Here is a 57,671-nt window from a genome sequence, read left to right on the forward strand (position 1 = left end):
CCGGATCGCCACCGCACCCCCGGCACCGGCCCCTTCACCCGCCCGGATCGCCACCCCGCCCCCGCCCCGGCCCCTTCTCCCGGGTCGCCACCCCGCACCCGGGCGACGTGGAAGGCCCCAAACGGTTGCGCGCCCCGAAGCCGAGGAGTATGAATAAGTTTTGAGTAGGTTTTCTCGGCAAGGGGAGTCACCATGGCAGACAGCTTGAACACCCGGCTCGCCGAGGGCGACGACGCGGCCCTGGCCGAGTGCTTCCGCGTCCACGGATCCCTGATCCGCTCCTACCTGCGGCGGTTCATCCCGACGCAGGATGTCGAAGACCTGCAGCAGATCGTGTTCGCCGAGATCTGGCGGTCGCGCCACCGCTTCGACCCGGCCCGCAGCCTCCCCGCGTGGATGCTCGGCATCGCGCACAAGCGCGCGGTCGACCACCTGCGGGTGCGCACGCCCCAGACGGTCCCGCTGGACGCGGTGGCCGACCCCGCCGGCTCCGACGGCCGGGAGGTCGGCGACGGGATGGCCGAGCGCGACCAGGTGCGGCGGGCGCTCGCCGAACTGCCCGAGGCGCAGCGACAGGCGATCGAGCTGGCCTACTACGGCGAGCTGACCCAGCGGGAGATCGCCGAGAAGCTCAGCGTCCCGCTCGGCACCGTCAAGGCGCGCACGGCCCGCGGCCTGCGCCGCCTGTCGCGCCTCCTCACCCCGGCCGCGGCATGAACGCCCAGGCGGTCAGGCCGGACGCCGACGGCACCCGCGACGTCCGCGATCCCCGCGACACCGGCGGCCGCGGGGACGGCGCCGACCGGACCGCGCGCCCGAGGGTCGCGGTGTCCGGCTGCCTGGTGGGCGATCTCGTCCGGTTCAACGGGGGCCACAGCCGCGACCGGTTCCTCAGCGGGGAGCTGGACCCGCACGTCGACTGGGTGCGCGTCTGCCCCGAGATGGAGATCGGCCTCGGCACGCCGCGCGAGACCCTCCGCCTGGAGCGCTCGCCCGACGGACCGCGACTGGTCACCAGGAAGACCCGGGCCGACCTCACCGCGCGGATGACGGCCCTGGCCGCCGAGCGGGCGAGCGGCCTCGACGTGGACGGATACGTCTTCAAGTCCAGGAGCCCCAGCTGCGGGGTGCACGGCATCCCGATCTACCAGGGCGACACGGCCGTCGACCGCAGGGGCAGGGGGGTGTTCGCGGCCGTGATCCTCGACGCGCACCCGCTGCTGCCCGTGGAGGACGAAGGGCGGCTGAACGACGCCCTGCTCCGCGAGACCTTCGTGGAACGGATCTTCGCCCACGCCCGGCTGCGGGCGCTGCTGCGGAGCGACTGGCGGGCCCGCGACCTCGTCGCCTTCCACGCCCGGCACAAGATGCAGCTGCTGGCCCACGACCCCGTCGCCTACCGGGAGGCCGGGCGGGTGGTGGCCCGGGCGGGCCTGCTCCCCCGTGACGAGGTGGCCACCCGGTACGCCCACGTGTTCGCCACGGCGCTCGCGGGCAAGGCCACCATCGGCCGCAACGTCAACGTCCTGCAGCACTGCGCGGGCATGATGCGCGACGCGCTCGACCCGGCCCGGCGGGCCGACCTGGCGGAGGTCATCGCCTCCTACCGGGCGGGCCTGGTCCCGCTCAGCGTGCCGGTGACCCTGCTCCGCCACCACGCCCGGGGCGAGGCCGCGGAGTACGTACGGGACCAGACCTACTTCTCGCCGTACCCCGAGGAGCTCAGGCTGCGCAACCACGTCCCCCGCTGAATCGCCGGCCGCGTCTTGGTAGGGTGACTCACCGCACAGCGACCGCGTCGACGGCCACGGCGCCGCACGGCCGCAGAGCGAACCGCCGCGATCGACGCCGGGCGGGGCCATGAGCAGGCCGGGCAGGCCTGATCAGGCTCCGCCGGGCGTCACGCCCCGGGACGGTCGAGCCGCACGACGGCGAGGGAGCGCGGCGGCAGCGACAGCTCCGCCCCGTCCAGCGTCGTCGCCGGATCGGAGGCGAGCAGGACGTGGCCGGGCGCGAGCGTCACCCTGATCGGGATCGGGCCGAGGTTGGCCGCCACCCGGAGCCCTCCCCGGTGCACCACCAGCCAGGACTCGCCGTGGTCCACCCGGACCCGGTCGAGCCTCGGGTCGGTCAGCTCGGGGTGGGCGCGGCGCAGCGCGATCAGGGCCCGGTACCAGTCGAGGTGGGCCCGGTGGGCATCGTCGTCCAGCTCGCTCCAGTCGAGCTTCGAGCGCAGGAACGTCAGCTCGTCCCCCGGGTCGGGGGCCTTCTCCGCCCAGTCGTCGTAGCCGAAGCCGACGAACTCCCGCCGCCGCCGGTCGGCCTCGCCCTCGCGCAGCTGCGGCTCGACGTGGTCGGTGAAGAACAGGAACGGGCTGCGCGTCCCCCACTCCTCCCCCATGAACAGCATGGGCGTGAACGGCGAGGTCAGCAGGAGCCCCGCGGCCAGCCGCAGCGCCTCGGGCGCCAGCCGGTCGCCCTCGGCCCGGTTGCCGACCTGGTCGTGGTTCTGGACGCAGCACACGAACCGGTAGCCGGGAACGTGCGCCGCCGGGCGTCCGTGGGAGCGCCCGCGAAAGGACGAGTAGGTGCCGTCGTGGTAGTAGGCCCGGGTCAGCACCTTGGGCAGGGCCCCGTGGAAGTCGTCGTAGTAGCCGTGCCGCTCGCCGCTCACCGCCACGTGCAGGGCGTGGTGGACGTCGTCGTTCCAGGCCGCCGCCAGTCCGTACCCGCCGGCCTCGCGGGGGGCCATCAGCCGGGGGTCGTTGAGGTCCGACTCGGCGATGAGGGTCAGCGGCCGGCCCACCGCCGCCGAGAGCGCGTCCGTCTCGGCGGCCAGCTCCTCCAGGAAGTGGACGGCCCGGCTGTCGTGCAGGGCGTGCACGGCGTCGAGCCGCAGGCCGTCGATGTGGTAGTCGCGCAGCCACTGCAGCGCGTTCCCGATGAAGTAACGGCGTACCTCGTCGGAGCCGGGCCCGTCGAGGTTGACGGCCTGGCCCCAGAAGGAGGAGGCGGTGGAGTGGAAGTACGGGCCGAACGGCGCCAGGAAGTTGCCCGACGGGCCGAGGTGGTTGTAGACGACGTCGAGGATCACCCCGAGCCCGTGCCGGTGGCAGGCGTCCACGAAGCGCTTGAGCCCGTCGGGACCGCCGTAGTTGTCGGTGACGGCCCACAGGTCCACGCCGTCGTAGCCCCAGTTGCGCCCACCGGGCACCGGGGGGACGGGCATGATCTCGACGAAGTCGACGCCGAGGGCGTCCAGGTGCTCCAGTTTGCCGATGGCCGCCTCGAAGGTGCCCTCCGGGGTGAAGGTGCCGATGTGCAGCTCGTAGATGATCGAGCCCGGCAGGTCCCGTCCCCGCCACAGGTCGTCGGTCCACTCGAACCGGTCGTGGTCGTAGACCCGGCTCGGCCCGAAGATCCCCTCCGGCTGCCAGCGGGTCCGCGGGTCCGGCAGCGGCTCGCCGCCGTCCAGCCGGAAGCGGTAGTCGGTGCCGTGCCCGGCCCCGGGCACCTCGGCCGACCACCACCCGCCCGGCCGGGCCGACATCGGGTGGCGGACCCCGCCGATCTCCACGTCGACCGTCGTCGCCCCCGGCGCCCAGACCTCGAACATCGGCTAGTCCCTTTCCAGAAGTGCGACAGGGTGAACGGCCAGCAGGTGGGCCAGCGGGATCCGGCCGGTGTGCTCGGCGCCGGTCAGCAGATCCCGCCACCTGCCGTGCGGCAGCGTGAACGTCCTGTTCCCCCAGCCGCCACGCCGCTGGAGGCCGACCGGGAGCCGGGTGGCCACCGCCACCGCCCGGTCGCCGCGGGCGAAGGCGACCGCGTGCTCGTCGGCCTCCAGCGGGAGGTACGGCGCCGCCGGGTCGAGCCGCCGGCGCAGGTTCAGCGCCCGGGTGGTGACCAGCAGCTTGGCGGCGTCCCACGACAGGCCACCCCCGGCGGCCGGGGAGCCGGCCCCCGCGCCGGCCCGCGCCTCGGTCTCGGCGAGCAGCCGGCGGCGCCGCGGGAAGTCCACCGGGCGGCGGTTGTCCGGATCGACCAGGGAGAAGTCGGTGGTCTCGTTGCCCCAGTACACGTCGGGCACGCCCGGCATCATCAGCTGCAGGAGCTTCTGGCCCAGCGAGTTGGACCGGGCGTACGGCTCGATCCTGGCGGCGAACTCCGCGATCGAGGTCCCGCACTCGCCGATGGCCCGCTCGACGAAGTCACGCAGGCCACGCTCGTAGGCGGGGTCGGGGGTGACCCAGGAGATCGAGGTCTTGGCCTCGCGGGCCGCCTTGAACAGGTAGTCGAAGAACCTGTCCGGGTCGATCGGCCAGGCGGCCATGAGGTTCTGCCAGGCCAGGTAGTCGAGCGCCGGGTCGAAGGAGACCTTCGACGACCACTCGCCGACCGCCGCCGCCCACTCCCCGGGCAGCTCCGACAGCACGGCCAGCCGGGCCCGCACGTCCTCGGAGCGCTTGGTGTCGTGCGTGGACAGGGTCGTCATCGTGCTCGGCGACATCTCCCGGCAGGACGCGTGGAACTCCGCCACCGGCAGGCCGAACCGGTCCGGCTCGCCGCCCACCTCGTTCAGGCACGACAGCGGGTACCACCGGTACAGGGCGGTGTCCTCCACCCCCTTGGCCATCACCGGGCCGCAGGTCTGCTGGAAGCGGGTGACCGCGTCCGCGGGGCCGGTCAGCACCCGCTGGACGACCTCCCCGACCGGCGCCCCCTCGGGCAGCCGCTCCGCGGCGACCCGGCCCGCCTCCTCGACGATCCGGGCCGACTCCTCGGGCACCGGCTCCCCCGGTACCACGTAGGCCCGGTAGACCGGCATCGCGGCGAGCAGCTCCACCAGCGTCTGGCGGTCGGAGCCGACGGACGCGTGCAGCCGGTCGATCTCGGCGCCGAAGAACAGGGCGAGAACCTCCGCCTTGGACTCGCGGACCACGGTGGCGTAGTCGTGCGGCACGCCGGTGTGCGTGGCGAACAGCTCCAGCAGCGGCCGCTCGCCGGCCGGGTCGACGAACAGCCGGGTGATCCGGTTGAGCACCTCGTAGCCGGTGGTGCCGTCGCAGTCCCAGTCGGCGGGCAGCCGCTCGTCGCCGACGAGGATCTTCTCCGCCACGATCCACACGCCCGACGCCTCGCGGAGCCGGGCCAGGTAGCCGCGCGGCTCGGCGAGCCCGTCGGGGTGGTCCACCCGCAGGCCGTGGACGACCCCCTCCTCCACGAGGGAGAGGATGACGGCGTGGGTGGCGTCGAACACCTCCGGGTCCTCCACCCGGAGCCCGATCAGCGAGGACACGTCGAAGAACCGCCGGTAGCCGGGCCCCCGGCGCCAGTCGACCAGCCGGTAGTGGGTGTCGGGCAGCGGGAACTCGTGGTCGTAGTAGCGCAGCACGTCGCCGTCCGGCACCGGCTCGCCGCCGCCGAGCACCGGCATGTCCACCTTGCCGCCGCCGCCGGCCCAGTCGATGTCGAACCACCGCGCGTACGGCGACGCCGGGCCGTCCTTGAGCACCGACCAGAGCTGCGCGTTGCCCGACTCCGGAACCGGGATCGTCATGTGGTTGGGCACGATGTCGACGACGACGCCGATGCCGTGCTCGGCCAGCGTCGCCGAGAGCGCCCGCAGCCCCTCGATCCCGCCGAACTCCGCGCGGACCCGCGAGTGGTCGACCACGTCGTAGCCGTGCCGCGACTCCGGCACCGCCTGCAGGATCGGCGACAGGTAGACGTGGCTCACCCCCAGGTCCCGCAGGTACGGGGCGAGCTCGGCCACCCGGTCGAAGCCGAAGTCGGGGGTGAGCTGGAAGCGGTAGGTCGACAGCGGCGCCGGGTACCGCAGGGGCGAGGGGGAAGCGGACTCAGACACGGCGCAGCACCCTCACCGAACGGCCGACCACCGGCACGCTCTCCCCCGCCCGGCAGACCCGGCTCTCCACCGTGATCGGCATGGCGGTGTCGATCTCCGTCAGCCACATCTCGCCGTAGTCCTTCGGCAGCGTGAACTTGATGACGTCGTGGTGGGCGTTGAACAGCAGCAGGAACGAGTCATCGGTGATCTTCCGGCCACGGCGGTCGGGCTCGGTGATGGCCTCGCCGTTCAGGAAGACGGCCAGCGACTTGGCATACCCCACGTTCCAGTCCGCGTCGGTCATCTGCTCCCCCTTCGGCGTGAGCCAGGCGATGTCGCTGAGGTTGTCCCCCGAGCCGCGCACCGGCCGCCCGTAGAAGAAACGGCGCCGCCGGAAGACCGGGTGGTCGGCGCGGAGCTTGGCCAGGCGCCGGGTGAACTCCAGCAGCAGCCAGTTCTCCCGGACGTCGGACCAGTCCACCCAGCTCAGCTCGTTGTCCTGGCAGTACACGTTGTTGTTGCCCCGCTGGGTGCGGCCCAACTCGTCGCCGTGGGAGATCATCGGCACGCCCTGGGACAGGAACAACGTGGTCAGGAAGTTGCGCTTCTGCTGCTCGCGCAGCGACTCGACGGCCAGCGTGGCGGGCCCCTCCGCGCCGCAGTTCCAGGAGCGGTTGTCGTCGGTGCCGTCCCGGTTGTTCTCGCCGTTGGCCTCGTTGTGCTTGCTGTTGTAGGAGACGAGATCCTGGAGCGTGAACCCGTCGTGGCAGGTGACGAAGTTGATGGAGGCGGCCGGGCGGCGGCTGTCGTCCTGGTAGAGGTCGCTGGAGCCGGTGAGCCGGGAGGCGAACTCGGGCAGCGCGGCGGGCTCGCCCCGCCACAGGTCGCGGATCGTGTCGCGGTACCTGCCGTTCCACTCGGTCCACCGGGCCGGGAAGTTGCCGACCTGGTAGCCGCCGGGGCCGACGTCCCACGGCTCGGCGATCAGCTTGACCTGCGACAGCACCGGGTCCTGCTGGACCAGGTCGAAGAAGGCGCTCAGCCGGTCGACCTCGTGCAGCTCGCGCGCCAGCGTCGCGGCCAGGTCGAACCTGAACCCGTCGACGTGCATCTCCATGACCCAGTAGCGGAGCGAGTCCATGATCATCTGAAGCACGTGCGGGGAGCGCATGAACAGGCTGTTGCCGGTGCCCGTGGTGTCCATGTAGTAGCGCCGGTCGTTCTCGACCAGGCGGTAGTACGCCTGGTTGTCGATGCCGCGCATGCTCAGCGTCGGGCCCAGGTGGTTGCCCTCGGCGGTGTGGTTGTAGACCACGTCGAGGATGACCTCGATGTTCGCCTCGTGCAGCGCCTTGACCATGGCCTTGAACTCCAGCACCTGGCCGCCGCGCTGGCCGGTGCTCGAATAGGCGTTGTGCGGGGCGAAGAACCCGATGCTGTTGTATCCCCAGTAGTTCGTCAGTCCCCGCTCGGTGAGGACGTGGTCGGTGACGAACTGGTGCACCGGCATGAGCTCGATGGCCGTCACCCCGAGGGCCGTGAGGTGATCGATGATCTCCGGGTGCCCGATCGCCGCGTAGGTGCCGCGGATCCGCTCGGGAATCTTCGGATGGTTGACGGTCAGGCCCTTGACGTGCGCCTCGTAGATCACCGTGTTGTGGTACGGCGTGGCGGGCGGACGGTCGTGCCCCCAGCCGAAGAACGGGTTGGTCACGATGGAGCGGGGCACGAACGCGGCCGAGTCGGCGTCGTTGCGGCTGTCCGGCTGGCCGAAGCGGTAGCCGTACACCGCCTCGTCCCACTTCACGTCCCCCTCGATCGCCTTGGCGTAGGGGTCGAGCAGGAGCTTGGCGGGGTTGCACCGCAGCCCCCGCGGCGGGTCGTACGGGCCGTGCACGCGGTAGCCGTAGCGCTGCCCGGGACCGACCCCGGGCAGGTAGCCATGCCAGACGAACCCCTCGCACTCGGTGAGGGTGACCCTGGTCTCCTTGTCGTCCTCGTCGAACAGGCACAGCTCGACGCGTTCAGCGGCCTCGGTGTAGAGCGCGAAGTTGGTTCCCGCGCCGTCGTAGGTGGCCCCCAGCGGGTAGGGATCCCCCGGCCAGATCTCGATCATTGCACCGCCCTTCAGCGGTGGACAAATATGCCCGATGTTTTCCTGGTCATGCACACACTCCACGTGGCGCTTCGGTGAATTCGGACCAGGTGAATGCCGGGAGTTGACCGGGGCCCGCGGGTCAGCCCGCGCCGCCGTCCCGGCCCCCGGGCCCGCGGGTCAGCCCGCGCCGCCGTCCCGGAGCCGTTCCGCCAGCGCGCGGAGGGCCGGGTCGTACACGCGCGTCCCCGCCCGGCCGGCGAACTCCTCGGCCGCCCGCAGGTGGGCCGCCGCCCGGTCCCGGTCGCCGCCGAGCAGGGCCAGCCGCGCCAGGCACAGGTCCGTCAGCGACCAGCCCAGCAGCCGGCCCGCGTTCGGGGTGAGCCCGGCGTACAGGGTCTTCCCCGCGGCCTTGTCGCCGAGCGCGGCGCAGATCTCGCTGACGGCGTCCGGCATGAACCGGTACGCCAGGTCCGGGATGATCGGCGCGAAGTCGTCGCCGGCGAGCTCGGCGAAGACCGCCCGCACCTCGCCCGCCCTGCCCAGGTCGAGCAGGGCCAGGCAGCGCAGGATCCGCCAGGGCCGCTGGCCGGGGCGGTGGGCGAGCATCTCCTCGGCCAGCGTGAGCGCCTCGCCCGCCCTGCCGTCCGCCCGCAACCGCAGGAAGCGGAACGTCTCACGTCGCAACCGGGCGTCTCCCCGGCCCAGGACCCCCTCCGGGTAGGCCGCGGCGGACTCGTCGGCCGCGGTGAGCGCGTCGGCGAAACGCCCGGTCAGGTAGGCGTGGACCGCGGCCTGCCAGGCGGCCAGGCTGACCAGCGAGGGGAGCCGGAGCCGCTCGGCGGTCGCGCGAAGCCAGGCCAGCAGCTCCGCGGCGCGCCCGGCGGCGCCCTGGGCGCTCAGCTCGACGTACTCGTTCTCCCTGCCGATCCACTCGGTGGCCAGGTCGCCGGTGCGGCGGCCGATCTCCACGATCTCGTCGACCACCGCGCGCCTGCGGGCGTGGTCGTGGTCGGACCGCAGCAGGATCTCCTGGACGATGAGCGCCCTGGACAGGGTCCGGTCGTCGCCGGTCCGGCGGGCCAGCCGCACCGCCTCCGCCGCCATCTCCACGCTGCGCCCGACGGGCCGGCCGGTCGAGCCGGTCAGCGCGGCGGCGGCGAGCAACCGGGCCCGCCACGGCGAGTCCTCGGCCAGGTCCGAGGCGAGCACCCGGCCGATGCGCTCGGCCAGCCGGTCGATGCCGGTCATCTCCTCGTACATGGCCAGGTGGATCGGGTCGGAGAAGCCCAGCACCGCCCTCGCCAGCCGGCTGTCGTCGCCGAGTTCCTCGGCGATCCCCGCGGCGGCCTCCAAACAGGCGTGGGCCGCGAGGCTCATCCCCGCCGCCGCCTGCGCCTCGGCCAGGTCGAGAAGGAGATCGCAGCGGAGCGCGTCGTCCGACCGGGGCAGCCGGTCGAGCAGGGCGAGCGCCCTCTCCAGGTTCTCCACCGCGTCCTCGGGGGCGAACTGCGCCATCGCCTGGGCCGCCGCGCGCCGGGTGTAGCCGATGGCCTTGCCCGTCGTCCGGGGGTTCGGCAGGCCCTCGCGGTAGTGGTGAGCGATCTCGGTCAGGCGCGTCCCGGTCCGCTCCTCCAGCACCTCGGCGACCCGTACGTGCAGCCGTCTGCGCCGCAGCGGCGGCAGCGCCTCACGCAGCACGTCGCGGACGATGTCGTGGACGAAGCGGCAGGTCGATCCGGCGCCCTCGGCCAGCAGCCGCGCCCCCACCGCGGCGTCGAGGATGTCGAGCACCCGTTCCTCGGGCAGTCCCACCACGCGGAGGAGGATGCCGGTGTCGGCGTCGCGGCCCAGCAGCGCCGCGACGGTCAGCACCTCCTCGGTGTCCGGTGGCAGGCCCGCCATCCGGCCCCGCACGACGTCGGACAGCGCTTCGGGGGTCTCGCCGAGCTGCAGCACCTCACCCAGGAAGAACGGGTTGCCCGCGGTCAGCCTGCTCATCTCCGCGGCCCGGCCGGGGTCGGCGCCCGCCCGCCCCAGGTACTCGCGGATCTCCTCCTCGGCCAGCCCGCGCAGCGGGAGCCGCCGCACGTGCGGCAGCCGCACCAGCGCGCCGAGGGCGTGCTCCAGCGCCCCGCCCCGCCGCACGTCGGTGTCCCGGTACGTCGCGATCACCGTCAGCTCCGGGCAGAGCCGGGTGGCGGCCAGGAACTCCAGCAGCCGCAGCGAGGAGGTGTCCGCCCACTGCAGGTCGTCGAGCACGACCACGACCCGCCCGTGCTCGTTGAGCAGCCGGGCGAACGCCTCGTACAGCTCGAACTGCCCGGCTCCGGCCCCGGCCAGCTGGGCCAGCTCGCCGTCCCTGCCGACCAGGTCCTGCACGGCCTGCGTCCACGGCCAGAAGGGAGGCGCGCCGGCACCGTCCCAGCAGCGCCCCCACACCACCCGGTGGCCTCGCGACCGCGCGACCCGGGCCGCGTGCTCGGCCAGGCTCGTCTTGCCGATGCCGGGCTCACCGGCGAGCAGCACCACCCGGTGTCCGTCGCCGGCGACGGCCGTCTCCAGCGCCTCGGTCTCGGCCCGGCGGCCCACCAGCGGGGCGGCCTCCCGCGCCCCGGCCTCCGCCTGGAGCCTGGGCGTCAGCGCGGGATCCTGGGCGAGGATGCGCCGCTCCATCTCCCGGGACCGGGGGTCGGGGTCCAGCCCCAGCTCCTCCACCAGCCGCCTGCGCCCCTCGGCGAGCACGCCGAGCGCGTCGGCCTGCCGCCCGGCCTGGTAGAGCGCGTGGGCGGCGAGCACGCGCAACCGCTCCCGGAAGGGGTGCGCGCCGACGAGCCGGGTCAGCCCGCCCGTCAGCGCGGCGCCCCGGCCGAGCGCGAGGTCGGCCGCGGCCAGGTCCTCCTCCAGCGTCAGCCGGAACTCGGCCAGGTGCGCGGCCTCCTCCTCCGCCCAGGCGGTCTGCGCGAAGTCCGTCAGCGGCTCCCCGCGCCATTCCCGGAGTGCCAGCCGCAGCTCCCGGCCCGCTCCCCCGTGGTCGCCCGCCGCCGCCAGGCGCCTGCCCTCGGCCGCGTGCGCCCGCGCCCGGCCCAGGTCGACCGCGGTCTCCGCGACGTCCAGGGCGTAGCCGCCGGGCCCGCCGATCAGGATCGTCGGGGGCGCGCTCCGCCGCCTGCCGGGCTCGAAGACGCGGCGGAGCTTGGAAATGTACGCCTGGACGGTGTTCAGCGCCCCGGGAGGGGCCTCGTCCCCCCAGAGCGCGTCGATCATCCTGCTCGGGGCGACCGGCCGCGGGGCGGCGAGGATGCACAGGGACAGCACCACCCGCTGCTGGTAAGGGCCGACGTCCAGCACCGTCCCGTCCCCGGCGATGACTCCGACCGGCCCCAGCACACGAAAGTCCATCCGGCCACCTCGCTCGCGAATCTGGCCGATAGTAACCCCTCGCCCTCACCACCGCGGTCTTCGCGCCCGCAGCGCGGCCCCCGCGCCCCCGCCGCGGGTCTCCCCCGCCGCGGGCCCGAGCCCTCACCTCGGGGTTGAGAGGCCCCCGTCAGGGCACGACTTCCCTCCGCCCCGACGTGCGCCGATGACAACTGCCGCCTTCTTCGATCACCAAGCGATTCATCGCCGATTCGTATTAAATATAGAAAAATATGCCTTTTATAGGCATTTGAGTATTTTTTCGGCTTTCCAGGGGCGCGGGTGGTCACACGGCAGACGTTTGAGCCCGGACACCCGGGTAGTGCCAGCGTTCTCACGAGGGGAGAACGCATGCGATGAGTGGATTCAAGAAGTTCCTGCTGAGAGGAAACCTCGTCGAACTCGCCGTGGCGGTCGTCGTCGGGGCGACATTCAGCGGCCTCGTTCAGGCCCTGGTCAAAGACCTCATCACACCGCTGTTAGCGGCGGTCACCGGAGGTGGCGGGCCGGATTTCTCCCAGTACGCGTTCACCGTCAACGGCGCCGAATTCAAGTACGGCGACTTCGTCAACCACCTGATCAGCTTCGTGATCATCGCCTCCGTCGTCTACTGGCTGGTCGTGATGCCGATGACCCGCCTCATCGCCTTCTTCGACAGGGACAAGAAGGCCACCGAGAAGGAATGCCCGGAGTGCCTGAGCGACATCCCCGTCGACGCCCGGCGCTGCGCGTTCTGCACCGCGGAACTGTCCCGGGTCCCGGCCGGCGAGAAACCGCCCGCGTGACCGCCGGACGGAGACGGACAGAGAGACGGATGGCGCGGAACCCGTCGGCGCGCTCACCCGGCGGCCGTCACGACTCCGGAAGACGGACCCGCCTGCCCGCCGGGCGCCCCGGCGTGAACCACGCCCCCGCCGGCCGCTCGGGCGAAGGCCCGGCCCGGTCGGGCCGGGCCTTCTCGTGAGAGGTCAGCTCCGGGACTGCCAGGGGGGATTCGGGAAGTTGGACTGCCCGCCGGGCCGGGTCGGCGGCTGCGAGTTGTTCCAGGTGGGAAAGGACGGAGGGGCGGGGAAGGAACTCAGGGCCGCCTGGGTCCGGCGGAGCCTCCGGCGGCGGGCGGTGGAGACCCCGATGCTCAGGGCCACCATGGCGAACAGGAGCGATCCGCCGACGACGCCGAACATGAGGGGGCTCATCAGGGTCTCGCCGCTGGAGACCGGGACGGTGTTCGGGGAGACGGGGTCGTCGTCGGCGGCCGGGGTCCTCGCCGGGTCGTCCGCAGGGGCGGCGGAGGCCCCGGCGTCGGCCTGGGCCGTGTCACCCCCCGACGTCGTGTCACCCCCCGAACCGGCGGTGGGGTCAGCCGCGCCCGTGGGGGCGGCCGTCCCGGAGGGGGCCAGGGGGGCGCCGACTGCCGACAGGCCGGAGGCCGGGGCACTCGAGGGCAGGACCGTGGGCGAAGGCAGACCCGCGGCCGAGGGCGCCGCCGTCGCGGCGGTCCCGGGAGCGGGGGACTGGGTCCCGACGGCCCCCGGAACGGGGGCCTGGGAGGGCGGGGTGCGGTCGCGACCCGCGGCGATGGCCTCCTGGCTGTCGGCGATGTACTGGGCCACGTACGGGTGGGCCGGGTAGAGCGTGGCGACCTGCCGGAAACCCGCGAGCGCCGCGGTGTGGCGGTCGGCGAAGAAGTCGTCCAGGGCGCGGTCGTAGATGACGGTCGTCGGGGACGGAGCCGCGACGACCTGCTGGGCGGCGAGGAACTCGCGCAGCACGCCGACCGGCAGGATCCAGCTCTGGTTCTCCTGGGACTCGCCGAGGTCGCTGAGGAGCCCGCCGACGAGGATGCCGATCGCCTTCCCGTCGGCGTTGAAGACCGGCCCGCCGGAGTTGCCGCCATACGAGGGGGCCTGGGCCTGGATGTATGGCACGCCCTGGTCGGTCTCCCGGCGGGCGTTGAACGCGCCCTCGGTCAGCGCCGGGTACAGCTTCGTCTCCAGGCTGACGAACGTGGCGTTCGTCACCAGCCCGGGGAAGCCGTTGACATACAGCACGTCCCCGACCTGCGCGTCCCCGTCGGTGCCGAGGGTGATGACGGGCAGGTTGCGCGCGCCGTCGAGCTTGAGCAGCGCGTGGTCCTTGCCGGGGTAGACCGTCCCCTTGGCGACGAGCCTGATGGGCAGGCGCTTGGCGGTCCGATCCATCCCGCCGCCGGGCAGCGCGAAGATCACGTCAAGCGACTGCTTCAGGTTCTTGACCTCCATGTGCTTGGTGTTGAAGGTCGTGTAGACCTTCTGGACGAGCTCGGTGAGCTCCTTGTCGGGCTCGACCGAGCCCATGAGCTGCTTGAGCAGGGCCTTGACGTCTCTGGCGTTGACGTCGGTGAGCGACTGGGCGGCGAAGTACGCGCGCAGCTCGGCGTCGGTCGTGTCGACGCAGTGCGCCGCGGTGACCATGTAACCGTCGGGGGTGATCCACCAGCCGGTGCACCAGCTGCCGGCCGTGGCCTCGACCGAGCGGACCGGCTTGGCGACGCTCAGGTAGCGGTCGACGTCCGCGGCGACCTGCTGGAACACCCACTTGACCATGCTCCGCCGGTCGCTGGGGATGCGGCCCTTCCGGGCGTGCTTGGCCGCCTTGTCGTACAGGGCGGTGAATGCCTTGCGGGTGCCGGCGGTCGGCACCGTCACCGTGGCCGTGTAGTCGAGGCTGAGCAGGTGCACCGCCGGGTGCGTCCTGGCCGCGAGCTTGGTGCCCACCGCGATGTCGCGCGTCTCGTCCGGCTTGCCCGGGTCGGCCCACGCTCCCCCGAGCGAGCCCATGACCAGGGTGGCCGCGACCCCCGCCGCGACGGCCGCTCTCCGCGCCAGGCGCGCCAGGCCGGGCAGCCGCCCCTGGCGCGCCGAATCCGGTGAACGCCCCGAACGTGCCAGACCCGCCGGATGCTCCGAGCGCACCGGCCGCCGCGTCCGTGTCACTCCCCCCGACCGCGCCGGCCGTTCCCATGGTCCACGCATTGTCACCACCCCGTCCTTGGCAGGCCCTCCTTACGAGGACGCCCCACGACGGGAGTGTGCGCCGCCGCACTTGTCTGTGACTTGGAAATCATTAGAGACCGCTCTGACGCTGGAACACCGGGACCTTCCGCCCGTGGTGGTCGAACCCCTCCAGGACCACGGCGGAGGCGGGCGCGGAGCCGCCCACCGGGCCGGCGACGGCGACGAGCGGGCCCGGTGCCAGACGACCGGTGACGCCCGCGCCCGTCACCCGGATGCGGGTCACGCGACGGCTCCCCGCGGCCAGGTAGCGCCAGCGGCCTGACGGGCCCCGCCACCAGGTGCCGGAGACCAGGTCGCGCCGGAGGCGGCTGCAGTCCCAGGTGTCGTCGGCCCCGCCGGTGGGCAGCGCGGTGGTACCGCGGCGGGTCGTGACGAACAGCACGGCCCGGGAGGCACTGGTGCCGTCGGCGTAGGTGAAGCGCGCGCACATCCAGCGCCCCCTGGCGCCCTCGGGCAGGGCTCCGGCCCAGAACTCCCAGGCCGTGGCCGCGTGGACCTCGGTACGCGGGCGCCGGAGCGCGCACCCCAGGTGGGCCCAGCCCGCGAAGCCCGCGGTCGTCGCGTCAAGGTGGTGCGGGCCGGCGCGGCGGACCGGAGCGGGCGGCGGGGGCTCGTAACGGATGACGCCCAGGGCGAGGGAGCCGAGGTCGACCACGGTGTACGGCCTGCCCTGCGCGACGGCGGGCGCCCGGAGCCTCAGCACCGGGCCGCGCCAGCAGCCCGGTGTGGCGGAGGCCGGGACGGAGGAGGTCACCCCGTCCTTGACCCGGATCCGCCGCCACGACGGGGAGGAGTGGCCCAGCGGGGCGGAGGAGACCTCCTCGACCCAGGGTGGGAGAAGGTAGCGGGCGCCGGCGGGCGAGGTGCGGAGCTTCAGCGGGGCCGCGGCGTCGGCCACCGTCTTCGGCTCGGGGAAGGCCTCCAGGGAGCGCACGCCGCCGGACTCGGTGTATCGGGCGACCCTGCCGGGATCGCGCAGCAGCACGACGCGGACACCGTCGACCTCCCCGGCGTACAGGAGCTGGATGTCGGCGGCCGGCATCCCGGCCGGGGCCCGGTGCAGGTGCCGGGTCCGCAGCGGGCCCGGCGCGGCCCAGGCGCGCAGCGCCCGGTCGAGCAGTGGCCGGTCACCGCGCAGCCCGCCGCGGGCCTCCCAGGCCGCCAGGTCCAGCTGGGTGGTGGCGCGCCAGGTGCCGGGCGGCACGCTCCGGATGTGGGGCGGCCGCGCCGGTGCGGCCGCGCCGGACGCCTCGCCGCCGGCGGGCCGGGAACCGCCGTGCAGGCCGAGCGCGTGCCACCCTCCGGTGAGGAGCGCCAGGCAGGCGGCCCCGACCAGCAGGGGACGCGGGCGGACGGCCGTGAGGCGGCCGTAGACGCGCGCGACGGTGGGGTCGGCGGAGGGGGCGCCGTACCCGCCGAACCTCTCCTCGACCGCGGCGAGCGCGGCGACCGCGGCCACGGCCTCGCCGACACCCCCCTCGGCCAGTACCTCGCGGACGTCCTCCGGGGCGAGCCCCGTCAGCCGGGAGAGAGCGTAGGCGGCACGGGCGGGGGCGGGCAGCCGGTCGAGGGCGGCGCCGAAGGCGGGGTCGCCGCCGCGGACGGCGGCGGGGATGACCTCGATCCGGGTGCCCGGGACCGGCAGGTGCCAGGGCCGGTGGCGCAGGGCGCGACGCAGCACCTCCCGCCGGAGCCCGTCGAGGCCGTCGCCGTCTTCGCCCCTCCCGGTGTCGCCGCTGCCACCGGCGCCGACGCCACCGCTGCCGGCCAGCATGGCTCTGGTGACCATGCGGTGCGCGAGAGCCATGCGGCGCTCGTCGTGGCCGCGCGGAGGCAGCGCGAGGTAGGCGAGCCAGACGAGGTCCCGGTACGGTCGGGCGAGGGCGGGATTGCCCCTGATGGACCGCGGCACGACACCCCTCCAGTCCGATCACTTCGGGTAATCGACACGACACGCTTCGCGAATGGTAGAACCGCGAAGCCGTCGGAGAGCGGCGATGTTGGGAAAGCGTCCATTTAGCCCAGAAAATCACCCACAGGACGATGAGACCGTGAACTTCGAACTGGCCGTCTGGCACGAGCCCGAGCCGATCACCAAGGAACACGCGGAGAACGTCTACCGGGCGCTCCGCCGTGGAGAGGCGGATGCCGCGGCGGCGCACCCGGGGGTGGCGGCGTTCGTGGCGCGGCTGCCCGAGGCCGAGCGGCCCTCCCCCGCCCACGCCGTGGTCGCCGTGGCGCCGGAGCGGGCCGACGAGGTGGCCGGCGTGGTCTTCGCGCTGGCCCGGGAGTGCGGGCTGGTCTGCTACGACCCGCAGCGCCGGCTGGTGCACAACCTCGGGCCCACCGGGGCCTACCCCGGGATGCAGATGCACACGGGCGACGGAATGATGCTGGCCGACCCCGACCTGCGGCTCGTCTCCGACGCGCTGGCCACCATGTCCCCGGACAACCCGTTCACCGCGCTGGTCGTCTTCGGCGAGCACTTCGTCCAGGCTTCCCCCGAGCCCGGGGGCTACGAGCTGGAGTACAAGGACAGCCGGCGGAACCAGATGTTCCGCACGCACGTGCCCGGCCTGGAGGCGGTCCGGGAGGCCTTCGCCGAGTACGCCACCGGTGGGCGCGGCTTCCTGGACCGCCACGAGTGGCAGCGGGTCTGAGCCTTCGCCACCCTGGGCTTCGACGGCCCGGACCGCCGGCCGGGCCCGGCGTTCTCGCCGGAGAACACGACCGGTCGCCCCTCCGGACGCCGGCCGGAACGGACCCGGCCGGCGGTCCGGCCGGGTAAAGCGCTCCGCGGGCGACCGGCCGCCGGGGATCCGGCGGGGCCCGCCGGTCACTCGCCGGGGAAGCGGACCCCCACCTGGGCGCGGACCTCGTCCATGATGCCCATCACGTCGAGGGTGGCCTCCCAGGGCACCAGCGGGCTCTCGATCGAGCCCTCACGCAGGCAGCGCATGGCCTCGACCGCCTCGTGCAGCATGCCGGTCCCCTCGTAGGGGACGTGGAAGGTCTCGGGCTCGCCCTCCGTGCGGTGCAGGGTGAAGGTGTCGGGGCGGAAGAACAGGTGCGGCAGCTCGATCCGGCCGAGCGGGCCGGAGATCGACGCGGTGACCGGGCTGTGGGTGGCGAGACCGCAGGAGAGCAGCGCGACCGCTCCCCGGTCGTAGCCGAGCAGCACGCCGGTGTTGTCGTCCACACCCTCGGGGGTCAGCCGCGCCCACGACTGCACCCGGTCCGGGGCGCCCAGGAACAGGTGGGCGAACGAGATCGGGTAGACGCCCAGGTCGAGCAGGGAGCCGCCGCCCAGCTCCGGGTTGCGGAGCCGGTGGTCGGGCCCGACGGAGACGGAGATGCCGAAGTCGGCGTGGACGGTGTTGACCGGGCCGATCGCACCGCCCTCGACCAGTTCGACGATCTTGCGGATGGCCGGGATGCACCGCGTCCACATGGCCTCCATCAGGAACAGGTTCCGCTCCCGCGCGAGGTCGACCAGTTTGGCGGCCTCGGCCCGGTTGAGCGTGAACGCCTTCTCGCAGAGCACGGCCTTGCCCGCGTTCAGGCAGGTCTGCACGGCGTCGTAGTGGGCGTTCTGGGTGTTGGCGACGTAGACGATGTCCACGTCGGGATCGGCGGCCAGCTCGGCCCAGCTGCCGTGGGCCCGGGGGATGCCGTGGCGGTCGGCGAAGGCCCGCGCCGACTCCGTCGACCTGGATCCGACCGCGACCACCTCGGCGTCCGGCAGGCGCTTCAGGTCCTCGGTGAAGGTGGCGGCGATCCCACCGGTCGCCAGAATTCCCCACTTAATCGCACTCATAAGGACACATCTCACCATGAACCGGTCGTCCGGAAGCGCCGAATGCCCCGTATCGGGCCGCGTCCGGCCGTCCGGCGCGGCCCCACCCGGGGTGACCGAGGTTCCCGCGCCCGGCGGTCAGCCGCGCGTGTCGGCGAGCAGGGCGTGCAGCACGAGACCGGGGTGGTCGCGCATCACGCCGCGCATGCGCCACTCGTCGGTGAACAGCGCGAGCAGCGCCCCGTCCTGCGAACGGGTGAAGACCTCCACCCCACGCTGGCGGGCCAGGATCGGCGCCGACTCGGCGTCGGTGAGCCTGGCGATGCCGAAGTCGAGCCGGTCCATCGTGATCTCGGTGCTGAACTCGGCGGCCATGCGGTGCTTGACCACGTCGAACTGCATCGGTCCCACCGCGGCGAGCACCGGCGCCTGGTCGCCTCGGACGTCGGAGCGGAGCACCTGCACCACACCCTCGGCGTCGAGCTGCTCGATGCCCTTGCGGAACTGCTTGGACCGGCTGGAGTCGCGGACGCGGGCGACGGAGAAGTGCTCCGGGGCGAAGCTCGGGATCTTCGGGAACTCGACGGGCGAGCCGTCGTAGAGCGTGTCACCGGGACGCAGGGCGCTGGCGTTGACCAGGCCGACGACGTCGCCCGGGTAGGCCTCGTCGATCGTGGCGCGCTCCTGGCCGAAGACCGACTGGGCGTACTTGGTCGCGAACGGCCGGGCGGTGGCCGCGTGGGTCAGCACCATGCCGCGCTCGAACCTGCCGGAGCAGACGCGGACGAACGCGATGCGGTCGCGGTGCGCGGGGTCCATGTTGGCCTGCACCTTGAAGACCAGCCCGGAGAACGGCTCCTCCAGCGGTCGCGGGTCGCCGTCCGCGTCGGGGCGGGGCGCCGGGGAGGGGGCGATGTCGACCATGGCGTCCAGCAGACGGCCGACACCGAAGTTGGACAACGCGGCCCCGAACAGCACGGGGGTCGCCTCGTGCGCCTCGAACGCCTTCTGGTCGTGGTCGGCGCCGATCGCGGAGAGCAGGTCGATCTCGTCCTTGGCCCGCTCCCAGTCGCCGCCGAGCTCGGTCAGGGCCCGCTCGGGGGTGAGCTCGGTCTCGATGGCCTTGGTGGCCCCTCCCGGGGTGCGGGTGTAGCGGACGATCCGGTCGGCCACCCGGTCGGCCACGCCGTGGAAGAAGCCGCCGGTCCCGATCGGCCAGGTGATCGGCGTGGGCTTCAGGCCGGTCTTCTCCTCGATCTCGTCCAGCAGTTCCAGCGCCTCGCGACCGGGCCGGTCCCACTTGTTGACGAAGGTGATGACGGGGATGCGGCGGTGCCGGCAGACCTCGAACAGCTTCAGGGTCTGCGGCTCCATGCCCTTGGCCGCGTCGAGCAACATGACCGCGCAGTCGACGGCGGCCAGCACCCGGTAGGTGTCCTCGGAGAAGTCGGCGTGACCGGGGGTGTCGACGAGGTTGAAGACGTGGTCGCGGTACTCGAAGCGGAGCGCGGCGGAGGTGATGGAGATTCCCCGGGCCTTCTCCATCTCCATCCAGTCGGAGGTCACGCCCCGGCGGCCCGACTTGCCGTGCACCGCGCCGGCCTGGCTGATCGCCGAGGCGTGCAGCGCCAGCGCCTCCGTCATGGTCGACTTGCCCGCGTCGGGGTGGCTGATCACCGCGAACGTACGACGGCGTGCCGCCTCCTGAATGATCGCGGCCATTTCCTCGTCTCCTAGGGATGCGTAAGGTGGGGAACTCCCGGCACTGTGCGGGGCGCCAAAACAGCTTACGCGCCACCACGGCTGTCAACAGATGCGGCAACACTTCCCCAGACCGCTTGCGCCACCATGGTGTTGAGTGGATTGTGGGACACCTCGATCCGCCCTACGCCTGTCCCGACTGTACGAAAGCGGCTATCTCGTGCAACTCGACGATCCAGTGGTGTGCAGATGATCACCCTGCGCTATGCGGCAGGTTCCGATGTCGGCCGGGTCCGGCAAGGCAACGAGGACGCCGGTTACGCCGGCCCACGGCTCCTCGCCGTCGCGGATGGAATGGGCGGGCACGTGGGAGGCGAGGTCGCCAGCTCCGCGGCGATCGCCACCGTGGCCTCCCTCGACCAGGAGTGCCCCGGAGACCTGGCCGCCGCGGCGGAGGCCGGGGTCCGCAAGGCCAACCAGCGCCTGCGGGAGCTGGTCGAGGAGGACCCGTCGCTGACCGGCATGGGCACCACCCTGACCCTGATGCTCTGGAACGGCTCGCGGGTCGCCCTGGCCCACATCGGCGACTCGCGGGCGTACCTGCTGCGCAACGGTGACCTCTACCAGATCACCTACGACCACACGCTGGTGCAGACCCTGATGGACGACGGCCGGATCACCGCCGAGGAGGCCGCCAGGCACCCGCACCGGTCGATCCTGCTCCAGGTCCTCGACGGCGGCGAGAACATGGAACTCGACCTGTCGCTACGCGACGCCGAGGTCGGCGACCGCTACCTGCTCTGTTCCGACGGGCTGTCGGGGGTGGTCGACGCCGAGCGGCTCCGCCACGTGCTCGCCGAGGTCGACGACCTGCAGGAGGTGACCCGGGAGCTGATCCGGCTCGCCTGCGAGGCCGGTGGACCGGACAACATCACGTGCGTGGTCGCCGACGTGGTCGAGGGGCCCCTGGTGGACGCCCCGGTGGTGGTCGGCTCGGCCAACCCGTCGTAGCGGGCGACCGGCCCGCCGGACCGCCGCGACGGGCCGCGGCGTGTCCGGGGACGCCCGGCCCGGCCAGGACCCGCGGTCTGTCGTGGCAGACCGCGGGTCCTGGCCGGGCGGGGAGGCAACGGTTATCGTCGGGTTTCCGAGCTCCTCACCGATCACCGCTCCGGAGGGATCCGTGTACAAGGAATTCGCCATCGAGGCCGTCGTGTGGCTCATCCCCGTCGTGATCCTGATCGGTCTCGCCATCATGATCACTCAGCCGGCCTGACCATCCCGCCCCCCACCTTCCCGTCCCGGAAAGCCGGGGGCGGAAGCGCCGGCGCCCGCCCCCGGTCCTCGCTTCCTCCGCGCCGGGCCGTCCCCGGCCGCCCAGATCATCACCGCGCGTCCCCTCCCGGCTCCGACGCCCCTCCCCGGCTCCCGGATCCTTCCGCCTCCGGCCCCTCAAGCCCCGCCCCCTTCCCGGTGACCGCGCCCGCGCCCCCGGGAACCCGCAGGTCAGCAGGGAATTTTCACTATTTTCCGGGTTTTGGGAACTTTCCCCTTTAATCGTTCTTTACCTGTATATAGTCATGAACACGTGCTTGGGGGAGCACGGTCAAACGCACCAGCAGGGGGACCTCACACGCCTATGGCGCAGTTCGTCGATGCCGCGCTGGCCTTTCCGACCGTCCTGTTCACGTTCCTGCTGCTGGTGATCATCGCGTACTGGCTGCTCGTCGTGGTGGGCGCGGTCGGGATCGACGGTGACATCGACACCGACGCGGCCGAGGCGACGGGGGCCGGCGGCCTCCTGAGCAGTCTGGGACTCGGCGGAGTCCCGGTCGCGGTGGTCGTCTCGCTGCTGGTCGTCGTCGCCTGGTTCACCAGCCTCGTGGGCGGCGTCCTGTTCACCGGCACCCCAGCTCTCGTCGGAGTGCTGCTCGTGGCGCTGCTCTGCGCCTGGGCCTGCACCCGCCTGATCGTTCCGGCACTGCGGCGTCTCACCCCGAAGGAGCGCGTCCCCTCCCGCGCCGACTTCGTGGGCCGCATGTGCGTCATCCGCACGACCCGGGTCGGCAAGGACTTCGGCCAGGCCGAGGTCACCTCCCCGGACGGGTCCTCCGCGCTCATCCAAGTCCGTCAGACCGGTGACGACGTCTTCGCCGCCGGCAGCACCGCCCTGATCTTCGCCTACGACTCCCCGGGCGAATTCTTCTGGGTGATGCCGTACGACGCGGAACTCGACCCCGATCGTCATTAACCGAGGGACACATGGACGTCATCTCCACCGGACTCGGCATATTCATCGCCGTCGTCCTGCTCGTCGTCATCGGACTGCTCTTCATGATCAGCCGCCTGTTCAACAAGGTGGAGCAGGGCAAGGCCCTGATCGTCTCGAAGATCAACAAGGTGGACGTCACCTTCACCGGGGCGGTCGTGCTGCCCGTCTTCCACAAGGCCGAGCTCATGGACATCTCGGTGAAGACCATCGAGATCGAGCGGAGCGGCAACGAGGGCCTGATCTGCCGCGACAACATCCGGGCCGACATCCGCATCACCTTCTTCGTCCGCGTCAACAAGACCGTCGAGGACGTGGTGAAGGTCGCCCAGGCCATCGGCACGGCGCGGGCCAGCGACCAGGAGACGCTGCAGGAGCTGTTCAACGCCAAGTTCTCCGAGGCGCTCAAGACCGTCGGCAAGCAGCTCGACTTCGTGGACCTCTACACCCAGCGCGACCACTTCCGCGACCAGATCATCCAGGTGATCGGCACCGACCTGAACGGCTACAGCCTGGAGGACGCGGCCATCGACTTCCTGGAGCAGACCCCGCTGGCCAAGCTCGACCCGGCCAACATCCTCGACGCCCAGGGCATCCGTAAGATCACCGAGCTGACCGCGGTGGAGCACGTGCGGACCAACGAGTTCCAGCGGCGGGAGGAGAAGGAGATCACCCGCCAGAACGTGGACGCCCGCGAGGCGATCCTCGAACTGGAGCGCCGCCAGGCGGACGCCGAGATCAAGCAGAAGCGCGAGATCGAGACCATGCGCGCCCGCGAGGAGGCCGAGACCGCCAAGGTCCAGGCCGAGGAGCGGCTCAAGGCCCAGACCGCCGGCCTGCGCACCGACGAGCAGCTCGGAGTCCAGCGGGAGAACCAGGCCCGCGAGATCGCCGTGGCGGCGAAGAACCGGGAGCGGGTCATCGCCATCGAGACCGAGCGGATCGAGAAGGACCGCCTGCTGGAGGTCATCGCCCGCGAGCGCGAGACCGAGCTCTCCCGCATCGCCAAGGACAAGGAACTGGAGGGCGAGAAGCGCTCCATCGCCGAGGTGGTCCGCGAGCGGATCGTGGTGGAGAAGACCGTCGCCGAGCAGGAGGAGAGCATCAAGCGCCTGCGCGTCGTCGAGGAGGCCGAGCGGACCCGCCAGGCCGTGATCATCCAGGCCGAGGCCGAGGCGCAGGAGAACCTGGTCAAGGACATCAAGGCGGCCGAGGCGGCCGAGGCGGCGTCCAAGCACAAGGCGCGCGAGGCGCTGGTGATGGCCGAGGCCCGGCAGCAGGCGGCCGAGCTCGACGCCCGCGCCAAGATCCGCCTGGCCGAGGGCGTCCAGGCCGAGGCGGCGGCGGTCGGCCTGGCCGAGGTGCAGGTGCGCGAGCGGGACGCCGCGGCGATCGAGAAGGTCGGCCGCGCCGAGGCCGCCGTGGAGCGGGAGAAGGCCCTGGCGATCGCCGAGGGCGAGCAGGCCAAGGCCCACGCCGTGGCCACCGCGGTGCGCGAGAAGCTCAAGGCCGAGGCGGAGGGCGAGCAGGCCAAGGCCCTGGCCGCCGCGGCGGCGATCGGTGAGAAGCTCAAGGCCGAGGCCGAGGGTCTCGCCGAGAAGGCGACGGCGATGGCCGCGCTGGACGAGGCGACCCGCGCCCACGAGGAGTACCGCCTGCGGCTGGAGGCGGAGAAGGAGATCCGCCTCGCCGGGGTGAACGCCCAGCTCAAGGTCGCCGAGTCGCAGGCCTCCGTGCTCTCGGCCGGTCTGGCCAAGGCCAACATCGACATCGTCGGCGGCGACAGTGTGTTCTTCGACCGGCTCATGGGCTCGATCACCATGGGCAAGGCCGTGGACGGCTTCGTCGAGCACTCCGACGTCGCCCGGACGCTGGCCGGGCCGTACCTGGACGGGTCGGCGAGCCTGCCCGCCGACATAAGCCGGATCCTCGGCTCGCTGGACACCGCCGACGTGCGGAACCTCTCGCTGTCGGCACTGCTGGTCAAGCTCGTCCAGCAGGGCGGCCCCGACGCCGACCGGCTGCGCGACCTGCTGGGTGACGCCCAGCGGCCCGGCGCGGTCGAGCCCCCGGTCGTCGTGCTCAACTCCGCCGAGCAGTGACCTCTCCCGCGGCGCAGGCCGTCACCGAGGCCGCGGGCGGCGAGGCCGAGCTGGACGCGGGCACCTACGGGGTGCTCCGCGCCCGGCTCGGCGAGCAGGCCGCCGAGCTGGCCGCGCGCGCCGACGCGCTCAACGCCGAACGCCTGGCGGTGTTCGGCGGCACCGAACTCAAGCTGATCGGCACCGAGCGGATCCGCACCGAGAACAACTGCGTGCCCCGCGACATCGTGTCGATCGGTGAGCTCATGCTCTTCGGCTACAACGTGTTCATCGGGCTCAAACCGGAGACGACCGTCGACGACGTCTTCTCCATGCACACGTTCGTGCGGAGCGCGGGGAACGGGGAGGACGGGACGGGTGCCGGGTTCCGGTTCGATCCGGCGCCGATGTTCCGCGACCCGCGGTTCGAGCGGGACTTCGCCGAGCTCTACCGGTACTACCGGGAGACCCGGCTGCTCCAGCTCCGCCGTGTCGAGGGCAAGCTGCTGGCCGTCTTCCAGACCGGCCCGCAGGACACGCGCGTGCTGCGCTGGCAGGTCGGGCTGGACGGCACGCTCACCTACGTCGACGACCGGGGCGAGCGCGACCACACGTTCCCGCCCTCCCACGACTTCGAGTGGATCCCGGCCACCCGCGACGACCACGTGCTCGGCCGCCACCCGCACATCTCCATCCAGGGCGAGGTGTTCGTCGAGACCGTCGGCGGGGACCTCACCATCAAGATCGAGAACAACACCGAGACCGGGGAGGGCGTCTACCGCGAGCCCGTCGCCGAGCCGCTGCAGAGCCTCGCCGACGCGGAGGTCCACCACGCCAGGATCGGCCCGCTGATCCTGCTGCGGGTGCGCCCGTACAAGGAGACCGAGTGGCGGCACCTGGTCTTCAACACCAGGACGAAGGGCGTGGTCCGCCTCGACGGCATCGGCCAGGCCTGCCAGCGCCTGCCCGAGGACCAGGGGATCATCTTCCCCGGCGGCTACTACCTGTCCACCGGCGTCAGCAAGACCTTCGACGCGGACGTGTCCGAGCTGGAGTTCGAGCGGGTCATCCGCTCCCCCAACGGCGAGGACGTGCTCTACGTCTTCCACGCCCGCACCGAGGGCCGGTCGCTGCTGCTGCCGTACAACGTGATCCGCAAGCAGGTGGCGACCCCGCTGTCCTGCCACGGGTACTCGCTGTTCGACGACGGCACGCTGATCGTCTTCCGGGCCACCTCCGACGAGCCGACCCGCGTGCACCCCATGCAGGTCTGGCAGACGCCGTACCAGTCGGACGTCTACGCCGCCGCCCAGCCGGCCGGGACCGGGCCGCTGGAGCGGATCGGCAACGCCGAGCTGGTGCGGGGCATCTCCGACTGCCTGTCGGTGGCCCGGATGGTCGACGAGATGGCCCCGTCGATCCCGGTCTTCGAGGCGCTGATCGCCTCCTGCGTCCGGGTGTTCGACCACTACCACTGGCTGGGCGAGCACGGGCTGCGCGGCCCGCTCGCCGACGTGCGGGCCACCGCCGAGCAGGTGCTGGACGAGTTCGAGAAGGTCCAGGCGCTCACCCGGCAGGCGGCGGCCGCCCTGGAGGCGGCCGCGGAGGATGTCACCTCCCTCGTCCGGCAGGCACGCGGCCAGGCGCCGCGCTCCGCCCAGGACTGGGTCGAACGGCTCTCGGAGCTGCGGCAGGCCCAGGGACGCCTGGTGACCCTGCGGGAGACGCGCTACATCGACACCGGCCGGATCGACGGTCTCGGCGCGGAGTTGACGGCCGAGGTCGAGAGCACCGCGCGGCGCGCCGCGGACTTCCTGCGGGGCGAGGACGCCTTCGCCGGGTACCACGCGGAGGTCGAGCGGCTGGTCGCCGAGGCGGGCGCCATCGCGGCCACGGCCGAGGCCGGGCCGATCGGCGAGCGGCTGGACCGGCAGGCGCGGGGCCTGGAGGTGGTGGTCGAGGTGGTCGGCACGCTGGACATCGCCGACGCCACCGCGCGCACCGCCATCCTGGAGCGCGTCGGCGAGGTGCTCGGCGGGGTCAACCGCGCCCGCGCCACACTGGACGCCCGCCGCGGGGAACTGCTGGCGAGCGAGGGGCGCGCGGCCTTCGCCGCCGAGTTCGCGCTGCTGGGGCAGGCGATCACCGGCGCGCTGGCGATGTCCGACACCCCGGAGCGCTGCGAGGAGCAGCTGGGCCGCCTGATGCTCCAGCTGGAGAACCTGGAGTCGCGCTTCGCCGAGTTCGACGACTTCCTGGGGCAGCTGGCCGCCAAGCGGGAGGACGTCTACGAGGCGTTCTCCTCGCGCCGCCAGGCGCTGCTCGACGAGCGGGCCCGCCGCGCGGACCGGCTGGCCGGATCCGCCGAGCGGATCCTGTCGAGCGTGCGGCGCAGGGTGGCCGGGCTGGGGTCCCTGGACGAGGTCAACACCTACTTCGCGTCCGACCCGATGGTGGTCAAGCTGCGGAGCGTGGCCGGGGAGCTGCGCGCGCTGGGCGACCAGGTCCGCGCCGAGGAACTCGACGGCCGGATCGCGGCGGCCCGCCAGGAGGCGGGCCGGGCTCTGCGCGACCGGCTCGACCTCTACACCGACGGCGGGGACACCATCCGGCTCGGGCGGCACCTGTTCGCGGTCAACACGCAGGCGCCCGACCTGACCCTGGTCCCCCACCGGGACGGGCTGGCCTTCTCGATCACCGGGACCGACTACCGCTCCCCGGTGCGCGACCCGGACTTCGCGGCCACCCGGCCGTTCTGGAACCAGCTGCTGGTCTCGGAGTCGGCGGAGGTCTACCGGGGCGAGCACCTGGCCGCCTCGATCCTGGCCGCCGCCGAGTCGGGCACCCTGACCGTGGGCGGGAACCCGGTCTCCCTCGACGCGCTGCACGAGGCGGCGGTGACCGAGGGCGGGCTCCTGGAGATCGTCCGCCGGGTGGCGGAGACCCGTTACGACGAGGGGTACGAGCGCGGCGTCCACGACCACGACGCCGCGGCGATCCTCGGGACCGTGCTGCGCCTGCACGCGGGCGCCGGCCTGCTCCGCTACCCGCCCGCGGCCAGGGCCGCCGCCCAGCTGTTCTGGGTCTTCGGCGCCGACGAGACGGCCCGCGCGACGTGGACCACCCGGGCGACGTCGCTCGTCCGGGCCCGGACCCTGTTCGGCCGGGTGGACGCGGTGGCGGAGACCCGCGCCGCCCTCGGCTCGGCGATCGCGGCCTTCATGGGGGACCTGCGGGGCCGGGCGGACGGTGTGGCGGGCGCGGACCCCGGAGGCCGGGCGGACGGTGTGACGGGCGCGGACCGGGCCGGCCGTACGGGCGGCGCGGGGGACGCGGGCGGCGCGGGCGAAGAGGGTGTGTTCGCGCTGGCCGGGGAGTACCTCTTCGAGGAACTCGCCGGTCGGCCGTTCGGGTTCGTGACGAGTGCCGGGGCCCGGTCGCTGCTGGAGCGGTTCGATCGCGCGCTGGGGCCCGCGCGCAAGGACGTCGAGGACGACCTGCGGGCGCTGGGCGACGACCTCGCCGGACGGCGCCGGCTGGCCGAGGCCTGGCTCGGCGCCTTCGACGCCGCGTCGGCGGGCTCCGGCCCGGACGCGCCTCCGCTCCCGGGAACGGTTCCGGCCCCGGGGACGGTTCCGGGAGCGGCCCAGGGGGCGGATGCGAGGTCCCCGGAGCTGGTGGAGGCGGTGGCGGTGCTGCTGTGCGAGGTCCCGCGGCGCGACTCCTCGGCGGCCCTGAGCGCCACGGTCGAGGGCCTGCTCGGCACGCATCCGCGCGTCGCCGGGCGCAGGCTGGAACTGCGCCTGGACGAGTTCCTCGCCAGGACCCGGCGCTTCCGCGAGCACCGCGTCCCGGCGTACCGGGCCTACCAGAGGCGGCGCAACGAGCTGATCACCGCCGAGCGGGAACGCCTGCGCCTGGAGGAGTTCCAGCCGAAGGTGATGAACGCCTTCGTCCGCAACCAGCTGCTCGACGAGGTCTACCTGCCGCTGATCGGCGACAACCTGGCCAAGCAGCTCGGCGCGGCCGGCGACGCCAGGCGGACCGACCAGACCGGCATGCTGCTGCTCATCTCCCCGCCGGGCTACGGCAAGACCACCCTCATGGAGTACGTGGCCAGCCGGCTCGGCCTGGTCTTCGTCAAGGTCAACGGCCCCGCGCTGGGACACCTGGTGACCTCGGTGGACCCGGCGGAGGCGCCCGACGCGACGGCCCGGCAGGAGGTCGAGAAGATCTCCTTCGCGCTGGAGATGGGCAACAACGTCCTGCTCTACCTGGACGACATCCAGCACACCTCCCCGGAGCTGCTGCAGAAGTTCATCTCGCTGTGCGACGGCCAGCGCCGGATGGAGGGCGTCTGGGAGGGCCGGTCCCGCACCTACGACCTGCGGGGCAAGCGCTTCGCGGTCTGCATGGCGGGCAACCCGTACACCGAGTCGGGCAAGCGCTTCCGCATCCCGGATATGCTCGCCAACCGCGCCGACGTGTGGAACCTCGGCGACGTGCTGTCGGGCCGGGAGGAGCTGTTCGCGCTGAGCTACATCGACAACGCGCTGACCTCCAACCCGGTCCTGGCGCCGCTGTCGACCCGCGACCGCGACGACGTCCGGCTGCTGGTCAGGCTGGCGCAGGGTGACGCCGGGGTCCGGGCGGACCGGCTCTCCCACCCGTACTCCCCGGTCGAGCTGGAGCAGATCCTCGCGGTGCTGCGCAAGCTGCTGCGGATCCAGCGGGTGGTGCTGGCCAACAACCAGGCGTACATCGCCTCGGCCGCCCAGTCGGACGCGGCGCGGACCGAGCCGCCCTTCCAGCTCCAGGGTTCCTACCGGAACATGAACAAGCTGGCCGCGCGGGTCGTCCCGGTGATGAACGACGCCGAACTGGAGGCCGTGATCGACGACCACTACCTCGGCGAGGCCCAGACCCTCACCTCGGGGGCGGAGGCCAACCTGCTCAAGCTGGCCGAGCTGCGGGGGACGATGACCCCCGAGCAGGCCGGGCGGTGGGCGGAGGTGAAGGCGGTCTACCTGCGGGCCCGGGCTCTGGGCGGCGCCGAGGACGACCCGATGACCCGCGCGGTCGGGGCCGTCGGCCTCCTGGCCGACCGGGTGAGCACCGCCATCGAGCGGGCCGCCGACCGGCTCTCCCCGGACGCGTAGGGGCCGGCGGGACGACGGCCGCACCCCTCCGCCGCCGGGGCCGGGGTCGCGGCGGCGGGGCCTCGCAGCGGGGAGGCCCCCTCCGCCGGCGGGCCGGCGGCGAGGAGCAGGCGGCCGGCCCCGCTCCCGGGCGGCTCCCGGGCGGCTCGCCCCGTACCGGGCCGCCGCTCACCCGGATCGGCCCGTGGAGCCCGGGCCTGCGAAGATGGTTGCCGTCGTCGAATACGGTGAGCAGGTGTCGGTCAGCGACCGGTGGCCCTCCCACGGCCACCGGGTCGAGCGAGAGCAAGGAACTCAGTGAAGCTTCTTCATTCCGGGAAGGTCCGCGACGTCTACGAGGACGGGGAGGACATCATCCTCGTCGCCTCCGACCGGGTGTCGGTGTACGACGTGATCCTGCCCACGCCCATCCCCGACAAGGGGAAGATCCTCACACAGCTCTCGCTGTGGTGGTTCGAGCAGCTCGCGGACGTCGTGCCCAACCACGTGATCTCGGCCACCGACGTGCCCGCCGAGTTCCGGGGGCGGGCCGTGCGGTGCCGGAGGCTGCGGATGGTCCAGGTCGAGTGCATCGCGCGCGGCTACCTGACGGGAAGCGGGCTGAAGGAGTACCGGGCGCACGGCTCGGTCTCGGGCGTGCCGCTCCCGCCCGGCCTGGTGGACGGCTCCAAGCTCCCGGAGCCGATCTTCACCCCGACCACCAAGGCGCCGCTCGGGCAGCACGACGAGCCGATCGGCTTCGACGAGGTGGTCGCCCTGGAGGGCGCCGGGACCGCCGAGGAGCTGAGGCGGATCACGCTGGAGGTCTACCGCCGGGGGTCCGAGCTGGCCGCGGAGCGGGGCGTCATCATCGCGGACACCAAGATCGAGCTGGGCTGGGCCGCCGACGGCACGCTCATGCTCGGCGACGAGGTGCTGACCTCCGACTCCTCGCGCTTCTGGCCCGCGGACCGGTGGGAGCCCGGCCGGTCGCAGTTCTCGTTCGACAAGCAGTACGTCCGCGACTGGGCGACCGGCACCGGGTGGGACAAGAAGGAACCCGCCCCCGAGGTGCCCGCCGAGGTCGTGGCGGCCACGCGGGCGCGCTACATCGAGGCGTACGAGCGCATCACCGGCAAGACCTGGTGAATCCGTAACGGGGTGTCGCGGGGCTCCGGCCGCCGCCTGCGTCCGTGGGGCGATCGCGACCGGCCGGGTGAGAGCGACCGGAACCGGCAGGGTGGCCGGGAACGGGGCCGACCGGATGACGTCGGCGCGGCCGCCGGGGTGAGGGTGACCGGGCATGCCGGTGTCGGGGAGGGCCGGTGCGGGCGGCCCTCCTGGGGTTTCAGAGGGTGAGCCGCCGCTCGACCGCGGCCCCCACGATGATCGGAGCCGCGGACGTGGCGCCGGTGGGGGGGGCGAAGTCGGCCACGATGCAGGTGATGTTGTCGGGGCCGCCGCCCCGGTTGGCCAGGTCGATGAGCAGACGGGCGGCCTCGTCGGGGTCCGCGACCTCGGTCAGGGTGTTGAAGAGGGTCTCGGGGCCGACCACGGCGGTCAGACCGTCGGAGCAGAGCAGGTAGCGGTCTTCGGGGTAGGCCTCGCGCAGCGACAGGTCGAGCTCGCCGTCACCGGTGCCTTCGAGGACCCGCAGCACCATCGACCGGCGCGGGTGCTCGGCGGCCTGCTCCAGGGTGATCCGCCCCTCGTCGACCAGCGACTGCACCAGGGTGTGGTCGTGGGTGATCTGGTAGAGCGCGCCGTCGCGCAGCATGTAGGCCCGCGAGTCTCCGACGTGGGCCAGCGCGAAGGTGGCACCGTCCCACAGCATGGCGGTCAAGGTGGTGCCCATGCCGCGGAGCGTGGGGTCCTGCTCGCTCATCTCGCGCAGCGTGTGGTTGACGTCCTTCGCCGCGTTCTTGAGCGCGGCGAGCAGGTCGACACCGTCGGCGGGAAGGGATTCGTCCAGTGCCGCCATGGCGGTGACGGCGAGTGAGCTGGCGACCTCTCCAGCCGCATGGCCACCCATTCCGTCGGCGATGGCCAGCAGGCGCGCGCTCGCGTAGCCCGAATCCTCGTTCGCCTCCCGGCGGACGCCTACGTCAGAGCGGGCCGCGTAGCGCAGTGCCAGTGGTTGGTTCAGTGCCATGAAGGCAGTAAATCATTGGTTGAAGCACTTCACAAGCAAAGTCGTTGTAGACCGTCGCCGCACAGTGAACTACTGTGGCCCAATATGGAGGAGAGCCAGGAGATCATCGTGAACGCGGGCGACATCGCCCGGCTCGCCGGGGTCGGCAGGGCAGCGGTGAGCAACTGGCGCCGCCGCCACGAGGACTTTCCCCAGCCCGTGGGCGGCACCGCCTCCAGCCCGCTGTTCTCCCTGCCCGAGATCGCCGTGTGGTTGCGCGCGAACGGCAAGTCCTTCGAGGTCTCCCTCGGAGACCTGGTCTGGCAGCGGCTGCGCACGTCGGCCGACGACCTGCGGCTCGGCGAGCTGGTGGGCAGGGTCGGCGCGTTCCTGCTCTTCCTGCACCGGGAGCCCGCAGCCTGGCGTGATCATGGTATGCAGTCTCTCACCCGGATGGAAGCGGTCACGCCAGATCTGCCCGGTTCGTTTGATCTTCGCCTGGACGACCAGGCCCTCCTCCGGCTGGTCGCCGAGCTGGCCGCCGAGCGCGGCCCGCTGGACGCCTTCGAGTTCCTCTTCGAGCGCTACGTCGAGGCCCACTCCCGCCAGCTCTCGGTCACCAGGGACGACGTGGCCGCGCTGATGGTCCGGCTGGTGACCCCGGACAAGGGGGTCGTCCTCGACCCGGCGTGCGGCGTCGGCACGCTCCTGCTCCACGCGGGCACCCCGCTGGGTCAGGAGATCAACGAGACGAGCGCGCTGCTCACCGCGGTCCGCGTGCTGCTGCGCGGAGCCGAGGCGCGGATCGTCGCCGGTGACTCCCTCCGCGAGGACGGCCTGGCGGGCCGGCTCGCCGACGCCGTGGTCTGCGATCCGCCGTTCAACGAGCGCGCCTGGGGATACGAGGAGCTGGCCGGTGACCCCCGCTGGGAGTACGGTCTGCCCCCGCGCGGGGAGTCCGAGCTCGCCTGGGTGCAGCACTGCCTGGCCCACGTGAAGCCGGGTGGCCTGGTGGCGATCCTGATGCCCACCGCCGCGGCCGGCCGGCGCCCCGGCAAGCGGATCCGCGCCAACCTGCTGCGGGCGGGGGCGCTGCGGGCGGTCGTGACGCTGGCGCCCGGCGGTCCCGACCTGTGGGTGCTCCGCCGCCCGGACGGCGGGCGCCCGCCGTCCCAGCTGCTGGTGGTCGACGCCGGCGAGGACCTGTCGATCGTGGAACCCGCCTGGCGGGCGTACGCGGAGAACCCCGAGGCCGAGCTGTCCGGGGAGAGCCGGACGGTGCGGATCATCGACCTGCTCGACGACGAGGTCGACCTGACCCCGGCGCGGCACCGCCCCCAGCAGGGCTCGCTCGACTTCCTGCGGGAGTTCACCGACGCGCTGGCCAGGTTCAAGGAGACCTCCGCCACGCTGTCGGACGCGACGCCCGCCCTGGAGCTCCTCGCGGAGCGGCACGACCTGCCGACCACGACGGTCGGCGAGCTGGCCAAGGCGGGCCTGATCACGATCCTCCAGGCGCCGCCCAGGATGTCCGCCGACGAGGGCCCGCTCCCGGTGCTCACCGCCGACGACACCGCGGTGGGCGCCTCCCCGTCCGGCCGCACCACCCTCGACCCGGCGCTGGTCATGGTCAGGCCCGGTGACGTCGTGACGAGCGTGCTGGGCGCGGTCCGGCTGATCACGCAGAGCGGGGCGGCGCTCGGCCCCCAGCTCACGCTCTACCGGGTCGACCCGCAGCGGCTCGACTCCGGGTTCCTGGCCGGCTTCCTGCGCTCGGCCGACGCGGCCAGGACGCACCCCGGCTCCAGCCGGCTGGACGCGCGGCGGGCGCGGGTGCCGATGCTCCCCCTGTCCGACCAGCGCCGGTACGGCACCGCGTTCCGCGAGCTGTTCGAGCTGGAAGACAGGCTGCGCGAGACGAGGGAGCTGGGAGAAACGCTGATCCGGCTAGGCTTTGACGGACTGGTCGACGGCCATCTCCGGCCGTGCGACCAAGGGGTGTGATGCCCGCGCGTCCTTGGGAGGGTCGATGGTCATCGGCGACCGATACGTGCTCGACGACCTCCCCCTCGGCCAGGGGGGCATGGGCGCCGTCTACGGCGGTCACGACAGGCATCTCGACCGCAGAGTGGCGATCAAGTTCCTGAAGTTCCTCACCGGCCCCGACGAGGAGCAGAAGCGGCGATTCCTGCGCGAGGCCCGCATCCTGGCGAGGCTGGAGCACCCCGGCGCCCCGGTCCTGTACGACTTCGGCACCTTCGACCAGCGGCTGTTCCAGGTGATGCAGTTCATCGAGGGTGTCACCGTGGCCGACGTGGTCAGCGAGCACGGGCCGCTGCCGGTGCCGTGGGCCGCGGCGATCGCCGCCCAGGCCTGCGCGGTGCTGTCGGCCGCGCACACCCTGTCGATCTACCACCGCGACCTGAAGCCGACCAACCTGATGCTCTGCCCGGACGGGAGCGTCAAGGTGCTCGACTTCGGCCTCGCCGTGCTCCGCGAGGCCGACACCACCCAGTTCACCCGGGTCGGCCAGCTCCTCGGCACCCCCTCGTACATGGCGCCCGAGCAGATCCAGAGCGGCCTGTCCGGCCCCCGCAGCGACCTCTACGCCCTCGGCTGCGTGCTCCACGAGATGCTGACGGGCCGCCAGCTGTTCAGCGGCCCCACCGAGTACGCCGTGTTCGAACGCCAGGTCAAGGAGCGCCCGCCCGAGGTGCCCGGGGTGCCGGCGGAGCTGAACCGCCTGATCGGCGACCTGCTGGAGAAGGACCCCGACAACCGCCCCGCCGCCGCCGACGTCCTGTACGAGCGCCTGCAGCCCTTCGTGGTGGACCTGCCGGTGCTCCCGGGGTTCCTGAACCCGGCCTCGGTGCCGAGCCCCGGCCGGATGTACGCCCGGATCCTCGGCCGCGTCCTGGCCTGACGGCACCGTCCCGGCGGGCCGGTCCTCCCGGCGACGGCCCGCGCTCGGTGGAGAATGCTCCCTGTGGAACAGGGACGATGGGTCGAGGTGGCCGACCGGGTGCTGGTACGGCGGTACGCCGAGCTGGATCTCTCGGTGGGGCTGGTCCTGGGCGACGGTGGGTGTCTGATCGTCGACACGCGGGGCGACGAGCGGCAGGGGGCCGAGCTGGCCGCGCAGGTCCGCCGGATCACCCGGGACCCGTGGACGGTGGCGATCACCCACTCGCACTTCGACCACAGCTTCGGCACTCGGGCGTTCCTGGCGTGCCCCGTCTGGGCGCACGAGGGCTGCCGCGCCGACCTCGCCGAGAACGGCGAGCGGGCGAGGCGGGAGTGGGTGCTGCACTACCGCGCCGAGGGACGTCCGGACATCGCGGCCGACATCGCCGGGACCGGGATCGTCCTGCCCGACCACCTGGTGTCGGACCGGGCGGACCTGACCGTCGGCGGGCGTCCCGTGGTCCTGACCCACCTCGGCCGCGGCCATTCCGGCAACGACCTGGTCGTGCACGTGCCCGACGCCGGCGTGGTCTTCGCCGGCGACCTGGTGGAGAACGGCGCCCCGCCGGCCTACGAGGACGCCTACCCGCTGGAGTGGCCCGCCGCGGTGGCCGGCCTGCTGGACCTCGCGGGCACCACCGTGGTACCCGGCCACGGCGACCCGGTGGACCGCGCGTTCGTGGCCGCCCAGCACGCCGAGATCGCCGCGGTCGCCCGCCTCTGCGCGGAGGTCGCGGCCGGCCGCCTGACCCCCGGCGAGGCCGTGCGCCGCTCCCCCTACCCCGAGGAGACCACCAGGATCGCCCTCGGCCGCCCCGCCGGGCGCCGATGACCGAGGTACGCGCTCAGATCTCCTCGCCGGGCTCGGTCGGATCGAGCTGGCGGGGCTGGGCCTGCGCCGCCAGCCGTGGATGGTGCAGGTCGAAGGCGGGCCGCTCGGAGCGGATGACCGGGATGGAGACGAAGTTGTGCCGGGGCGGCGGGCAGGAGGTCGCCCACTCCAGGGAGTTGCCGAAACCCCACGGGTCGTCCGCCGTCACCCGCGGGGCGCGGCGGGCGGTGTGCCAGATGTTGTAGAGGAACGGCAGCGTGGAGGCGCCCAGCAGGAACGCGCCCACCGAGGAGATCACGTTCAGCTCGGTGAACCCGTCGGCCGGGCTGTAGTCGGCGTAGCGCCGCGGCATGCCCGCGGCGCCCAGCCAGTGCTGGACCAGGAACGTGGCGTGGAAGCCGATGAACAGCGTCCAGAAGTGGATCTTCCCCAGCGGTTCGTTCAGCATCTTGCCGGTCATCTTCGGCCACCAGAAGTAGAAACCGGCGAACATCGCGAAGACGACGGTGCCGAAGACCACGTAGTGGAAGTGCGCGACGACGAAGTAGGAGTCGTGCACGTGGAAGTCGAGCGGCGGCGAGGCCAGGATGATTCCGGTCAGTCCGCCGAGCAGGAAGGTCACCAGGAAGCCCACGGCGAAGAGCATCGGCGTCTTGAGCGAGATGTGGCCGCGCCACATGGTGCCGATCCAGTTGAAGAACTTCACCCCGGTGGGCACCGCGATGAGGAACGTCATGAACGAGAAGAACGGCAGCAGCACCTGGCCGGTCGGGAACATGTGGTGCGCCCACACGGTCACCGACAGGCCCGCGATGGCGATGGTCGCGCCGACCAGCCCGATGTAGCCGAAAATCGGCTTGCGGCTGAAGACGGGGATCACCTCGGTGACGATGCCGAAGAACGGCAGCGCGATGACGTAGACCTCGGGGTGGCCGAAGAACCAGAACAGGTGCTGCCAGAGGATCGGCCCCCCGGTCAGCGGGTCGTAGACGTGGGCGCCGAACTTGCGCTGGGCCTCCAGCGCGAGCAGCGCGGCGGCGAGCACGGGAAAGGCGATCAACACGAGGACGCCGGTCAGCAGCACGTTCCAGGTGAAGATCGGCATGCGGAACATGGTCATGCCGGGGGCCCGCATGCAGATGATCGTGGTCATGAAGTTGACCGAGCCGAGGATCGTGCCGAGTCCGGCCATTACCAGCCCCAGCACCCACAGGTCGCTGCCGGTCTGCGGGGAGAAGGTCGACAGGGAGAGCGGCGGATAGCCCGTCCAGCCGAAGTCCGCGGCGCCCCCGCTGGTGACGAAGCCGATCATGACGATGATGCCGCCGAACAGGAAGAGCCAGAAGCTCACCATGTTGAGCCGGGGGAACGCCACGTCGGGCGAGCCGATCTGCAGGGGCATGATCACGTTGGCGAACCCGGCGAACAGCGGGGTGGCGAACAGCAGCAGCATGATCGTGCCGTGCATGGTGAACATCTGGTTGTACTGCTCCTGGCTGACCACCTGGATCCCGGGGGCGACGAGCTCCGCCCGGATGACCATGGCCATGATCCCGCCGAGCAGGAAGAACACGAACGACGCGATCAGGTAGAGGTAGCCGATCACCTTGTGGTCGGTGCTCGTGAGCCAGTTGACGAGGACCGAGCCCTTCTCCTGCCGCCGGGGTGCCAGCGGGGAGGTCAGCGGCTCCTGGCGTGGCTGCTCGAAGGTCGTCACGACGCACCACCGGTGGTCCGCGTCTTCCCCATGGGGGCACGCGCTCCCGTCCCGGGGGTCGCGCCGCCCCGGCCGGAGGCACGCGGGCGGACCGCGGACCGGACGGAACGGCTCACGAACGGACGCGGATCGCGATGTGAATTCATGACCACCCCTACGTGGGAAAAATCATCATCAGCGCTCTTGGGGCTGGAAATTGCGCGGAGCCCGACGCTCGCCGGACCCGTCTATGGTGAGAACCTCGGGTGACCGGTTCTCTCCGGCTCCCCTTCCCGCCATCCCCCCGACCATGGCTTTCAGTCATTCGATTGTTTTTCCCACTGACCGGCGAGGTCGATCGCGACCCCCCGGCTCACGTGCCCGTCACCGCGGAATTCGGGGCACGTGCCGGCCTGCCGCGGCCAGGACGGCGGTCACGGATGGGATGCGCGGCCCGTTTCTTTGACACCGGTTTCCCCGGCGGGGAGAACCGCTTTGGATTTCCCCCGTCCACCGGCGTCCACTCAATAAATAGGAAGATCTATGGCATCGGGCGGGGACCGCCGCCGAGCGCCGGCCCTCTCCTTTTCCCCGCCTGACGCGCCCCCTTTCATGAGGACATGAACCCGCCGTCGGCGGGCAGACCCCACCTGAACCGAGGAGGACACATGTCGCAGCCCAATGACGACAGGCCGCTCGCCGACCGGCGGGACGCGCCGGAGGAACACGTCGAGCCGGACATCGCCGGGGAGTTCACACCGTCCCCGACCGACCCGGCCAACCAGCCGGAGGACGACCCGGACAGGCGGGTCTACGGGCAGGCCGAAGGCTACGAGAAGCCCACCGAGGCCTGACGGACCACCGGGCTCCGGCCGGAGCCCTCGCCTTTCTAGGGCCGGCCCAAGGAGAGGGCGAACCAGACCGCCTGCCCGTACCGGCCGTTCCGCGTGAGGTACGGGACACGGCGGCACCCGCAGCGCCCCGCCGACAGCTCGGAGACGATGCCCAGCCCACGCCCGTCCTCCGACTCCGTCCCGGCGGAGCGCATGACGGGGCGGGCGCCTCCGGCGTCGACGACCTCGACGTGGAACTCCCCCGGACCGCTCCGCAGGATCAGTTCGAAGGGCGGCTCCCCGTGCACGACCGCGTTGCCCACCAGTTCGCTCACCATGAGCACCGCGTCGTCCACCGTGTCCGGCACGATCCGCATGCCGTCGAGCGCCTCGCGTACCAGCCTTCTCGCCTGGCCCGCAGCCCGTGCGTCCATACCCAGCTCCCAGGCGGCGACGAGGACCGGCTCCGTCCGGATCAGGGTCACCATGACGCCTCCGTCCGCTCCACTGACCGACGTTCGCCACGATGCCCCGCCCCCGTACGACCCGGTAGCGAGAGACACGCTCATGTCGGTGCGGCATGCTCGCACCCGGCCCACAGTGGACGGGCTTCCCGGGATCCGGCCCGCGGTGGACGCGCTCACCCGGGATCCGGCTCACCCACCTGAGAGGCGGGCTCACGTCCCGGCGGGAGGACGCACCGTCCCACGCGCTGTGCGTCCGGGAGCGCTCCTCCGGGTCCCCCGGCGTGCCCTCGCCGCCCCCGCGTATGGGCCGTGCCGCTCCGGGAGGGCCCGCGCGAAGACGGACGTCGTGGCGCGCTTGGCCGGACATATACCGGGCAGGCCGCTGGAATACGGACTATCGAAGGGAGCATCGTCATGGCCCAGCGACAGCGAGTCGTCGTGATCGGGGGCGGGTTCGCGGGGTTCACCACGGCGCGTACCCTCTCCGCAATCGCCAAGGGCGCCGTCGAGATCGTCTTGATCAATCCGACCGATTACTTCCTGTACCTGCCGCTGCTCCCGGAGGTGGCGGCCGGGATCCTCGACCCGCGCAAGGTGGCGATCCCCCTGGCGGGCAACTGCCCCGGGGTGCGGCACCTGCTCGCCACGGTGGACCGCGTCGACATCGGAGCGCGCCGCGTCGAATGCACCGATGCCGAGGGCAACCACCGTGAGCTCGGCTACGACCGCCTGGTGATCGCGGTGGGCAGCGTCAACAAGCTGCTCCCCATCCCGGGCGTGGTCGAGCACGCCCACGGGTTCCGCAGCCTCGCCGAGGCCCTCTACCTGCGTGACCACCTGATCCGCCAGATCGAGCTCGCCGACGCCTCCAACGACCCCGAGGAGCGGAAGGCCCGCTGCACGTTCGTGGTCGTCGGCGCCGGCTACACCGGGACCGAGGTCGCGGCGCAGGGCCAGCTGCTCACGTTGGACGTCCGCAAGCGGCGGCCCGGCCTGCGCGACCAGCCCATCCGCTGGATCCTCGCCGACCTCGCCCCCCGCATCCTGCCCGAGCTCGACCAGCGCCTGTCGCGGACGGCGCACCGGACGCTGACCGAGCGGGGCGTGGAGATCCGCACCGGCACGACCGTGGCCGAGGCCACGGCGGAAGGGGTCAAGCTCTCCGACGGCGAGTTCGTGGCGACCCGCTCCCTGATCTGGTGCGTGGGCGTCCGCCCCGACCCGCTGGTGGAGTCGCTGGGGCTGCCGGCCGAGAGGGGGCGGCTGCTGGTCGACGAGTTCCTGAGGGTGCCCGGCCACCCGGAGATCTACGCCTGCGGCGACGCGGCGGCGGTGCCGGACCTCACCCGGCCCGGCCAGTACACCACCATGACCGCCCAGCACGCCAGCCGCCAGGGCAAGCGCGCCGCGCGCAACATCGCCGCCTCGTACGGCCACGGGCAGCTCCTGCCGTACAGGCACAGCGACCTCGGGTTCGTCGTCGACCTGGCCGGGACCGACGCCGCCGCGAACCCGCTGGGCGTGCCGCTGTCCGGGCTGCCCGCCAAGGTGGTCACCCGGGGCTACCACCTGCTGGCCGTACCCGGCGGCCGGGCCCGCATCGCCGGGAACTGGCTGCTCGACACCCTGCTGCCGCGCCAGACCGTCCAGCTCGACCTGGTCCGCGGCTCGGCCGTCCCGCTCGACTCCAGCACTCCCGAGCACCCTCACGGCCTGAGCAGGTGACCCTGGGGGCAGACCACAACGAAGCTGATCAACCGTAAAGTGCCCCAAGATTCTTCGCCCCTCCGGCGATACCCGGCAGGTGCGGGGTAGGGGGCCGGTCATGGCAGAGATCGGTTACACGATGATGTGCGAGCAGACGCCCGCCAGGCAGCTGGTCGAGAACGTCACCACGGCCGAGCGGATCGGCTTCGACTACGCGGCCATCTCCGACCACTACTTCCCGTGGCTGGAGGAGATGGGCCACTCCCCGTACGCCTGGTCGGTGCTCGGGGCCGCGGCGCAGGCCACCCGGCTGCCGCTGATGACGTACGTGACCTGCCCGATCATGCGCTACCACCCGGCGGTGGTGGCGCAGAAGGCGGCGACGATGGGCGCGCTGACCGAGGGCCGCTTCACGCTGGGGCTGGGCTCGGGAGAGAACCTCAACGAGCACGTGGTGGGGCAGGGGTGGCCGTCGGCCGACACCCGCCACGGCATGTTCACGGAGGCTGTGCAGATCATCAGGGAGCTGTTCGAGGGCGACTACGTCACCTACCGCGGCGAGTACTTCGACGTCGACTCGGCCAAGCTGTACGACCGGCCCGAGCAGCCCGTCCCGCTGGCGATCGCCGCCTCCGGCGGCCAGTCGGCGGGCATCGCCGGAGAGTACGGCGACGCGCTGGTCGCGGTGGACCCGGACCCGGACCTGGTGCGCGCGTTCGCGGACGGGGGCGGCGCGGGCAAGCCCGTCTACGGTCAGCTCCCCGTCTGCTACGACCCCGACCCCGAGGCGGCCAGGGAGCGGGCGCACCGGCTGTGGCGCTGGTCGGCCGCCGGTTGGAAGGTCATGGCCGAGCTCCCCGGCCCCGTCAACTTCGAGGCTTACGCCCAGACTGTGCGCCCGGAGGACGTCGCGGAGAAGGTGCCGTGCGGCCCGGACGTGGACGCGGTGGTGGAGGCGGTACGCGCCTACACCGACGCGGGGTTCACCCATGTCGCACTGGTCCAGATCGGGCACGAGCACCAGGACATGTTCTTCGACTGGTCGGAGAAGGAGCTGCTCCCCGCCCTGCGCCGTCTCAAGCCCGGTGCCGGACCGGGGTCGGGCGGGCCGTAATCCCGCCGGAACGGAGTGTGAAATCCGCTGTGGGGGTAGCGGACTGTCCAGTGCCTACTACCTGTGGGAGGCGTCATGGTCACACCGCGCGCACACGCCACCCGGTCACCGCTGCAGCTCGCCGCGCTGATCGTGGGAATCGTGTTCCTTCTTGTGGGAATTCTGGGCTTCATCCCGGGCATCACCGCCAACACCGGCGACCTGGAGCTGGCCGGACCCGGCTCCGACGCCATGCTGCTGGGGATCTTCGAGGTGTCGATCCTGCACAACGTCGTTCACCTCCTGTTCGGCGTGGCGGGCATCGCGCTCTCCCGGACCTGGGCCGGGGCCCGCAACTTCCTGATCGGCGGGGGCATCGTCTACCTGCTGCTCTTCCTCTACGGTCTGCTCGTCCCGCACGGCAGCGCGGCCAACTTCGTCCCGTTCAACAGCGCGGACAACTGGCTGCACCTGGTTCTCGGCCTGGGCATGGTCGCTCTCGGGGCCCTGCTCGGCCGTTCCCGGGGCCGGACCCGGAGCGTGCTGTAGCCTCCGCGAAAGCCCCGTCCGGTGCGCGACACCGCACCGGACGGGGCTCCGTCGTGCGGGGCTCCGGCGCGGTCGTGCCGGGCCCCGGGGACCCGTCCTTCGCCGCCCCGGCCCGGCTCGTCTCCCCCGCCCCGGCCGGTTTCCCCCTCTCCCGGCCGCGCGGCCCGGGGTGGCCGGGTCACCGGGCGGCGGGGGCGAACGGGTCCCAGTCGGTGGCGTAGTGGAGCAGGGACCGGGCGAGATCCCCGTGCCGCCCGGCCCACACGTCGTCGAACAGGAACCACTGCTGGTGGCCGAAGAACTCGTCCATGTGGACGGACATCTGGGCCAGGTGCCCGCCGTCGCGCAGGAGCGTCCGGTCCGGATCCCGGCCGTTGTCGTACTTCTCCACGTCCAGGTTGCGGAGCGCGAACGCGTGGGCGACGGAGTGCCCGCCGAGGAGCTCGTCCGGCGTGCGCTCACCGAACGACGGCCAGCGGTTGCACCGGTCCAGCGCGGGGCCGATCCCGTCGTCTCCGGGGGCCACCAGCGCGCGCAGGACGAGCAGCTCGTGCGGCCACCGCTCCAGTCCGCCGGTCGTGGTCCGCAGGTGCGCCGCCAGCTCCGGCAGCCGGACGCCGGGGAAGGAGAAGGGCGGCTGCCAGCAGATGCTGTCGCTGTCGTAGAAGGTCAGCAGCACCGCGTGGGTCGTGCCGGCGTGGGTCGTGCCCGTGCCGCCCGCCCCGGCACCGCCGCCGTCCGGCACCGCTCCCGCCGGGCAGCCGGCCGACGGCGGCCCGGCGGGAGACGGCCATACCCTGACCGCCTCACCCGGCGACGGCCGTGACACGGCGACGGCGTCGTCGGGCAGCGGCCAGGCCTCGTGCAGCAGGTAGGCCACCCGGTCCGGGTACGCCGCCGCGAGCGCGTCATCGAAGAAGAAATAGGGCAGTTCGACCTCGTCGTCGTCGGTGCGGACCCGCACGCTGTGCGCGTCGACCCGCAGGCCGCCCTCGACGTAGAGGTGCTCCCGCAGGAGGTCGCGCAGTCCCTCCCAGGATTCCGGAGCGGGGATCCGGCGGTCACGGACGCGCTCGAAGAACGAGGCCAGCCCGTAGACCCCTCCTCCGAGCTCGGCCTCGATCCAGGCGTCCGCGTCCTCCAGGACGTCGTCCACGACGGCGGCCCACGCCCGGCGGAACCAGCCGAGCACGGTCGCGTCAGGCAGGCGGCGGATCCGCTTGCCGAGCGGACCCTCGTAGTGCGTGCGGTAGACGAAGTAGGTCACGTCCCGCACCGTGCCACATGCCCCCGACAAAACCGGGCCGGGCCGCCGAGCGCGGAAGATCGTCGCTCCGAGACCGTACCCGGGATCGGCCCGGTGGCCGGGGGCACGCGCCGGCACGGTGCGGCGAGCGCCGGGTCAGTGCGCGGCCATGCTCTCCTTGGCCAGCCGCTCCTCACCGCTCAGCGTGTTGAGCGGCTTCTCCTTGATGAACAGCACCGCCACCAGCGCGAGCACGGTCAGCGGCACGCCCACCAGGAACAGCTCGGCCGTGGCGGTGGCATAGACGTCCTGGACGATCCGGACCACCGGCGCGGGCAGGGCGGAGATGTTGGGCACCGCGTGGCTCGACTCGCCGGCCGGCGCGCCACCGGTCAGCGGGCCGAGCTTCTCGGTCATCAGGCTGGTGACGCGGTTGGCCAGCACCGCGCCCAGGGCGCTGACGCCGACCGCGCCGCCCATGCTGCGGAAGAAGGTCAGCACCGAGGTGGTGACGCCCAGGTCGTGCGCGGGCACGTCGTTCTGCGCGGCGAGCACCAGGTTCTGCATGAGCATGCCGACGCCGATGCCGAGCACCGCCATGTACGCCGAGAGCAGCAGCGTGCTGGTCCGCCCGTCGATGGTGGACAGCAGCCCCATCCCGGCGAGCATGACGACGCCACCCGCCACCAGGAAGCCCTTCCAGCGGCCCCACTTGGTGATGAGCTGGCCCGCGACGGTGGAGGAGACCAGCAGGCCGAACACCATCGGCAGGCTCATCAGGCCCGCGACCGTCGGCGACTTGCCGAGCGCCACCTGGAAGTACTGCGACAGGAACACCGTGCCGCCGAACATCGCGACGCCGACCAGCACGCTGGCCACCGTGGCCAGGGTGACGGTGCGGTTCCGGAACAGCGAGAGCGGGATGATCGGCTCGGCGGCCCGCGACTCCACCCACACCGCCGCGGCGAGGACCACCAGACCCGCGGTCACCAGACCCGCGGTCCACCACGAGGCCCAGGCGAACTGGTTGCCGGCGAGCGAGGACCACACCAGCAGCGTCGAGACGCCGAGCGTGATCAGGAAGGCGCCCAGGTAGTCGACCTTCACCTCCCTGCGCACCACCGGCAGGTTGAGCGTGCGCTGGAGCAGCACGATCGCGAGGACGGTGAACGGCACGCCGATCAGGAAGCACCAGCGCCAGCCGAGCCATGAGGTGTCGACGAGCAGGCCCCCGATGAGCGGCCCGGCGACGGTGCCGACGCCGAAGACCGCGCCGAAGATCCCGGCGTAGCGGCCGAGCTCACGGGGCGGGATCATCGCGGCCATCACGATCATCGACAGCGCGGTCATGCCGCCGGCGCCGAGGCCCTGCACGACGCGGCTGACGATGAGGATCTCGACGTTGGGCGTGAGCCCGGCGATCAGCGAGCCGACGACGAACAGGCCCAGCGAGAGCTGGATCAGCAGTTTCTTGCTGTAGAGGTCGGCCATCTTGCCCCAGAGGGGCACGGTGGCCGTCATGGCCAGCAGTTCGGAGGTGACGATCCAGGTGTAGACGGTCTGCGAACCTTGCAGGTCGGTGATGATGCGCGGCAGGGCGTTGGCCACGACGGTCGAGGCCAGGATGGACACGAACATGCCCACCATCAGCCCGGACAGTGCTTGCAGGACCTTCCGCCGGGACGTGGGGGAGGGCGCGGCCGCGGATTCGGGCTGCGCGCTGGTGGTTGTCATTCTTCCTCGTGTTTCTCGGACGACGGTCTCTCGTGACGTGGCCTCTCACGCCGCGGTTTCGCGCGGCGCGGCGGATCCGGCCGCGGAGGAGGCCGATGCGTGGACGGATGGAGGATGGGGGTGCGCCGGGGGTTTCGGGCAGGACGGGTACCGGCGGGAACGGGGAGGCGCTCAGGCGGAGCGGAGCGGTCCCGGATCGGACGGGTCCGCCGGGCCGGGCAGCCCGGCGGCCAGGTGGTCGAAGGCCTCGTCGAGCAGGTCCCCCAGCTCGCGACGGGCGGACTGGACGCTCCAGCGCATCATCGCGACCCGGAACGCCGCGGAGGCCACGGCCGCGACAAGGACCGGATAGCCGTTCGCGACCGGGTCGACGCCGATGCGCCGGGCGACGGCGTCCGCCATCACCCGTTCCGTCTCCGCGCCGTTGACGACCAGCCTGGACAGCAGCGAGGGGTTCTGCTCGAACACTCTCAACCGCAGCATCCACTGCTCACGCCCGGCCTGGATGTGATCGGCCACCTCACGCAGCCCCCGGCGCAGCACCTCGAGAACCGGCAGTTCGGACGGGGCGGAGGACACCGCCTCACCGACGTACGCGTCGCTCATCGGGCTCTTGCCGGTGAGAGCCTCCTCCTTGCAGGAGAAGTAGTTGAAGAACGTGCGGGAGGAGACGTCCGCGGCCTCGCTGATGTCCTCCACCGTGACCCCGGCGAGCCCGCGTTCGGCGACCAGCTCCAGCGCGGCCCGTTCCAGGGCCGCGCGGGTCTCCAGCTTCTTCCGGTCCCTCCGGCCGAGCTCTCTGCCGCTGCTCACAATGGTCACGACACCGAGCATAAGGAAGAATCTTCAGATTCTGCAACATTTCATAATCTGAAGTGACATAGCACACATATTCCGGCGGATGCGGTCCGGCGATGAGGTACGAGGCCACGCGGCCGGGAAGCAGCCGGCCGCCGCGTGGCCCCGTCGCCCGTCAGCGCTTCGCGCCGGCCGGCGGCTGGGCGCTGTAGGCGACCTTCGGCGGCTTCCCGCCGAACAGCTCACTGACCGTCACGAAGTGGTAGCCCCGCGCGGAGAGGGTCCTCAACACCTGCGGGATCGCCTCCACCGAGGTCGCGTGAATGTCATGGAAGAGGATGATGCTTCCGGGTTTCGCCCCCTTGATGGCGGTGCGCACCACCCTGGAGGTGTTCCGGTACCTCCAGTCCTCGGTGTCCACGCTCCACAGGATCATGGGCTGGTTCGTGGCCTTGCGGACGGTGGCGTTGAGGGCCCCGTACGGCGGCCGGACGATCTTCGGTGTGACACCCGTCGCGTCCCGGATGGCCTGTTCGGTGCGGCGCAGGTCGGCCCGGACGTCGGCGGCCGTGAGCTTGGTCAGATCACGGTGCGACCAGCTGTGACCGCCGATCTCGTGCCCCGCCTGAGCGGTCCGCCGCACCACCGCGCCGCTCATGACGGTGTTCTGCCCCACGACGAAGAACGTGGCCCGGGCCCTGTACTTCGCGAGGTACCCCAGCAGCTTGTCGGTGTACGGGCCGGGACCGTCGTCGAAGGTGAGCGCCACGCATTTGACCCTGCGGCAGTTGACCTGCGGGCGGGCGGACTCCGTGACGGTGCCGGTGGGAACGACCTCGACCGTGGGCGTGCCCGACGGAGACGAGGTGACACCGGGCTCGGGCTCCATGGCCCGGCCCTGCGCCCGGCGGCCGAACTCCGACAGCAGCGGCTGCGCGGTCGAACGCGGGAGCACGACCTGGACCTGCCCGGCCGTCGCCGCCCCCACCACGCCCTCGTCGAACGTCACGACCAGGTCCCCTCCGGCGGAGAACGCGAGATCGTCGAAGGCGCGGGGGTCCAGGCTCGCCACCACGGAGTCCAGCTTCTGCGCGTCGACGCCCTTCCGGCCCGCCAGCGTGCCCTTCACCGCCGTCGCCAGCCGGTCCCGCGCGTTCGGGTCGATGAGCGAGCTCGCCGGGACGACCTTCCGGGTCGCGCCGTCGTACCAGACGGAGGTGGTCGCCTTCCCGGCGGTCATGTCGCCGAGGTGCAGGATGACCAACCGCACCCCGATCACGTCCCCGGCGGTGGCGAGGAAGCTGAAGTCGATGTTCAGCTCCGGCGCCTTGCGGCCGGTCTCGTCGCAACCGGTCCGCCGAGCCTCCTCCAGGAAACGGGCGCGCTCCGCCTCCACCGTGCGGCGGAGCTCGGCGGTGAGCTCCGGCGCGCCCTGCACCTGGGGATACACGGCAGACCAGGTGCAGGCGCCGTCGTTGCCGCTGTCCCGCACAGCCGCCAGCTTCTCGAGCAACGTCGGCGACACCGTCGCGATCGGCTCGGGCCTGCTCCCGACCTGCTGGACCTCCGACGACGCCCTCTCCCCGGCCCTCGCGGAACCGTCCTCCGAACCGGTGTCGCACGCCGCCGTCAGCAACCCCGCCAGCGCGAGCACCCCCGCCAGCCCACGCCGGGCTCCCCACCCCGCCGATCGCGGCGCCGTCTCACCACGTCGCACTGTCTCCACGCTCTTCCTCATCGGGGTCTCCCAGGTCGCGGCGGCCCGCATCCGTCTCGGCTGCGCGGAACGTCCGGCCGCCTCACGACAGCGGGGCTGTTCCGGTCCGTTCGACGACCTTGAAGACCCGGTGGTTCACGCTTTTCGCGGGCTACTTCTCCCGAATCGCTCCGCCGCGGGAGCGCGAACCCGGCCCGGCACCGGCCCGGCACAGCGAGTGACGGTGCCGTGGCGGTGACCCCCGGTGCGGGTCAGCCACGGACCGGCGGAAGTGCCTCGTTCCGGGGCGGGCCGACGCCCGGCCCGGTGAGGGCGATCAGCGTGTTCGGCACCCTGACGAGACCGTGGCCGGAGGCGGAGAGCCCTCCGGCCGGTCTGCGAGGGCGGACGACCGCGGCCGGAAACGCGACGCCCCCGTCATCTCCAAACCGGTTGTGGCGGTGATCCACAACGTGATCCACTTCCCCTGGAAAACTCCCTACACCCTCGTACCGAGAAGGGTGCGATGAGTCAGCCCTCCAGCACTCAGTTCACCGGAAATCCCCATGCCATCCGGTTGTCGGCGAGCCTGCTCGACCGCCGGGGCGGCGAGTGCGAGGACTTCGCCGCCGTCAAGGCCCGCCCGCAACTGTGGCCGCGGGTCTTCGAGAAGCGCAGGTACGCGCCGTGGGAGACCTTCCCGCTCGGCCTGGTCATGGACGTGCTGAACGCGGTCGAGTTCGAGGCGGCCCGGATCGACGAGGCTCTGACGAGGACCCTCACCCGTGCCCGCAACACCGTGCATCCAGGGGTCGCCGCCTGGGTCCGGCATGCCTGCCACACCTACCTGGAAACAGCCGAGAGCCTGGCGGCCGTACTCTCCGCCGAAGGAGTCGAACTCCGGCCCGAGCGCAATCCCCGGATCGTCCAGGGCGGCCGGTCCGTCACGGAGACACGGTCCCTCACCGTCTGGGGCCGGTGGTACGGCTCACCGGACGGCACAGTGGTGGAGTTCCGCAGAATGCGCCTGCGCCGCCCCCTGGGCAGCGCGGACACGCCGTCCGCGCAGGCGATGGCGTACGTGGCGGCGGTGGGCAAACAGGTGGCGGACCCGTCGGAGCTGTACAGCGTCATCCCCGTCCCGGTACGGCCCGTTCCCGTGCCGCGGCGGGTGCGGGTGGTCGAAGTCGGGTTGACCACCGGCACGGACCGGGTCCTTCTCGACAGCACGGACATGGAAGAGATCCGCAGCGCGTACGCCTCGAACGTCAGGCCCGTGACGGTCCGGCTGCTGGCCGGCGGCGGCCGGACCCCGGGGCAAGACTGCGCCGAGTGCAAGGCGCGGGCCTCCTGCGGGGCTCTCGCGCACGCTCCGGGCCTGCTCGGCCTCGACGACCGGGGCACGCACCGGCGTACGTGGTCGATCACGACGTCCCGCTACTACCAGGTCTGCCCGGCCCAGGCTCACCTGCGAGAGCTTCGCCTCCCCGGCGACGGGGAGACGAGCCCGGCGGCCGAGCGCGGCCGGAACGTGCACTCGTGGCTCGAGGCCGCGCATGACCGCGGGCGACCCTGCACCCCGGCGGACCTTCCGGAGGCGGACGCCGACGACTGCGGCATCGCCGACGGGCTGATGGAGCGGGAAGAGTACCGCCAGGCCCGGCCGTACCTGCTCCGGCATCTGGCGGTGTGCCCGCTGCGCGGTCCGGGTGAGATCTCCGAGGTCAGACCCGAGCCGAAGATCGCCGTATACGACGAACAGGCCGATGTGGTGGTGCTCGCCCACCCGGATCTGCTCCGCCGGGTGGACGGACGCCTCGTCTACCGCGAGCAGAAGACATCGGCCGTGCCGCGCGGCATCACCGCGGAGAACGCGCTGGAGATGGTCCCCCAGCTCGCCCTGGCGGTCTGCCTGATCGCCGCCGGTGTCTTCGGAGACACCGCCGGGCTGGTCGAGCTGGAGCAGCTCACCCCGGTCTCCGCCGAGGTGCTCACGTTCGACGCCGCCGACCCGGCGACGGTCTCAGCCGCCAGGAAGGTCGTCCTCGACCGGGTCCGCCCCTGGCACCGTGACGTCGCCTTCCGCGCCACCCCCGGCCCCTGGTGCCGGTTCTGCCCGGTGTCCCGCTGGTGTCCCGACGCCTCCGGCGCCCCCGCGCACGCCGTGGACGACCTCGCGTTCGACCCCCTGACCGGCGAGCTTCTGGCAAGCCCCGGCCGGCCCGACAGCCGCGTCGAGGCGATCGCCGCCGCGCTCGCCGAACCCGAGCCCGACGACGAACCCCCGTTCTGAGGGGAAGCCCGAACCGGGACGCACACCCGAACCGGCGAGCCGCCCGCGCACCCCCGCCCCGGACTCCCGCCTGCCGTACCTCATCCGGCTCCCGCTCGGCGCAGACGGGCTGGTGCCCCGGGCGGACGGCACCTGGCCGCGAGAGAAGGCCGTCTACTGCTATCCGGCCGGTCCGGACGAGTGGCCCGACAACCCCGACGAGGTCGAACGCGCCGGAGTCCGCTCCTGCGTACGGCGCGGAACCGCGATCGGCCTCGTCCCGGACCGGGCCAGGGAGAACCGCTCACAGATCGTCTTCACCACCGCCCGCGGCCGGGACACGATCTTCTGGCAAACCGCCCGCGTCCGCGAACAGGCCGAGACGACCACACGGCGGCTGGCCTGCGGCGACTACGCCGTGGAGGCCGGCAGCCGGATCCACGCGGCGGTCGAGCGCAAAAGCCTGGCCGATCTCGTTTCCAGCCTGCTGGGTGGCCGGCTGAAGTATCAGCTGACCGAACTGGCTACGCTGTCCCGCGCGGCCGTGGTCGTCGAGGACCGCTACTCCCAGGTCTTCAAGCTCCGGGATCAAAATTTCGTCATGGCATTTTGGACAGCAACAGCATCCCCGATCTGCGTAATTAGACCGCCGGCCAGTGCGATTCCAAGCAGGAACGTTACGGATTTACCGGTATCAACCAACGCGGCTCGCAGCCATCTTTCCTCTTCCTCAGGGCTCTTCCAGACCCCGAAACGGATAGCTTCCCATGCGAGCACGAAGGCTGCGACCGATCCGTACTGGCATCCTACGCGCCATCCGCCGTCGGAAACGATCGAAGCAGCGACCAGCGCGAGGCCCAGAGCGAATGAAATTAAGGTGAGGCGGGTCGCCTGTACCACCCGCGGCATCCTGTCGGCCACGCCACTTGGATCATCTCTGGTCGCAGGGGATCGCCGAAGGATGTCTTTAGGTCGCAACTTGCCTATTTTCCTCCACCCGCTACGCCAGCTTAGCCAGAGTTTCGGCAAGCGCGTGAACACATCCCGGGGACGTTTCGCAATCCCCTTATAGAAGAGAAGCGTCTCTCGATTGGAAAGAAGCGAAACGAAGCCCACACCTCTAATATCCGACCGATCGACGAACCGGCCGTCCCGAGTTTTAGCCTGCCAGCGTGGAACTTTGATGACGACGTGGCCATCAGACATCACCCGCCCTGGCTTCTTGTGATATCTACAATACTTCCACTCGCCAGGGACAACACTTCTGCAGGGCTTATCCGCCCGACGTTGTTGGGTATGAAAATACTTGCAGGCCACCGGCCACACCCGTCCACGCAGTACCCATAGCGCAGTCCGCAACACTGCGACAAACGGGAGGAAGAGGAGCCCCAATATCAGCGGCCACGGTATTGGGACAACCGAATCCAGCCAGGCCGCAAAGATCGCAAAGAGCTGACCAAGAAGCTCCGAGACGTCCGCCATTGCAATATAAAGCCATCCGGCGCTCCCGCCTGGGGAGTATCTCCATTATCCACAGCCGGATAGTTTTGTCTCGACATGATGGCTATTGCCAAAACGTCAAGTGTTGTGGACGCTACGTTGATCAGCAGGCGGCGTTTCTAGAGCAAGGCTGCACATGTAGCCCTTCGACCGGTGTTCTATGAGCTCACATCCGCGTAGTTGGGCCAGTGGCGTTCAGGAGGTACACACCGTCGTGCTGACGGACGGCCAGCGTATGAGCAAGGTCCATCGCATCGGGAACCCGGACGGCGAGGACCTCTGAGGCCAGGGCTCGTACTTCGTCAGCGGTGATCCATCTGAAGGCCCGGGCTTCGTCGGTCTCCGTAAGACTGTCTGCGACGGCATGGCGACGGAAGACCAAGTGCGGTTCGAGAGGTCCCCATCCTGCCTGCACTGGTCGTCACGCTCCGCGCTCACCTGGAGGAGTTCGGGACTGCTCCCGATGGACGGCTGTTCTGCAACGAGCGCGGCGGCGTGCTGGGCGCTTCCACCTACGCGCGGGTGTGGAGGGAGGCGCACTGCTTCGCCCTCACCCCTCAGCAGGTGGCCTCTCCCCTGGCCAAGCGACCCTACGACCTACGGCATACGGCGCTGTCCACCTGGCTCAACACGGGGTGGACGCCACCGAGGTAGCCGCCCGCGCGGGCAACAGCGTGGAAGTGCTCCTCGAGCGCTACGCCAAGTGCCCGTATGGCCACCAAGATCAGAACAACCGTCGCATAGAGGCCGCGCTGACCCCGTGAGATCTGGTCCACAACCGGTCCGCAGTCAGTGAGCACCAATGAGAACGGGCGGGACTCCATGAGAGTGGAGGCCCGCCCGTTCGTGTGATGTTCGCCCTGGTCAGCGGCTGGATCCACTGGTCAGGAGTTGGTGCCCCCTGCAAGATTCGAACTTGCGCTCCCGGCTCCGGAGACCAGCCACAATCAACGCTCTGAGCTGAGGGAACGCCTCAAGTGCGGTGCGTTCGGTACGGCGACAGCATGCGATCGTGTCTGCAGGTCCGCTGAGCCCTTCAGGTGGACGTCCCGCTGAACGACGCGCTCCCGAGTCTTGGTGAGCGTTTAGTTCTGGGGCTTCTGCCTGATCCCATAGTCCTGGAGCTTCTGTCTGATCCCGGGTCTGAGGTTCCGCGCCGGGTGGGGGTAGCTCCCCCGGTGAGGCGGCGGGCCATGAGGTCAGGCGACTTCGACCTCGACGCCGGGAACGAAGTTCCATGCGCGGGCCCGGAAGACCAGCGCGCCGCAGCCCTACAGCAGGGGCCACAGCGACCAGTAGAAGACGACCGCGAGCAGGACGGCCACAACGGCGACGGCGCCCGCCCTGACCAGGGTGGGCCGCGGCATCAGCAGCCCGCCGCCGCCGAAGGCGAGACAGAAGATCCACAGTGGCGCGAGTTTCAGCAGAGCCGTCTCACTGAGGTCGCCGAAGGCGCCACCGTAGATCACCGCGATCTGCGCCACACCGAACACGAGACCTGCGGTGCAGATACTACGCACCGTTCCGTACTGCCGAGAGAGACCGGCGGCCTCCCCGTCAGCCGGAGTCGGCCCGGGGATGGTGGAAGCGGTCGGCGATCCGATGGCCGGCGGCACGGGCGCCATCCGTTCCACCGGCCGCGGCCCGTTCCCTCCGCTCCGGACGGCGTCGGCGCCGCCCTCGGTCAGGGAGGCGAGCACCTGAGCCGCATCGGGCCGGCCGGTGGGGTCCTTGACCAGGCATGACGCCAGCAACGGCAGCAGCCCCTCCGGGACCCCGGACAAGTCCGGGGTCCCGTTCAAGACGGCGGCCATCACCGCCACCGGGTGCTGCCCGGCGAACGCCGGACGCCCGGTCGCGGCGTAGACCATGGTGGCGGCCCAGGCGAAGATGTCGGAGGCCGGGGAGGCCGGCTGGCCGGAGAGCTGCTCGGGCGCCATGTAACCGGGACTTCCCACCAGCGCCGAACGGGTCGCGCTGACCTCCAGTGCACGCGCGATACCGAAGTCGATGACCACCGGACCCTCCGGTCCCATGATCACATTAGCCGGTTTGAAGTCACGGTGCACGATCCCGGTCCGGTGGATGGCGGACAGCGCGGTCGCGGTGGCGATGGCCAGGCGTTCCAGTCCGCCCCCGGCACGGGGCCCCGCGGTGGTGACCAGTTGCTGCAGCGACGGGCCGGGGATGTACTCGCTGACGAGGTAGAGCCGCCCGTCGCTGACGCCCGCCGCCAGTACCTGAGCGGTGCAGAACGCCGCCACCCGGCAGGCCAGGTTCGCCTCCCGCTCGAACCTCTCCCGGACGGCGTCCTCTGCGGCCATCCGGGCGTGCAGGACCTTGACGGCCACCCGCCGCCCCGAGGGATCGTGGCCGAGGTAGACCGTGCCCTGGCCGCCCTCTCCGAGAACTCCAACCAGCCGGTAGGCGCCGACCTGCTGCGGATCCCGTGCCTCCAGCCGACCGAGATCGGACACCGCTTACCTCTTTCCTGTTCACCATTCGTCGTCGGGCCGGGATCGGTGTTGCCATCCGACGACCATGGAGGGTACCGATCCCGGCGCTCCGATGGCACCTCGCGAGATGCATGATCGTTACGACGTATCACTCGGTCAGGTGAAGCCGGCAGCGGACTGAGCACGCCAGAAAGGGAACGCCGCAGCTCAGATGCCCTATCGGTTTCGGGTCGCGATCGAGCGACTGAGCTTGAAAGGCTGAGGTTACGGCGGTTCGAGGATGAGGCCGGTCTGGGCGACGAAGCCGTCGAGTAGCGCGTGGCGGTACTGCGTCCGCTTGAGCTTGGTCTTGACCGTCGTGGCGAGCTGGTCGGTGTCATGGGGAGCGAGGTCGGCCAGGCCGCGTTTGAGGACCGACCACACCCCCTCGGCCGGCGCCACCCGGCCATACCCCTTACCGGCCGCCTTCACCATCGGAGTACGGCCACGAGGCCCCAGGGTGCGCGCCTGGGACGGCCTTGAGCCTTTACCCGGCCTCATCGGCCCAGCACAGCCAGGCGTCCAGGCCGAGCGCCGTCCTTCTATCACCGGTCATCACCGGCCATTCCCCGGCGACCCACGAGGTGATCACCCCCTCGTCGCGCTCGACGGCACGACGCACCGGCACCCGCAGCGTCCAGCCGGCCCGGTGCAGCAGATACGCCACCCCGCGCGGGGTGTGGCGAATGTGAAACAGCAGCGCGAATCCCGAAGGTCCCTGGCTTGCCTGAGTCTCCAACCTGCCCAGGCACCCCCGCCAAGATCGGTACGTCCCTGGTACGCGACCAGTGGCACACGCCCAGATCCGGTGGCACAGGAGGGCACATCCGAGAAAGCAGAACGACCTGCGTTTCCGCAGGTCGTTGCAGGGTTTCCCCTGGGAGATCGCTGGTGCCCCCTGCAAGATTCGAACTTGCGCTCCCGGCTCCGGAGGCCGGTGCTCTATCCCCTGAGCTAAGGGGGCCAACGCTTGATTAGATTACCAGCATCTGGAGGTGAACCGACACTCGAAACGTGGAGGGGGTGATCTCCCGGGGGCGGGGAGGCCGCGGAGGCTAGTGAGGGACCGGGCGGACGGCGCCTCGGTAGCGGGAGCGGTAGTAGGGGGAGCTCGCGAAGTCGGTGGTTTTGACGACGTCGCCGGTCTTGGGAGCGTGAACCATGACGCCGGCTCCGACGTAGACGCCGACGTGGGTGGGGTCGCCGGTGCCGCCGCCGAAGAAGACCAGGTCTCCGGGGCGGAGCCGGGAGAAGGGCACGCGGCGGCCCTGTTTGAACTGACTGCCGGTGTAGTGGGGCAGGCGGGCCCCGGCCCTGGCCCAGGCGTGCAGGGCGAGACCGGAGCAGTCGAAGCCGCCGCCGGTCGGGCCCTCGCTCGAACCACCGCCCCAGACGTAGGGCGTGCCGACCTGGCGGAGGGCGACCGCGGCGGCGACCTGGCCACGGGTGAGAGCGGCCCGCGCCCGCCGGCCCTGACGCGGCCGCGAGGAGGCGCCCCGCGTGGAGACCGCTTTGCCATGTGGGGGGCGCCGCGCCCGCGTGCCGGGGGCGCTCTTCCGGAAAGCCGGGCGGGAGGAAGCCCGCGCCGGATCTCCGAGCTCCGACTCCGCGGTGGGAGGCCCCGGCTTCGCGGTGGAGACCGAGTGGCCGGGAGGGGCCGGGAGGATGGGTTCCGGTTGGTGGATCCGGGCCGGGGACCCGTCAGATCCGGCAGGAGACCCGTCAGGTCCGACCGAGGACCCGTCAGGTCGCCTGCCGTCCGGCCGCCGGGGGATCACCGGGCGCTCAGGCCCCTTCTCGTCGGAGAACGTCTCGCAGACGGTGGTCAGGACGGCGCGGAACCACTCCGGCGGCCACCCGGGGGCGTCTCGCTCCGGTGGCCAGGGTGAGCTGCGGGCTTCCGGCGAGCGGCGCGGCGTGTCGACCGGCAGACCGACGACCGAGAGCAGGCGGGTCCAGGCGTCGCACGCCTCCGGGGAGGGGCGGGGCGCGGGAACCTGGGAGCCTCCCGCGAGAGTCGCCGAGAGGACGGTGACGGTGAGGAATGCGGTGATCATGCAGGCCCTCCTGGGCTCGACGGGGATCGGGCCCCAGGATGGGCCGGGGGAAGCGATCGCCGAGGAACCGAAGGCGGTTCTGTGGAAAAGCTGTCGGCTGTGGACAACTGTGCGTACACATCCGCGAAAACCTGCGCGTGGACGGGGGTGGAGGAGTTAGCCTCACGGCCGTGGGAGAGGATCTGGGCAGGGTGTTGGTAGTGGATGACGACGACGTCATCCGGCAGCTCATCGCGGTCAATCTGACGTTGGAGGGGTTCCAGGTGGAGACCGCCTCCGACGGTCAAGACTGCCTGGATCGGGTGCTGGACGTGCGACCCGACGTGATCACGCTGGACGTGATGATGCCCAGGATGGACGGGTGGATGACCGCCACCCGGCTGCGCGACGGCGAGGAGACCAGCCACATCAAGGTGGTGCTGATCACCGCGCGGGCGCAGGAGGACGACAAGAAGCGGGGGCTGGGCATCGGGGTCGACGCCTACCTCACCAAGCCCTTCGACCCGGCCGAGCTGATCCAGGTCGTCCGCGACCTGGCCCTGACCGCACGGAGCAGGTAGGGAATCCCGGCCGGGAAGGTCAGAGCAGGCCCTCCCTGTGGGCCACCGCGGCCGCCTGGGTGCGGGAGGAGACACCCAGCTTGGTCAGGATGTTGGAGACGTGCACGCTCACCGTCTTCTGGGCGATGAACAGCCGCTCGCCGATCTCCCGGTTGGGCAGGCCCTCGGCGACCAGAGCGAGCACCTCCTGCTCGCGGGTGGTGAGGAGGGTCGGCCGCGCGGAGGTGAAACGGGCCCTTCGGCCGAGTCCCGTCAGGGCGGCGCCGAGCGGGCGGGCGCCCAGGGCGGCGGCGGCCCCGACGGCGAGCTCCCACTCCTGCCGGGCCGCGGCGCGGTCTCCGGAGACGAGCAGCGCCTCGGCCAGCCGCCACCGCGAGCGCGCGATCTCGTAGACGAATCCGAAGTCGAACGCCTCGACGACCGCGCGCCAGGACTCGACGTCGTGGCGGCCGTGCGCGCGGTGCCACTCGGCCTCGGCCCTGGCCAGCCAGGCGAGCCCTTCGGGCCCCAGCGGGCCCTGGCGGACGGATCCGGGGCCGACGGCGGCGGGCACCCGGGCCCGTGTCAGGAAGGCGTCGGCCTCGGCGGCGCGACCCGGGTCGCCCAGGTCGGCCAGCGCCCACAGGGCCGTGGCGCTGAGCCGGATCACCGCGGGGTCGTCGGGAGGGAGGGCCGCGAGGGCGGCCTCGACATGGTCGAGAGCGGTCTCGGGGTCGTCGTGCCACAGGGCGTGCTCGGCGGCCAGGCCACGGCCCATGTAGCGGGCCATCACATCCCTGGACCAGAAGGGCTCCAGCCAGGACAGGCGCTCCGCCACGACGGGCAGGCCCCGGGCCACCTCCACGAAGAGGGCGAAGGACGACAGGGTGGCCTCGGCGGGGGTTCCCACCCGGATGCCGAACCCGGCGGCCACCTTCTCCGCCTGGTCCCACTCCCCCGCGACGTAGTGGGTCAGAAAACGCAGGAAACGCAGGTCGGTGCCGAACGTGCTCCAGGTGAGACCGGTGTCGTCCGCCAGCCGCAGCCCCCGGTCGGCGGTCGCGGCGGCCTCGGCGAGGTCGCCGTTCTCGTACTGGACCCGGGCGTGGTGGAAGATCGCCCGCAGGTCCATGGCGAGGTTGCCGGAGCTCTCCGCGGTGGCGCGGGCGAGCAGGTCCTTGGCGCGGGGGATGTCGTCGGCGAGAGCCGCGAGGGAGGCCAGGATGACCAGCGCGCCGGTCTCCGCGTCGGCGGCGCCGGCGGCGCGGGCCGTCTCCAGGGCCCGGCGGGCCAGCGCCTCCACCTCGTCGTGCCGGTCGCTCCGGTAGAGCGCGCGGGCGTAGGTGGCGAGCGCGCGGGCCAGCACGGGCCCGCCGGGGGCCGCCTCGACGGCGGCGTGCGCGGCGGCGATCGCGCCCCGGAGGTCGTCCGTGTCGATGAGGAAGTACGCCAGCCGCTCGTTGACCTCCGCCGTGGGCGGGAGACGGCGCAGCTGGGAGACCGCCCGGTGGTTGTCGCCGCTGTCGGCCGCGGCTGCGGCGCTGCGCAGGGCGAGGGCGACGTGGTCGATCCCGGCCAGTCGCTCGGCGTCGGGGACCCGGTCCCACAGTTCGAGCGCCCGGTCGAAGTGGCGGTGGGCCTCGGCGGGCGCGCCC

At 71.8% G+C, this 57,671-nt stretch carries 40 protein-coding genes and 1 tRNA gene (1 of these 41 cut by a window edge); 20 read left to right on the forward strand and 21 right to left on the reverse strand.

The window, feature by feature from the left end; all coding sequences use genetic code 11:
• Positions 1 to 192: 192 nt before the first annotated feature.
• Complete coding sequence (locus tag ABD841_RS12470) at positions 193 to 717, forward strand: RNA polymerase sigma factor (RefSeq protein WP_344970797.1); 525 nt, start codon at positions 193 to 195, stop codon at positions 715 to 717.
• Complete coding sequence (locus tag ABD841_RS12475; protein ID WP_344970798.1) at positions 714 to 1,751, forward strand: YbgA family protein; 1,038 nt, start codon at positions 714 to 716, stop codon at positions 1,749 to 1,751. Before ABD841_RS12470 ends, ABD841_RS12475 begins: the two co-directional genes overlap by 4 nt.
• A gap of 149 nt (positions 1,752 to 1,900) precedes the next feature.
• Here the strand turns inward: ABD841_RS12475 and treZ are convergent, their stop codons facing one another.
• From treZ to ABD841_RS12495, 4 genes are all read right to left on the reverse strand, one after another.
• Positions 1,901 to 3,616, reverse strand: a complete 1,716-nt coding sequence (gene treZ, locus ABD841_RS12480; RefSeq protein ID WP_344970800.1) for a malto-oligosyltrehalose trehalohydrolase — start codon at positions 3,614 to 3,616, stop codon at positions 1,901 to 1,903.
• A gap of 3 nt (positions 3,617 to 3,619) precedes the next feature.
• Complete coding sequence (gene treY, locus ABD841_RS12485) at positions 3,620 to 5,869, reverse strand: malto-oligosyltrehalose synthase (protein ID WP_344970802.1); 2,250 nt, start codon at positions 5,867 to 5,869, stop codon at positions 3,620 to 3,622.
• On the reverse strand, positions 5,862 to 7,967 hold the full coding sequence (gene glgX / locus ABD841_RS12490; protein WP_344970804.1) for a glycogen debranching protein GlgX: 2,106 nt from the start codon (positions 7,965 to 7,967) through the stop codon (positions 5,862 to 5,864). Before glgX ends, treY begins: the two co-directional genes overlap by 8 nt.
• A 159-nt stretch (positions 7,968 to 8,126) precedes the next feature.
• Positions 8,127 to 11,348, reverse strand: a complete 3,222-nt coding sequence (locus tag ABD841_RS12495) for an ATP-binding protein (RefSeq protein ID WP_344970805.1) — start codon at positions 11,346 to 11,348, stop codon at positions 8,127 to 8,129.
• A gap of 374 nt (positions 11,349 to 11,722) precedes the next feature.
• On the opposite strand from ABD841_RS12495, the gene mscL reads away from it, so the two are divergent.
• On the forward strand, positions 11,723 to 12,151 hold the full coding sequence (mscL, locus tag ABD841_RS12500) for a large conductance mechanosensitive channel protein MscL (protein ID WP_344970807.1): 429 nt from the start codon (positions 11,723 to 11,725) through the stop codon (positions 12,149 to 12,151).
• A 183-nt stretch (positions 12,152 to 12,334) separates the two neighbouring features.
• Here mscL and ABD841_RS12505 read toward each other — a convergent pair whose 3' ends face one another.
• The gene (locus tag ABD841_RS12505) at positions 12,335 to 14,320 is read right to left on the reverse strand and encodes a S1 family peptidase (protein WP_344970809.1); all 1,986 of its coding nucleotides are present in this window, start codon (positions 14,318 to 14,320) and stop codon (positions 12,335 to 12,337) included.
• A gap of 151 nt (positions 14,321 to 14,471) precedes the next feature.
• Complete coding sequence (locus ABD841_RS12510; RefSeq protein WP_344970811.1) at positions 14,472 to 16,334, reverse strand: hypothetical protein; 1,863 nt, start codon at positions 16,332 to 16,334, stop codon at positions 14,472 to 14,474.
• A 139-nt stretch (positions 16,335 to 16,473) separates the two neighbouring features.
• On the opposite strand from ABD841_RS12510, the gene ABD841_RS12515 reads away from it, so the two are divergent.
• Positions 16,474 to 17,082 carry a hypothetical protein gene (locus ABD841_RS12515; RefSeq protein WP_344970813.1) on the forward strand — a complete coding sequence of 203 codons (609 nt, stop codon included), beginning with the start codon at positions 16,474 to 16,476 and terminating at the stop codon, positions 17,080 to 17,082.
• 176 nt (positions 17,083 to 17,258) lie between these two features.
• Here ABD841_RS12515 and ABD841_RS12520 read toward each other — a convergent pair whose 3' ends face one another.
• Positions 17,259 to 18,239 carry a Gfo/Idh/MocA family protein gene (locus ABD841_RS12520; RefSeq protein ID WP_344970815.1) on the reverse strand — a complete coding sequence of 327 codons (981 nt, stop codon included), beginning with the start codon at positions 18,237 to 18,239 and terminating at the stop codon, positions 17,259 to 17,261.
• 117 nt (positions 18,240 to 18,356) lie between these two features.
• A complete protein-coding gene (locus tag ABD841_RS12525; protein WP_344970817.1) occupies positions 18,357 to 19,940 on the reverse strand; it encodes a peptide chain release factor 3 in 1,584 nt (527 codons plus the stop codon).
• Between the two features lie 228 nt (positions 19,941 to 20,168).
• Here ABD841_RS12525 and ABD841_RS12530 point away from each other — a divergent pair, with 228 nt between their 5' ends.
• From ABD841_RS12530 to ABD841_RS12550, 5 genes are all read left to right on the forward strand, one after another.
• Positions 20,169 to 20,930, forward strand: coding sequence for a PP2C family protein-serine/threonine phosphatase (locus tag ABD841_RS12530; protein WP_344970945.1), 762 nt, complete (start codon positions 20,169 to 20,171; stop codon positions 20,928 to 20,930).
• 628 nt (positions 20,931 to 21,558) lie between these two features.
• On the forward strand, positions 21,559 to 22,170 hold the full coding sequence (locus ABD841_RS12535) for a hypothetical protein (protein ID WP_344970819.1): 612 nt from the start codon (positions 21,559 to 21,561) through the stop codon (positions 22,168 to 22,170).
• An 11-nt stretch (positions 22,171 to 22,181) separates the two neighbouring features.
• Positions 22,182 to 24,290 (forward strand): flotillin family protein, encoded by a 2,109-nt coding sequence (locus ABD841_RS12540; protein ID WP_344970821.1) that lies wholly within the window; start codon positions 22,182 to 22,184, stop codon positions 24,288 to 24,290.
• Positions 24,287 to 29,428: a DNA repair ATPase gene (locus ABD841_RS12545; protein ID WP_344970823.1), complete on the forward strand. Its 5,142-nt coding sequence runs from the start codon at positions 24,287 to 24,289 to the stop codon at positions 29,426 to 29,428. Before ABD841_RS12540 ends, ABD841_RS12545 begins: the two co-directional genes overlap by 4 nt.
• A 297-nt stretch (positions 29,429 to 29,725) precedes the next feature.
• A complete protein-coding gene (locus ABD841_RS12550; protein ID WP_344970825.1) occupies positions 29,726 to 30,556 on the forward strand; it encodes a phosphoribosylaminoimidazolesuccinocarboxamide synthase in 831 nt (276 codons plus the stop codon).
• A gap of 199 nt (positions 30,557 to 30,755) precedes the next feature.
• Here the strand turns inward: ABD841_RS12550 and ABD841_RS12555 are convergent, their stop codons facing one another.
• Positions 30,756 to 31,559 carry a PP2C family protein-serine/threonine phosphatase gene (locus ABD841_RS12555; RefSeq protein WP_344970827.1) on the reverse strand — a complete coding sequence of 268 codons (804 nt, stop codon included), beginning with the start codon at positions 31,557 to 31,559 and terminating at the stop codon, positions 30,756 to 30,758.
• An 84-nt stretch (positions 31,560 to 31,643) separates the two neighbouring features.
• Here ABD841_RS12555 and ABD841_RS12560 point away from each other — a divergent pair, with 84 nt between their 5' ends.
• The 3 genes from ABD841_RS12560 (at position 31,644) to ABD841_RS12570 (ending at position 35,334) form a co-directional block, all read left to right on the forward strand.
• Positions 31,644 to 33,542 carry an N-6 DNA methylase gene (locus tag ABD841_RS12560; protein WP_344970829.1) on the forward strand — a complete coding sequence of 633 codons (1,899 nt, stop codon included), beginning with the start codon at positions 31,644 to 31,646 and terminating at the stop codon, positions 33,540 to 33,542.
• Positions 33,543 to 33,567: 25 nt separating this feature from the next.
• On the forward strand, positions 33,568 to 34,461 hold the full coding sequence (locus ABD841_RS12565; protein WP_344970831.1) for a serine/threonine-protein kinase: 894 nt from the start codon (positions 33,568 to 33,570) through the stop codon (positions 34,459 to 34,461).
• Between the two features lie 63 nt (positions 34,462 to 34,524).
• Positions 34,525 to 35,334: an MBL fold metallo-hydrolase gene (locus tag ABD841_RS12570; RefSeq protein WP_425581978.1), complete on the forward strand. Its 810-nt coding sequence runs from the start codon at positions 34,525 to 34,527 to the stop codon at positions 35,332 to 35,334.
• Positions 35,335 to 35,347: 13 nt separating this feature from the next.
• On the opposite strand, the gene ctaD is transcribed toward ABD841_RS12570, so the two are convergent.
• Positions 35,348 to 37,051: an aa3-type cytochrome oxidase subunit I gene (ctaD, locus tag ABD841_RS12575; protein WP_425581979.1), complete on the reverse strand. Its 1,704-nt coding sequence runs from the start codon at positions 37,049 to 37,051 to the stop codon at positions 35,348 to 35,350.
• 647 nt (positions 37,052 to 37,698) lie between these two features.
• Here ctaD and ABD841_RS12580 point away from each other — a divergent pair.
• Positions 37,699 to 37,884, forward strand: coding sequence for a hypothetical protein (locus ABD841_RS12580; protein WP_344970836.1), 186 nt, complete (start codon positions 37,699 to 37,701; stop codon positions 37,882 to 37,884).
• Between the two features lie 35 nt (positions 37,885 to 37,919).
• On the opposite strand, the gene ABD841_RS12585 is transcribed toward ABD841_RS12580, so the two are convergent.
• A complete protein-coding gene (locus ABD841_RS12585) occupies positions 37,920 to 38,351 on the reverse strand; it encodes an ATP-binding protein (RefSeq protein ID WP_344970838.1) in 432 nt (143 codons plus the stop codon).
• Positions 38,352 to 38,744: 393 nt separating this feature from the next.
• On the opposite strand from ABD841_RS12585, the gene ABD841_RS12590 reads away from it, so the two are divergent.
• From ABD841_RS12590 to ABD841_RS12600, 3 genes are all read left to right on the forward strand, one after another.
• Entirely contained in the window at positions 38,745 to 40,055 is a 1,311-nt protein-coding gene (locus ABD841_RS12590) for an NAD(P)/FAD-dependent oxidoreductase (RefSeq protein WP_344970840.1), read from the forward strand.
• Between the two features lie 100 nt (positions 40,056 to 40,155).
• Complete coding sequence (locus tag ABD841_RS12595) at positions 40,156 to 41,151, forward strand: LLM class F420-dependent oxidoreductase (protein ID WP_344970842.1); 996 nt, start codon at positions 40,156 to 40,158, stop codon at positions 41,149 to 41,151.
• 75 nt (positions 41,152 to 41,226) lie between these two features.
• A complete protein-coding gene (locus ABD841_RS12600) occupies positions 41,227 to 41,679 on the forward strand; it encodes a DUF4383 domain-containing protein (RefSeq protein WP_344970844.1) in 453 nt (150 codons plus the stop codon).
• A 178-nt stretch (positions 41,680 to 41,857) separates the two neighbouring features.
• On the opposite strand, the gene ABD841_RS12605 is transcribed toward ABD841_RS12600, so the two are convergent.
• The 4 genes from ABD841_RS12605 to ABD841_RS12620 form a co-directional block, all read right to left on the reverse strand.
• Complete coding sequence (locus ABD841_RS12605; protein WP_344970846.1) at positions 41,858 to 42,946, reverse strand: hypothetical protein; 1,089 nt, start codon at positions 42,944 to 42,946, stop codon at positions 41,858 to 41,860.
• A 135-nt stretch (positions 42,947 to 43,081) separates the two neighbouring features.
• A complete protein-coding gene (locus tag ABD841_RS12610; RefSeq protein WP_344970848.1) occupies positions 43,082 to 44,659 on the reverse strand; it encodes an MDR family MFS transporter in 1,578 nt (525 codons plus the stop codon).
• Between the two features lie 171 nt (positions 44,660 to 44,830).
• Entirely contained in the window at positions 44,831 to 45,481 is a 651-nt protein-coding gene (locus tag ABD841_RS12615) for a TetR/AcrR family transcriptional regulator (protein WP_344970850.1), read from the reverse strand.
• Between the two features lie 151 nt (positions 45,482 to 45,632).
• Complete coding sequence (locus ABD841_RS12620) at positions 45,633 to 47,183, reverse strand: polysaccharide deacetylase family protein (protein ID WP_344970851.1); 1,551 nt, start codon at positions 47,181 to 47,183, stop codon at positions 45,633 to 45,635.
• Positions 47,184 to 47,679: 496 nt separating this feature from the next.
• On the opposite strand from ABD841_RS12620, the gene ABD841_RS12625 reads away from it, so the two are divergent.
• From ABD841_RS12625 to ABD841_RS12635, 3 genes are all read left to right on the forward strand, one after another.
• On the forward strand, positions 47,680 to 49,446 hold the full coding sequence (locus tag ABD841_RS12625; RefSeq protein ID WP_344970853.1) for a PD-(D/E)XK nuclease family protein: 1,767 nt from the start codon (positions 47,680 to 47,682) through the stop codon (positions 49,444 to 49,446).
• Between the two features lie 112 nt (positions 49,447 to 49,558).
• Entirely contained in the window at positions 49,559 to 50,497 is a 939-nt protein-coding gene (locus ABD841_RS12630) for an ERCC4 domain-containing protein (protein ID WP_344970855.1), read from the forward strand.
• A 923-nt stretch (positions 50,498 to 51,420) separates the two neighbouring features.
• A complete protein-coding gene (locus tag ABD841_RS12635; protein ID WP_344970858.1) occupies positions 51,421 to 51,579 on the forward strand; it encodes a hypothetical protein in 159 nt (52 codons plus the stop codon).
• Between the two features lie 617 nt (positions 51,580 to 52,196).
• Here the strand turns inward: ABD841_RS12635 and ABD841_RS12640 are convergent.
• The 5 genes from ABD841_RS12640 to ABD841_RS12660 form a co-directional block, all read right to left on the reverse strand.
• On the reverse strand, positions 52,197 to 53,402 hold the full coding sequence (locus ABD841_RS12640) for a serine/threonine-protein kinase (protein WP_344970860.1): 1,206 nt from the start codon (positions 53,400 to 53,402) through the stop codon (positions 52,197 to 52,199).
• Between the two features lie 243 nt (positions 53,403 to 53,645).
• Positions 53,646 to 53,855: a hypothetical protein gene (locus ABD841_RS12645; RefSeq protein WP_344970862.1), complete on the reverse strand. Its 210-nt coding sequence runs from the start codon at positions 53,853 to 53,855 to the stop codon at positions 53,646 to 53,648.
• A 52-nt stretch (positions 53,856 to 53,907) separates the two neighbouring features.
• Positions 53,908 to 54,324, reverse strand: coding sequence for a helix-turn-helix domain-containing protein (locus tag ABD841_RS12650; RefSeq protein WP_344970864.1), 417 nt, complete (start codon positions 54,322 to 54,324; stop codon positions 53,908 to 53,910).
• Positions 54,310 to 54,384, reverse strand: a tRNA-Arg gene (locus ABD841_RS12655). The genes ABD841_RS12650 and ABD841_RS12655 overlap by 15 nt, the downstream gene beginning before the upstream one ends.
• A gap of 91 nt (positions 54,385 to 54,475) precedes the next feature.
• Positions 54,476 to 55,477: a C40 family peptidase gene (locus tag ABD841_RS12660; protein ID WP_344970866.1), complete on the reverse strand. Its 1,002-nt coding sequence runs from the start codon at positions 55,475 to 55,477 to the stop codon at positions 54,476 to 54,478.
• Positions 55,478 to 55,668: 191 nt separating this feature from the next.
• Here ABD841_RS12660 and ABD841_RS12665 point away from each other — a divergent pair, with 191 nt between their 5' ends.
• Positions 55,669 to 56,037: a response regulator transcription factor gene (locus tag ABD841_RS12665; RefSeq protein ID WP_344970868.1), complete on the forward strand. Its 369-nt coding sequence runs from the start codon at positions 55,669 to 55,671 to the stop codon at positions 56,035 to 56,037.
• A gap of 19 nt (positions 56,038 to 56,056) precedes the next feature.
• Here ABD841_RS12665 and ABD841_RS12670 read toward each other — a convergent pair whose 3' ends face one another.
• Positions 56,057 to 57,671, reverse strand: the 3' portion of a protein-coding gene (locus tag ABD841_RS12670) for a helix-turn-helix transcriptional regulator (RefSeq protein ID WP_344970870.1). The gene runs 1,214 nt beyond the window's last position; the window shows 1,615 of its 2,829 coding nt (coding positions 1,215-2,829); its start codon lies beyond the right edge, outside the window; the stop codon is at positions 56,057 to 56,059.

It is taken from the genome of Streptosporangium fragile (assembly GCF_039534445.1).
GTDB classification, from domain to species: Bacteria; Actinomycetota; Actinomycetes; order Streptosporangiales; family Streptosporangiaceae; genus Streptosporangium; species Streptosporangium fragile.

Coding starts and splice junctions, on each gene's coding strand:
- ABD841_RS12470 (WP_344970797.1), top strand. CDS start 193: ATGGCAGACAGCTTGAACACCCGGCTCGCCGAGGGCGACGACGCGGCC.
- ABD841_RS12475 (WP_344970798.1), top strand. CDS start 714: ATGAACGCCCAGGCGGTCAGGCCGGACGCCGACGGCACCCGCGACGTC.
- treZ (WP_344970800.1), bottom strand. CDS start 3,616: ATGTTCGAGGTCTGGGCGCCGGGGGCGACGACGGTCGACGTGGAGATC.
- glgX (WP_344970804.1), bottom strand. CDS start 7,967: ATGATCGAGATCTGGCCGGGGGATCCCTACCCGCTGGGGGCCACCTAC.
- ABD841_RS12495 (WP_344970805.1), bottom strand. CDS start 11,348: ATGGACTTTCGTGTGCTGGGGCCGGTCGGAGTCATCGCCGGGGACGGG.
- mscL (WP_344970807.1), top strand. CDS start 11,723: ATGAGTGGATTCAAGAAGTTCCTGCTGAGAGGAAACCTCGTCGAACTC.
- ABD841_RS12520 (WP_344970815.1), bottom strand. CDS start 18,239: ATGAGTGCGATTAAGTGGGGAATTCTGGCGACCGGTGGGATCGCCGCC.
- ABD841_RS12525 (WP_344970817.1), bottom strand. CDS start 19,940: ATGGCCGCGATCATTCAGGAGGCGGCACGCCGTCGTACGTTCGCGGTG.
- ABD841_RS12530 (WP_344970945.1), top strand. CDS start 20,169: ATGATCACCCTGCGCTATGCGGCAGGTTCCGATGTCGGCCGGGTCCGG.
- ABD841_RS12535 (WP_344970819.1), top strand. CDS start 21,559: ATGGCGCAGTTCGTCGATGCCGCGCTGGCCTTTCCGACCGTCCTGTTC.
- ABD841_RS12540 (WP_344970821.1), top strand. CDS start 22,182: ATGGACGTCATCTCCACCGGACTCGGCATATTCATCGCCGTCGTCCTG.
- ABD841_RS12555 (WP_344970827.1), bottom strand. CDS start 31,559: ATGGCACTGAACCAACCACTGGCACTGCGCTACGCGGCCCGCTCTGAC.
- ABD841_RS12560 (WP_344970829.1), top strand. CDS start 31,644: ATGGAGGAGAGCCAGGAGATCATCGTGAACGCGGGCGACATCGCCCGG.
- ABD841_RS12565 (WP_344970831.1), top strand. CDS start 33,568: ATGGTCATCGGCGACCGATACGTGCTCGACGACCTCCCCCTCGGCCAG.
- ABD841_RS12580 (WP_344970836.1), top strand. CDS start 37,699: ATGTCGCAGCCCAATGACGACAGGCCGCTCGCCGACCGGCGGGACGCG.
- ABD841_RS12585 (WP_344970838.1), bottom strand. CDS start 38,351: ATGGTGACCCTGATCCGGACGGAGCCGGTCCTCGTCGCCGCCTGGGAG.
- ABD841_RS12590 (WP_344970840.1), top strand. CDS start 38,745: ATGGCCCAGCGACAGCGAGTCGTCGTGATCGGGGGCGGGTTCGCGGGG.
- ABD841_RS12595 (WP_344970842.1), top strand. CDS start 40,156: ATGGCAGAGATCGGTTACACGATGATGTGCGAGCAGACGCCCGCCAGG.
- ABD841_RS12600 (WP_344970844.1), top strand. CDS start 41,227: ATGGTCACACCGCGCGCACACGCCACCCGGTCACCGCTGCAGCTCGCC.
- ABD841_RS12610 (WP_344970848.1), bottom strand. CDS start 44,659: ATGACAACCACCAGCGCGCAGCCCGAATCCGCGGCCGCGCCCTCCCCC.
- ABD841_RS12625 (WP_344970853.1), top strand. CDS start 47,680: ATGAGTCAGCCCTCCAGCACTCAGTTCACCGGAAATCCCCATGCCATC.
- ABD841_RS12645 (WP_344970862.1), bottom strand. CDS start 53,855: ATGGTGAAGGCGGCCGGTAAGGGGTATGGCCGGGTGGCGCCGGCCGAG.
- ABD841_RS12660 (WP_344970866.1), bottom strand. CDS start 55,477: ATGATCACCGCATTCCTCACCGTCACCGTCCTCTCGGCGACTCTCGCG.